The sequence below is a fragment of the Rahnella sp. JUb53 genome, from assembly GCF_004346065.1.
GTDB lineage: Bacteria > Pseudomonadota > Gammaproteobacteria > Enterobacterales > Enterobacteriaceae > Rahnella > Rahnella variigena.
On sequence record NZ_SLYT01000001.1, the window covers coordinates 922,742 to 980,412 of the forward strand.

General features: G+C 52.4%; 53 protein-coding genes (2 of these 53 running past the window's edge). 35 read left to right on the plus strand and 18 right to left on the minus strand.

The features are described from left to right. The 4 genes from EC840_RS04245 to EC840_RS04260 all read left to right on the plus strand — a co-directional run. On the plus strand, positions 1-630 hold the 3' portion of the coding sequence (locus EC840_RS04245; protein ID WP_129638252.1) for an aldo/keto reductase. It extends 426 nt beyond the left edge of the window; 630 of the gene's 1,056 nt are visible here — the last part of the coding sequence; its start codon lies beyond the left edge, outside the window; it ends in the stop codon at positions 628-630. A gap of 125 nt (positions 631-755) precedes the next feature. Beyond that, a complete protein-coding gene (ydfG, locus tag EC840_RS04250) occupies positions 756-1,505 on the plus strand; it encodes a bifunctional NADP-dependent 3-hydroxy acid dehydrogenase/3-hydroxypropionate dehydrogenase YdfG (protein ID WP_112288578.1) in 750 nt (249 codons plus the stop codon). A gap of 146 nt (positions 1,506-1,651) precedes the next feature. Further along, entirely contained in the window at positions 1,652-2,023 is a 372-nt protein-coding gene (locus EC840_RS04255; protein WP_129638253.1) for a DUF6516 family protein, read from the plus strand. After that, the gene (locus EC840_RS04260) at positions 2,023-2,400 is read left to right on the plus strand and encodes a MarR family transcriptional regulator (RefSeq protein WP_132964065.1); all 378 of its coding nucleotides are present in this window, start codon (positions 2,023-2,025) and stop codon (positions 2,398-2,400) included. The genes EC840_RS04255 and EC840_RS04260 overlap by 1 nt, the downstream gene beginning before the upstream one ends. A gap of 62 nt (positions 2,401-2,462) precedes the next feature. Here EC840_RS04260 and EC840_RS04265 read toward each other — a convergent pair whose 3' ends face one another. Beyond that, positions 2,463-3,758 carry an NCS2 family permease gene (locus EC840_RS04265; protein WP_112288579.1) on the minus strand — a complete coding sequence of 432 codons (1,296 nt, stop codon included), beginning with the start codon at positions 3,756-3,758 and terminating at the stop codon, positions 2,463-2,465. A 310-nt stretch (positions 3,759-4,068) separates the two neighbouring features. On the opposite strand from EC840_RS04265, the gene EC840_RS04270 reads away from it, so the two are divergent. Then, the gene (locus EC840_RS04270; RefSeq protein WP_112288580.1) at positions 4,069-4,974 is read left to right on the plus strand and encodes a LysR family transcriptional regulator; all 906 of its coding nucleotides are present in this window, start codon (positions 4,069-4,071) and stop codon (positions 4,972-4,974) included. Positions 4,975-4,978: 4 nt separating this feature from the next. Here EC840_RS04270 and EC840_RS04275 read toward each other — a convergent pair whose 3' ends face one another. Beyond that, positions 4,979-5,305, minus strand: coding sequence for a YnfA family protein (locus EC840_RS04275; RefSeq protein ID WP_112288581.1), 327 nt, complete (start codon positions 5,303-5,305; stop codon positions 4,979-4,981). 132 nt (positions 5,306-5,437) lie between these two features. Here EC840_RS04275 and EC840_RS04280 point away from each other — a divergent pair, with 132 nt between their 5' ends. From EC840_RS04280 to EC840_RS04300, 5 genes are all read left to right on the plus strand, one after another. Then, positions 5,438-5,806 carry a DUF1283 family protein gene (locus tag EC840_RS04280; protein WP_112288582.1) on the plus strand — a complete coding sequence of 123 codons (369 nt, stop codon included), beginning with the start codon at positions 5,438-5,440 and terminating at the stop codon, positions 5,804-5,806. A 134-nt stretch (positions 5,807-5,940) separates the two neighbouring features. Beyond that, a complete protein-coding gene (locus EC840_RS04285) occupies positions 5,941-6,234 on the plus strand; it encodes a DUF1161 domain-containing protein (protein WP_112288583.1) in 294 nt (97 codons plus the stop codon). Between the two features lie 275 nt (positions 6,235-6,509). Then, the gene (locus EC840_RS04290) at positions 6,510-7,607 is read left to right on the plus strand and encodes an LLM class flavin-dependent oxidoreductase (protein WP_132964066.1); all 1,098 of its coding nucleotides are present in this window, start codon (positions 6,510-6,512) and stop codon (positions 7,605-7,607) included. A 9-nt stretch (positions 7,608-7,616) separates the two neighbouring features. Next, positions 7,617-8,555, plus strand: a complete 939-nt coding sequence (locus tag EC840_RS04295; protein WP_132964067.1) for an ABC transporter substrate-binding protein — start codon at positions 7,617-7,619, stop codon at positions 8,553-8,555. A gap of 191 nt (positions 8,556-8,746) precedes the next feature. After that, positions 8,747-8,974, plus strand: coding sequence for a hypothetical protein (locus tag EC840_RS04300; RefSeq protein WP_015697366.1), 228 nt, complete (start codon positions 8,747-8,749; stop codon positions 8,972-8,974). A gap of 175 nt (positions 8,975-9,149) precedes the next feature. On the opposite strand, the gene EC840_RS04305 is transcribed toward EC840_RS04300, so the two are convergent. Continuing rightward, entirely contained in the window at positions 9,150-10,319 is a 1,170-nt protein-coding gene (locus EC840_RS04305; RefSeq protein ID WP_112288586.1) for a serine hydrolase, read from the minus strand. 459 nt (positions 10,320-10,778) lie between these two features. On the opposite strand from EC840_RS04305, the gene EC840_RS04310 reads away from it, so the two are divergent. Both EC840_RS04310 and EC840_RS04315 read left to right on the plus strand, forming a co-directional pair. Then, positions 10,779-13,085 carry an FdhF/YdeP family oxidoreductase gene (locus tag EC840_RS04310; RefSeq protein ID WP_132964068.1) on the plus strand — a complete coding sequence of 769 codons (2,307 nt, stop codon included), beginning with the start codon at positions 10,779-10,781 and terminating at the stop codon, positions 13,083-13,085. A 149-nt stretch (positions 13,086-13,234) separates the two neighbouring features. Beyond that, positions 13,235-15,178, plus strand: a complete 1,944-nt coding sequence (locus EC840_RS04315; protein ID WP_132964069.1) for an exoribonuclease II — start codon at positions 13,235-13,237, stop codon at positions 15,176-15,178. A gap of 669 nt (positions 15,179-15,847) precedes the next feature. Here EC840_RS04315 and cbl read toward each other — a convergent pair. Together cbl and EC840_RS04325 are read right to left on the minus strand one after the other, a co-directional pair. Then, positions 15,848-16,801, minus strand: coding sequence for an HTH-type transcriptional regulator Cbl (gene cbl, locus EC840_RS04320; protein WP_120162544.1), 954 nt, complete (start codon positions 16,799-16,801; stop codon positions 15,848-15,850). 172 nt (positions 16,802-16,973) lie between these two features. Then, a complete protein-coding gene (locus EC840_RS04325) occupies positions 16,974-17,918 on the minus strand; it encodes a 2-hydroxyacid dehydrogenase (protein ID WP_132964070.1) in 945 nt (314 codons plus the stop codon). Between the two features lie 214 nt (positions 17,919-18,132). Between EC840_RS04325 and glgX the strand changes: the two genes are divergently transcribed. Beyond that, positions 18,133-20,415, plus strand: coding sequence for a glycogen debranching protein GlgX (gene glgX, locus EC840_RS04330; protein WP_112288679.1), 2,283 nt, complete (start codon positions 18,133-18,135; stop codon positions 20,413-20,415). Positions 20,416-20,543: 128 nt separating this feature from the next. Here glgX and apbE read toward each other — a convergent pair whose 3' ends face one another. Together apbE and smrA are read right to left on the minus strand one after the other, a co-directional pair. Then, the gene (gene apbE, locus EC840_RS04335) at positions 20,544-21,593 is read right to left on the minus strand and encodes an FAD:protein FMN transferase ApbE (RefSeq protein ID WP_132964071.1); all 1,050 of its coding nucleotides are present in this window, start codon (positions 21,591-21,593) and stop codon (positions 20,544-20,546) included. 112 nt (positions 21,594-21,705) lie between these two features. After that, on the minus strand, positions 21,706-22,272 hold the full coding sequence (smrA, locus tag EC840_RS04340; protein WP_132964072.1) for a DNA endonuclease SmrA: 567 nt from the start codon (positions 22,270-22,272) through the stop codon (positions 21,706-21,708). 213 nt (positions 22,273-22,485) lie between these two features. Between smrA and EC840_RS04345 the strand changes: the two genes are divergently transcribed. Continuing rightward, positions 22,486-23,301: a mannosyl-3-phosphoglycerate phosphatase-related protein gene (locus tag EC840_RS04345; protein WP_132964073.1), complete on the plus strand. Its 816-nt coding sequence runs from the start codon at positions 22,486-22,488 to the stop codon at positions 23,299-23,301. 120 nt (positions 23,302-23,421) lie between these two features. Further along, complete coding sequence (locus EC840_RS04350) at positions 23,422-24,642, plus strand: glycosyl transferase (RefSeq protein ID WP_112288685.1); 1,221 nt, start codon at positions 23,422-23,424, stop codon at positions 24,640-24,642. Between the two features lie 78 nt (positions 24,643-24,720). On the opposite strand, the gene EC840_RS04355 is transcribed toward EC840_RS04350, so the two are convergent. Next, the gene (locus EC840_RS04355; protein WP_129638264.1) at positions 24,721-25,746 is read right to left on the minus strand and encodes a TerC/Alx family metal homeostasis membrane protein; all 1,026 of its coding nucleotides are present in this window, start codon (positions 25,744-25,746) and stop codon (positions 24,721-24,723) included. Between the two features lie 431 nt (positions 25,747-26,177). Between EC840_RS04355 and EC840_RS04360 the strand changes: the two genes are divergently transcribed. Both EC840_RS04360 and uspE read left to right on the plus strand, forming a co-directional pair. Continuing rightward, positions 26,178-26,933 (plus strand): FNR family transcription factor, encoded by a 756-nt coding sequence (locus tag EC840_RS04360; RefSeq protein WP_013575564.1) that lies wholly within the window; start codon positions 26,178-26,180, stop codon positions 26,931-26,933. Between the two features lie 155 nt (positions 26,934-27,088). Beyond that, positions 27,089-28,048, plus strand: a complete 960-nt coding sequence (uspE, locus tag EC840_RS04365; RefSeq protein WP_112288687.1) for a universal stress protein UspE — start codon at positions 27,089-27,091, stop codon at positions 28,046-28,048. Positions 28,049-28,139: 91 nt separating this feature from the next. Here the strand turns inward: uspE and pntB are convergent, their stop codons facing one another. Together pntB and pntA are read right to left on the minus strand one after the other, a co-directional pair. Beyond that, the gene (gene pntB / locus EC840_RS04370) at positions 28,140-29,531 is read right to left on the minus strand and encodes a Re/Si-specific NAD(P)(+) transhydrogenase subunit beta (protein WP_129638265.1); all 1,392 of its coding nucleotides are present in this window, start codon (positions 29,529-29,531) and stop codon (positions 28,140-28,142) included. A gap of 9 nt (positions 29,532-29,540) precedes the next feature. Next, positions 29,541-31,070 (minus strand): Re/Si-specific NAD(P)(+) transhydrogenase subunit alpha, encoded by a 1,530-nt coding sequence (gene pntA, locus EC840_RS04375; RefSeq protein ID WP_112288689.1) that lies wholly within the window; start codon positions 31,068-31,070, stop codon positions 29,541-29,543. A 537-nt stretch (positions 31,071-31,607) separates the two neighbouring features. On the opposite strand from pntA, the gene ydgH reads away from it, so the two are divergent. After that, on the plus strand, positions 31,608-32,561 hold the full coding sequence (ydgH, locus tag EC840_RS04380; RefSeq protein WP_132964074.1) for a DUF1471 family protein YdgH: 954 nt from the start codon (positions 31,608-31,610) through the stop codon (positions 32,559-32,561). Between the two features lie 76 nt (positions 32,562-32,637). Here the strand turns inward: ydgH and EC840_RS04385 are convergent, their stop codons facing one another. After that, positions 32,638-33,750: a dipeptidase gene (locus EC840_RS04385; protein WP_112288691.1), complete on the minus strand. Its 1,113-nt coding sequence runs from the start codon at positions 33,748-33,750 to the stop codon at positions 32,638-32,640. A gap of 250 nt (positions 33,751-34,000) precedes the next feature. Here EC840_RS04385 and EC840_RS04390 point away from each other — a divergent pair, with 250 nt between their 5' ends. The 10 genes from EC840_RS04390 (at position 34,001) to EC840_RS04435 (ending at position 45,246) form a co-directional block, all read left to right on the plus strand. Beyond that, positions 34,001-35,596 (plus strand): ABC transporter substrate-binding protein, encoded by a 1,596-nt coding sequence (locus EC840_RS04390; protein WP_132964075.1) that lies wholly within the window; start codon positions 34,001-34,003, stop codon positions 35,594-35,596. Continuing rightward, positions 35,593-36,606 carry an ABC transporter permease gene (locus EC840_RS04395; RefSeq protein WP_112288693.1) on the plus strand — a complete coding sequence of 338 codons (1,014 nt, stop codon included), beginning with the start codon at positions 35,593-35,595 and terminating at the stop codon, positions 36,604-36,606. Before EC840_RS04390 ends, EC840_RS04395 begins: the two co-directional genes overlap by 4 nt. Next, on the plus strand, positions 36,603-37,529 hold the full coding sequence (locus tag EC840_RS04400; protein WP_112288694.1) for an ABC transporter permease: 927 nt from the start codon (positions 36,603-36,605) through the stop codon (positions 37,527-37,529). The genes EC840_RS04395 and EC840_RS04400 overlap by 4 nt, the downstream gene beginning before the upstream one ends. Continuing rightward, a complete protein-coding gene (locus EC840_RS04405) occupies positions 37,529-38,359 on the plus strand; it encodes an ABC transporter ATP-binding protein (RefSeq protein ID WP_095922004.1) in 831 nt (276 codons plus the stop codon). The genes EC840_RS04400 and EC840_RS04405 overlap by 1 nt, the downstream gene beginning before the upstream one ends. Beyond that, positions 38,356-39,141: an ABC transporter ATP-binding protein gene (locus EC840_RS04410; protein WP_112288696.1), complete on the plus strand. Its 786-nt coding sequence runs from the start codon at positions 38,356-38,358 to the stop codon at positions 39,139-39,141. Before EC840_RS04405 ends, EC840_RS04410 begins: the two co-directional genes overlap by 4 nt. An 85-nt stretch (positions 39,142-39,226) precedes the next feature. Continuing rightward, a complete protein-coding gene (locus EC840_RS04415) occupies positions 39,227-40,774 on the plus strand; it encodes a serine hydrolase domain-containing protein (protein WP_132964076.1) in 1,548 nt (515 codons plus the stop codon). 393 nt (positions 40,775-41,167) lie between these two features. Continuing rightward, complete coding sequence (locus EC840_RS04420; RefSeq protein WP_112288698.1) at positions 41,168-41,644, plus strand: heme-binding protein; 477 nt, start codon at positions 41,168-41,170, stop codon at positions 41,642-41,644. 78 nt (positions 41,645-41,722) lie between these two features. Next, the gene (locus EC840_RS04425) at positions 41,723-42,307 is read left to right on the plus strand and encodes a sugar dehydrogenase complex small subunit (protein ID WP_129638269.1); all 585 of its coding nucleotides are present in this window, start codon (positions 41,723-41,725) and stop codon (positions 42,305-42,307) included. Further along, positions 42,300-43,904, plus strand: coding sequence for a GMC family oxidoreductase (locus EC840_RS04430; protein ID WP_132964077.1), 1,605 nt, complete (start codon positions 42,300-42,302; stop codon positions 43,902-43,904). Before EC840_RS04425 ends, EC840_RS04430 begins: the two co-directional genes overlap by 8 nt. Positions 43,905-43,926: 22 nt before the next feature. After that, a complete protein-coding gene (locus EC840_RS04435) occupies positions 43,927-45,246 on the plus strand; it encodes a cytochrome c (protein ID WP_132964078.1) in 1,320 nt (439 codons plus the stop codon). A gap of 46 nt (positions 45,247-45,292) precedes the next feature. Here EC840_RS04435 and EC840_RS04440 read toward each other — a convergent pair whose 3' ends face one another. Next, positions 45,293-46,399 carry a GGDEF domain-containing protein gene (locus tag EC840_RS04440; RefSeq protein ID WP_129638272.1) on the minus strand — a complete coding sequence of 369 codons (1,107 nt, stop codon included), beginning with the start codon at positions 46,397-46,399 and terminating at the stop codon, positions 45,293-45,295. 272 nt (positions 46,400-46,671) lie between these two features. Here EC840_RS04440 and dauA point away from each other — a divergent pair, with 272 nt between their 5' ends. After that, entirely contained in the window at positions 46,672-48,351 is a 1,680-nt protein-coding gene (dauA, locus tag EC840_RS04445; protein ID WP_129638273.1) for a C4-dicarboxylic acid transporter DauA, read from the plus strand. A 49-nt stretch (positions 48,352-48,400) separates the two neighbouring features. Here the strand turns inward: dauA and kdsA are convergent, their stop codons facing one another. The 6 genes from kdsA to hemA form a co-directional block, all read right to left on the minus strand. After that, positions 48,401-49,255, minus strand: a complete 855-nt coding sequence (kdsA, locus tag EC840_RS04450; RefSeq protein WP_120162524.1) for a 3-deoxy-8-phosphooctulonate synthase — start codon at positions 49,253-49,255, stop codon at positions 48,401-48,403. Between the two features lie 94 nt (positions 49,256-49,349). Next, positions 49,350-50,159, minus strand: a complete 810-nt coding sequence (gene sirB1, locus EC840_RS04455; protein WP_112288705.1) for an invasion regulator SirB1 — start codon at positions 50,157-50,159, stop codon at positions 49,350-49,352. Positions 50,160-50,161: 2 nt separating this feature from the next. Continuing rightward, positions 50,162-50,554: a SirB2 family protein gene (locus EC840_RS04460; protein ID WP_112288706.1), complete on the minus strand. Its 393-nt coding sequence runs from the start codon at positions 50,552-50,554 to the stop codon at positions 50,162-50,164. 64 nt (positions 50,555-50,618) lie between these two features. Beyond that, positions 50,619-51,452, minus strand: a complete 834-nt coding sequence (prmC, locus tag EC840_RS04465; protein WP_132964079.1) for a peptide chain release factor N(5)-glutamine methyltransferase — start codon at positions 51,450-51,452, stop codon at positions 50,619-50,621. Then, the gene (gene prfA, locus EC840_RS04470) at positions 51,452-52,549 is read right to left on the minus strand and encodes a peptide chain release factor 1 (RefSeq protein ID WP_132964080.1); all 1,098 of its coding nucleotides are present in this window, start codon (positions 52,547-52,549) and stop codon (positions 51,452-51,454) included. Before prfA ends, prmC begins: the two co-directional genes overlap by 1 nt. Before the next feature lie 32 nt (positions 52,550-52,581). Then, the gene (gene hemA / locus EC840_RS04475) at positions 52,582-53,844 is read right to left on the minus strand and encodes a glutamyl-tRNA reductase (RefSeq protein WP_120162522.1); all 1,263 of its coding nucleotides are present in this window, start codon (positions 53,842-53,844) and stop codon (positions 52,582-52,584) included. Positions 53,845-54,240: 396 nt separating this feature from the next. Here hemA and EC840_RS04480 point away from each other — a divergent pair, with 396 nt between their 5' ends. The 6 genes from EC840_RS04480 to prs form a co-directional block, all read left to right on the plus strand. Beyond that, the gene (locus EC840_RS04480) at positions 54,241-54,723 is read left to right on the plus strand and encodes an Hcp family type VI secretion system effector (RefSeq protein ID WP_132964081.1); all 483 of its coding nucleotides are present in this window, start codon (positions 54,241-54,243) and stop codon (positions 54,721-54,723) included. Then, positions 54,720-55,196, plus strand: a complete 477-nt coding sequence (locus EC840_RS04485) for a DUF2778 domain-containing protein (protein WP_129638277.1) — start codon at positions 54,720-54,722, stop codon at positions 55,194-55,196. Before EC840_RS04480 ends, EC840_RS04485 begins: the two co-directional genes overlap by 4 nt. Next, positions 55,196-55,438 (plus strand): hypothetical protein, encoded by a 243-nt coding sequence (locus EC840_RS04490; RefSeq protein WP_129638278.1) that lies wholly within the window; start codon positions 55,196-55,198, stop codon positions 55,436-55,438. The genes EC840_RS04485 and EC840_RS04490 overlap by 1 nt, the downstream gene beginning before the upstream one ends. A 249-nt stretch (positions 55,439-55,687) precedes the next feature. Continuing rightward, complete coding sequence (gene lolB / locus EC840_RS04495) at positions 55,688-56,311, plus strand: lipoprotein insertase outer membrane protein LolB (RefSeq protein ID WP_120162521.1); 624 nt, start codon at positions 55,688-55,690, stop codon at positions 56,309-56,311. Between the two features lies 1 nt (position 56,312). After that, positions 56,313-57,176, plus strand: a complete 864-nt coding sequence (ispE, locus tag EC840_RS04500; protein WP_132964082.1) for a 4-(cytidine 5'-diphospho)-2-C-methyl-D-erythritol kinase — start codon at positions 56,313-56,315, stop codon at positions 57,174-57,176. A gap of 162 nt (positions 57,177-57,338) precedes the next feature. After that, positions 57,339-57,671, plus strand: partial view of a ribose-phosphate diphosphokinase gene (gene prs, locus EC840_RS04505; RefSeq protein ID WP_013575591.1) — the start only. 615 nt of this gene lie beyond the right edge of the window; only the first 333 of its 948 coding nucleotides appear in the window; the start codon lies at positions 57,339-57,341; its stop codon lies beyond the right edge, outside the window.

Below are 57,671 nucleotides of genomic sequence, written 5' to 3' on the forward strand. Positions count from 1 at the left end.
GACGATCTGGTTTCCAGCGGCAAAGTGCGTTATGTCGGCGTATCGAACTTTTCCGCCTGGCACATTATGAAAACTCTGGGCGTGGCACAGGCGAATCATTATATCCGCCCCGTCAGCCAGCAGATCCATTACACCCTGCAGGCGCGTGAAGCTGAGTATGAACTGCTGCCGGTGGCGCAAGATCAGGGACTTGGCGTACTGGTATGGAGTCCGCTGGCGGGCGGTCTGCTTTCCGGTAAATATCGCCGTAATCAGGCGGCACCTGAAGGCACACGCCATCTGGCTGACTGGGGCGAACCGCCGGTGCGCGATGAAAGCGCACTGTACGATGTGGTCGATGTGCTGGTGGAAATCGCTGAAGCCCGCGGTGTGTCTGCGGCGCAGATTGCGCTGGCGTGGCTGATTGCCCGTCCGCAAGTCACCTCTGTCATTGTCGGCGCACGTACTGACGCACAGTTACAGGACAACCTGCTCGCCGCTGACTTAACCCTCAATAACGAAGAAATTGAAAGACTTAATAAAGTCAGCCAGTTGCCTTTGTTGTATCCTTACTGGCATCAGGCGCAGACCGCACCCGACCGCCTTTCTGCGGCGGACTTATCGCTGATCGCGCCGTATCTGAAGAAGTAACCGCAACAAAATGATACGCACTGAGACCGGTTGATGATGCCGGTCTCGTTATTTTTGTGTTAATACTTACAGAGTTTCTTTTGTGCGCCTCAAGCGCACCTTGCTTAAAACAGAGGAATACCGGGATGATTATTTTTGTTACCGGCGCTACCGCCGGATTTGGTGCAGAAATCGCACGTCGATTTGTTAAAGAAGGCCACAAAGTGATTGCAACCGGTCGCCGTAAAGAGCGCCTGGATGATCTGAAAGCCGAGCTGGGAGACGCACTTTACGCAGTAGAACTGGACGTGACTAACCGCGCGTCCATTCAGGACGCTATCGACAGCCTGCCTGCTGACTGGCGTAACATCGACGTGCTGGTGAACAACGCCGGTCTGGCGCTGGGTCTTGAAAAAGCCGATAAAGCGTCGCTGGAAGACTGGGACAAGATGATCGACACCAATACCAAAGGTCTGGTGTACATGACCCGCGCAGTTCTGCCGGGCATGGTAGAGCGTGATATCGGTCATGTGATCAACATCGGTTCTACCGCAGGTAACTGGCCCTATGCTGGCGGTAACGTCTACGGCGCAACCAAAGCGTTTGTCCGTCAGTTCAGCCTGAATCTGCGCTCCGATTTGCATGGCACCCATGTGCGCGTCACCAACATCGAACCGGGCCTGTGCGGCGGAACTGAATTCTCTAACGTGCGTTTCAAAGGCGACGATGAGAAAGTCAGCAAGACCTATGACAACACCAACCCGCTCACCGCTGTAGATATCGCGGAATCGGTATTCTGGGTTTCAACCCTGCCTGCGCACGTCAACATCAACAGCATTGAAATGATGCCAGTCAGCCAGTCTCTGGCAGGCTTGCAGGTACATCGCGAAGCGTGATACTGCTTCCTGATTTACAACAAAAGCAGCTCCGGCTGCTTTTTTTATTGGTGTAATTTCACCGGAAGCGTCATTTTACTTCCCGAATGTGCTGGTTGTATTTCGCGCAAAGAGTTATGATCGCCTCACAACATACGGATTGTAAGATGGATGCTGGTTATGAGAAAGGACTCGAACATTTACTTGAATTAGATGGCTGGGTTAATTACACCGAATCGGGTTACTGGTGGAATATAGAAGCACGGAGGGTTCCGAAAACAGCCACTGTGCCGCATGGTATTCGCTACAATCTGACCTTGCATGATCATCACGATCAGCGGATTTATGGCATGGATAACAGCCATGCCGTTATTTCCGGAAGGCGCGGTGTGTTTAACGGCAGAACAGTCACCTACGATCATTTTCATCAGGGCATCGGCCACAAAGGCAAGCCCTACATTTTTACATCGCCCTTCCAGCTCCTTAATGATTTTTGGAAGGCAACAGACTCAATCATCAGGGATGTTAAGAGGCCATAATGAAAGCACGGATAGGCGTAATGCCCGAAGACATGGTGCGTCAGCGCATGCTGGCAATACTCAACGGCAGCTACAAACCGGCAGCCGATGAACCTAAGATTTGGTACAACTCACTGGCGGCTCTCGCCCAGATCCTCAGCTCGGAAAACATCGCGCTGCTGAGTCTGATGCATGAACAAAAACCAGAAACCGTTACGGAGCTGGCCGCACTGGCGGGACGTCACAAAAGTAATTTGTCCAAGACGCTGAAGACACTGGAAAACCGCGGGTTTGTGAAAATGGAAATTTTCGGTGCTAAAAAACGTCCTGTCGCACTTTTCACCGAATTTGATATTCGCGTTGAGAACTTCCCTTCTGCGGGAAAATCCGCTGCCTGAACTCAGGCGTCCGGCCAAAAAAGCGCGACCCGATGGTCGCGCCTCTCTCATCACTCAGCGTATTACGCGCTCAGCCAGCCCAGTTTAATCACGAACAGAATAGACAGCACAATCAGCGCTGCATTCAGTTCACGCGCACGACCGGTCAGCAGTTTTGCCAGCGTCCAGGTGATGAAACCAAACGCGATGCCGTTAGCAATAGAGTACGTAAATGGCATGGTCAGCGCAGTCACGGTGACCGGTGCAGCAACGGTAATATCTTTCCAGTCGATTTCTGCCAGACCAGAGGTCATCAGAACCGCGATGAACAGCAGCGCCGGTGCAGTTGCGAATGCCGGAACACTGCCCGCCAGCGGAGCGAAGAACAGGCTCAGCAGGAACAGAATTGCGACCACAATCGCTGTCAGACCGGTACGTCCACCGGCACTCACGCCCGCGGCGGATTCGATATAACTGGTGGTTGTCGACGTCCCCAGCAGAGAACCAAACAACGCAGCGGCGCTGTCAGCAACCAATGCACGGCCCATTTTCGGGATATTGCCGTCTTCATCCGCCAGCCCTGCACGTTTGGTCACGCCAATCAGGGTTCCGGAGTTATCGAACACATCCACGAAGAGGAACGCGAACACCACGCTTATCAGCGAAACGTTGAATGCGCCCTTAATGTCCAGCTGCATGAAGGTTGGCGCAATCGACGGAGGCATAGACATCACGCCACCGAACGGAGAATACCCCAGGGCAATCGCCAGAACAGTCACAGCCAGCACGCCGATCAGCACCGCACCGGTGATTTTACGCGCTTCCAGCACAACAATCAGAATGAAACCGAGCATCGCGAACAGCGGGCCAGGCTTGGTCAGGTCGCCCAGACCGACCAGTGTTGCCGGGTTAGCAATGACGATACCGGCGTTTTCCAGCGCAATCAGCGCCAGGAATAAACCAATACCCGCCGCAATCGCCGAACGCAATGGCAACGGAATACTGCGGATAATCCATTCGCGGATTTTGAAAATAGATAACGCGAAGAAAATACAGGCCGAGAGGAAAACTGCACCCAATGCGATCTGCCAGGTGTAACCCATGTGCAGCACGACGGTATAGGTGAAGAAGGCGTTCAGACCCATGCCCGGCGCCAGTGCGATCGGATAGTTGGCGATAAAGCCCATCAGTGCGGAACCGATTGCGGCAGCAAGACAAGTTGCCACAAATACTGAGCCTTTATCCATCCCCGTCGCGCCCAAAATAGACGGGTTAACAAACAGAATATAGGCCATTGCTAAAAATGTAGTCAGTCCTGCCACAATCTCAGTCCGCACGTTAGTACGGTGAGCTTTTAACTTAAATAGTTTTTCTAACATGAGAAGGTATCTCTTGGTCGCATGATCACGTTGAGTCTGGTTTTCAAACATGCACGCTTGTTATTAGTGTTGTTTTTCAAAACACGATCGTGTGCCAGCGGTGCAAATGCCACCGTTCGCCCCGCTTTCCATCACTGATAGCGGCACACGAGCTAAAACGTGTTTTGACGAACCCTGTCATTTGCCCATTTTGACTGTAAAACGACCTGAGGTGATTGTTTTACAAAGGGGCATCGCACAATCTAGGAAAATTGAGTGATGCAGTCCATAATAGATATCTCACTTATTCACTGCATAAATTAGTACACCCATGTCCCCATTCTCCCGTTTTTCGCAATATTTTACTGAAGTCGCCCGAACAGGAAGTTTGCGCAAAGCGGCAGAAGTGCTGCATGTCTCCGCCTCGGCCATAAACCGGCAGATATTGCAGGCCGAACAGACGCTGGAAACCCCATTATTCGAACGCCTGCCCACAGGCCTGAAACTGACCTCTGCGGGCGAAATTTTGTTTGATGACATCCGACGCTGGCGAAAAGAATTTTCCCGCACAAAGGAACGGTTCGATGAGATCCAGGGATTGCGGCGCGGACACGTCACTATTTCGATGATCGCAGCACTCAGCGAAGGCATGGTGGCGGAGCTGATTGCGGAAGTGGGCGCAGAACATCCTTATCTGACATTTGATATCCGTATAGAAGACAGCCGGAATATAAGCGAACAGGTAAGTTCGGCAGAGGTCGATTTCGGATTGTTGCTGGATCCGGTGGAGCATACCGGGCTGGAAGTGCGGGCTTTCGCGGAATTACCCATCGGCATTGCCATGCCGGTCGGACACGAACTTTCACAGCAGGAATCGCTGTCTTTCAGCGATATCGCCTCCTACCGGCAGATCATTCCCTCGGAACCGCTGATGGTGAATGCCCGCGCCAGATTGCTGTACAACCGCTATCAGTTGCTGGAAACACCGTCGATCGTCTGTAATGACGTGCGCATGATGCGCGAACTCATTCGTAAAGGTGCCGGGGTTGGCGTGCTCAGCCTGCTGGATGTTTTGCCTGATTTACAGGAAAAGCGGCTGACGTTTGTACCGCTGCAGGGACGGACGGCCAAACCGCTGACGCTGGCTCTGTGCGTTGCGCCCCGCCGTCAGCTGTCCCGCGCTGCGCAAATCGTGATTCAGAAAGTCATTGTGCTGATGGAAAGGTTGTCGCAGTAATCGCTTATGACGCTTTCCAGCCTGAAATGATGATCAGCATCCCCGCCAGCGCGACGCACGCGCCCAGCCAGTCGGTGGTGCTGAGTTTCACGCCATCGATAAACCGCAGCCACAACATCGCGGTCATGACATACACACCGCCGTAAGCCGCGTATACCCTGCCACTCGCCGCCGGATGCAGGGTCAGCAGCCAGACAAACGCCGCCAGACTGAGAGCCGCCGGAAGCAGCAGCAATATACTGCCCCCTTTGCGCAGCCAGAGATAAGGTAAAAAGCAGCCTATGATTTCCGCCAGCGCTGTGGCAAAGAACAGTAAAGATGTTTTGAGCATAGTTGAGCCAGGTTTACAGTGCGGACTTCAATAAGATATCAACCAGTTTACAGGCAAAGGGTGACGCCATTCAGGTGGGTGTTATAATTCAATGATTCGCCTGAGCGATGTGTAAATTAAAAGGATTAGCTAATGAATACAACGTTTATAACCCGACTGACGCGCGCCATGCTTCCTGTTGCTTTGCTGGCCATGACCGCCGGCTGGCAGGTTCCTGTGCAAGCTGCCACCAACTGTGCGGGGGGAACCTGTGTCTTTGGCGGTACCGGCAATGATGCCATGACCAACGAAGAAGCACGTCAGAGCAAAGAACAGTGGAATGAAACCCAGCGTCTGCGCGCGATGAAAAATCAGCGTAACGAGAAGGATTTCTCCAAATATGACAACGCCATAGATCTGCGCGATAAGTGTGAAGCCAGCCAGAACATCAATGCGTACTGGGAACCGAACACTGAACGCTGCCTCGACCGCCGTACAGGCCGTCAGCTGATGGCGCCGTAATAATTTCCTTCCAGATTGTCTCTCACCCGTGGCGGTAAATCTTACCGCCACGGCATATCTGCTAAACTTATTCTTTAGATAATTATTTCTTCTCATAATAAGTAATACGCCGGTTCTCATAAAAGGAATGAATGATGAAAAAGACACTCTTAGCTGGTCTCGCTGTCGTGATGTTTGCACCTCTGATGGCACAGGCATCCTGTGAAAGCGTCAAAGCAGACATTACCCAAAAAATTGTGGCAAACGGTTTGCCTGAATCCGGGTTCAAACTGGACATCGTTCCTAACGATCAGGCTGACCAGAGCGGCGGTCAGGTCGTCGGCCATTGCGGTAATGACAGTCAGAAAATTGTTTACACCAAAACTGCGGATGCGGGAGACAGCTCTGCTGCCAGCCCGAAAACCGGCACCAGCCAGGATTCCCAGTAACGTAGCAATCACGTAATCATTTTACTCCGCCCCTTCCTCTGTCTGAGGGAGGGTGCATCTCTGATACCCCCCTTTTACACCCTTCTCCCGAAAATAATTCACCCGTGCGATCCCGCTGGTTAACTCCGTTTATTTCTCTCGCATCCTGTAATGCACATTTTTCATATTAGCTTATGAAGATAATGAATTTCTCACATAGTAGGTTGCCGTTTAAGGTGATATCTCCTGCCAGCGCAGACCTTCATTCGCTGGCCTCATCTGAGGAGTGACAGCTTATGAGCGTGCAATTTATTGGTATGATCGGCCATCGTCTGGCTTCTGAAATCATCCCGCCTACAGGCCCGATTTTCGATAAAAAATACATCGCCGATTTCGCCAGAGCCCATGAAGATGCCGGTTTTGACCGCATTCTGGTGGCTTACGCCTCCGATCAGCCTGACGCATTTCTGGTCGCGGCGCACGCCGGTGCCAGCACTTCCCGTATCCATTTTCTGCTGGCACATCGTCCGGGCTTTGTCGCCCCGACACTGGCAGCGCGCAAACTTGCCACGCTGGATCACCTGCTGGAAGGACGCGTCGCCGTGCATATCATCAGCGGCGGCAGTGACGCCGAACAGCGTCGTGACGGCGATTTCGAGCCGAAATCTGGCCGCTATCAGCGCACGGACGAATATATCGATGTGCTGAAACAGAGCTGGTATTCGGAAACGGGCTTTGATCATCAGGGTGAGTTTTATCAGGCGGAAAACGCCTTCTCCGCCATTAAGCCATATCAGAAAAAGCTGCCGGTATTTTTCGGCGGTTCTTCTGATGACGCCATTCGCGTTGCCGGAAAACAGGCAGATGTGTTCGCGCTTTGGGGTGAGCCGCTGGAAAGTGCTGCGGAAACGGTCGCAGCGGTGAAAGCGTCTGCGGCACAACATCAGCGGGAGATCGATTTCAGTATTTCATTCCGCCCGATCCTCGGTAAAACCGAGGAAGAAGCCTGGGCCAAAGCCGACGAAATCCTCGCGAAAGCCACCGCACAGCAGGCTGAAAAAGGTCAGGCGCTGGCGGCTAAACCGCAAAGTGTCGGCGCACAGCGTTTACTGAAGGCAGTAGCACAAGGCGACCGTCTGGATTCCTGCCTTTGGACCGGCATTGCCGGACTGATTGGCGGCGGTTCAAACTCCACCGCGCTGGTCGGCACGCCGGAACAAGTCTCCGAAGCCCTGCTGAAATATTACGAACTGGGGATCACCACGTTCCTGATCCGCGGTTTTGATCCTCTCAATGACGCCACCGAATACGGTAAAAGTCTGATCCCGCTGACCAGGCAGAAAATCGCTGCGCGTCAGGCACAAAATAAAACCGCCGCCACCACGCTGGTATAAGGAACCCTGATGCGAGTGAATGTGAAAAATCTTCTGCTGCTGGTTTCGCTGATTGGCAGCGCCTTTGCGGTCAATGCCGAACAAATCACCCTGCGGGTGGCCGACCAGAAAGGCAATATGCGGGCGCAACTTGAGGCGGCCAATAAACTGGATAATCTGCCGTACAAAATTGAGTGGTCAGAATTCCCTGCCGCCGCGCCACTGGCTGAAGCGCTGAATGCGCAGGCGGTGGATGTCGGTATTATCGGTGATGCCCCCCTGTTATTTGCCGAAGCCGCAGGCGCGCAAGTGAAAGCTATTGCCGTGGATAAATCGGATGCCTATGGCACCGCGCTGCTGGTAAAACCGGACAGCCCGATTAAAAGCGCGGCGGATTTAAAAGGTAAAAGTATTGCCACGAACCGCGGTTCCATCGGGCATTTCGTGGCGCTAAAAGCGCTGACATCTGCCGGACTGACGGCCAAAGACGTGACCTTCCGTTTCCTGCCGCCGAGCGACGCCAAACTGGCGCTGACCCAGGGTTCCGTGGATGTCTGGGCAACGTGGGAACCTTACACCGCTTTCGCCGAAACACAGGATCATCTGCGGGTTCTGGTGAATGGCCGCGGTTTGTGGTCGGGCAACAGTTTCCTGGCGGCAACAGATACCGCGCTTAAAGATAAAGCCAAACGTGAGGCGATTGCCGACTACCTGCAACGTCTGAGCGATGCGCAAATCTGGGCCTATAAGAATCTGGATGCCTATAGCGAGAAGCTGGCGAAAATCATCGGCTTCCCGCTGGATGCGGCGAAACTCGGGTTTGAGCGACGTAAATCCTACTGGCAACCGATTGATGCCGCGACGGAAACGCAGCAACAGCAAACGGCGGATTTCTATCATGAGCAGGGATTGTTGCCCGTCGCCCTGAATGTCACCGGCACGTTTGATCACTCGTTCCTGCTGAAATAACCGCATCACAATGACGGCACCGGCGCTCAGCAGGTGCCGGTTCACCTCGCTATTTCCGCCGCCCGCCATTAGTTACGCCAATCATCCTGACTTAACGTGCTGATAATGTGAACTATCACCCTGTAACTGAAAGCCGGACGTGGTTAATAGAAGACGTCGCCAGAAATCAGGCTTAGCTAACAGGATGCAGCATGGAAAATTACGCCAATAAAAGCGGTGATTCACAGGTCGTCAGCTTCCAGATTGATGCCAATTCGATCAAAGTCCGTTTCAAGAATAACCACGTTTATCTCTACGACATCCGCCACCCCGGCCCTGAGCATCTTGAGAAGATGAAAGAACTGGCCCGTGCCGGATGGGGCTTAAATACCTACATCGAAAGCGAAGTGAAAACCGACTTCTCCTCCAAAGTATTCTGAAATCTTGCACACTCACCGGGCGGATGTGAGCCATTCGTCCGGTGACTTCAAAATAAATTACACTTAGTTAACAATCAATTGTGACAATTCTCGATTTTCAGGCCGGGAAATTTGATGTGAATCTCAGGGACAAAAAAGGCGCCGAAGCGGCGCCTTTTACGTTCAGAAAATCGAATCAGATTTTCAATTTCACGTAATCAATCGCACGGCTGATGATCCCGCCTTCTGCGACATCTTCCAGTGCCACCAGCGGCACGGTTTTGATGACTTTGCCGTTATCCACGATATTAATGTTGCCGAGCTCCTGACCTTTTTTCAGCGGCGCGTCAATCTGCGGATTGGTCAGCACATATTGCGCTTTGAGTTTATCGGCGTCAGCCTGCGGCACGCTGATAAACACATCGCTGAGGGAACCGACTTTCACCTGAGGAGCAGCACCAAACCAGACGTGCTCATCCGAAACGGTCTGACCCGCTTTGAAAATCTGTTTGCTGGTGTATTCGCGGAAACCCCAGGTCAGCAGTTTACGCGCCTGTTCTTCGCGCCCTTTTGAGCTTTTACCGCCCATGACAACGGCAATCAGACGGCGATCACCCTGCGTCGCAGAGGCGATGATGTTGAAACCGGCGCTTTCAGTGTGACCGGTTTTCAGGCCATCCACCTGCAGGTTTTTATCCCACAGCAGGCCATTACGGTTTTGCTGGGTGATGTTGTCGTACGTCAGCGATTTCTCGGCATACATACGATATTCCTCAGGCTCACCGCCGATAATGGCGCGGGACAGCTTCGCGAGGTCATAAGACGTGGTGTACTGACCCGGTGCATCCAGACCGTGGACGGTTTCGAAATGCGTATTGGTCAGGCCGAGGCTGGTGACGTATTGGTTCATCATGCCAACGAATGAGTCCTGGCTGCCCGCGACATAATCGGCCATCGCCACACAGGCATCGTTGCCGGAAGTGATGATGATGCCGCGGATCAGATCACGCACGCTCACACGGTCACCCGGTTTGAGGAACATCAGCGAAGAACCTTCCAGGCTCTTGTTACCGGCAACCCAGGCTTCCTGAGGCACGGTGACCACATCGTCCATGGTGATTTTTTTATGATCCAGTGCGCGGTCAATGACATAACCTGTCATCAGTTTGGTCAGGCTTGCCGGATTGCGGCGGTCGTCCGGATTGCCGGCGGCCAGCACATCACCACTGGCATAATCCATCAGCACAAAAGAAGCTGCATCAATGCTCGGCGGGACAACAGGGAAATCCAGTGGTGCGATAGCTTTCGCACTGCCTGCGGAGAACATCAATACACAAGATAAGACACTAATTACACTACGTTTCACTGAATCTTCCTTAAACGCGCTACAGAGTCGGGGCATAAACTGATCCGCACTCTATACAAAAAAACTATGGATTCAAAATCTGCGGCATAGGTTGCACTAAAACTACTCGCAGAAAAACCCTTAGTCTTTTGCTAAGCATTTCATAATGAAACGATACTGTTACAACTTGTGTTAATTTCAGCCGAAAACCACATCGCGCGAGGTCATTAGTTTTCATTATCACAACCCGCTGTTTTCAAACTGATTGGCAGTGCGCTCCCGCCCCTGATTTTTAGACGCTATTTGCGTTATTCCCCGATATTTTCCTGCGATAGAGCGCTTCTATCACACCATCATGGCATTCGATTAGACGGCAGCGCATACCCCTCCTAAACTTGTGACATAAAATTAACAATCCGGTTAACAATTCATCGTTGCGGTTGTTTAAAATCAGACAAAAATCACCTGCGAAGCATAATTATGAAATTCAAAACTGAGATCAAACCCTACCACGGCGCGGCCGGCGGCTGGGGTGCACTGGAATCAACCACCCGTTTCGTCTTCGACAGTAAAAAAGTTCTGTCTAACCTGCGTAACCTGATGCGTGTTAACAAAGGTCGTGGATTTGACTGTCCGGGCTGTGCCTGGGGCGATGATAACCACAGCACCTTCAGCTTCTGTGAAAACGGCGCGAAAGCCGTCAGCTGGGAAGCCACCCGTAAAGCCGTTGAGCCTGAATTCTTCGCGCAACACAGCGTGAGCAAGCTGCGCGAACAAAGCGATTATTTCCTTGAATACCAGGGACGCCTGACTCACCCGATGCGTTATAACCGCGAAACTGATCATTATGAACCCGTCAGCTGGGACGCCGCTTTCGCACTGATCGCCAGTCATCTAAAAGGTCTGGAAAACCCGGATCAGGCAGATTTTTACACCTCCGGCCGCGCCAGTAACGAAGCCTCGTATCTGTATCAGGTCTTCGGCCGCATGTTCGGCACCAACAACTTCCCTGACTGCTCAAACATGTGTCACGAAGCCAGCGGTGTCGGCCTCAAACAAAGTATCGGCGTCGGTAAAGGCACTATCCGTCTGGATGACTTTGAAAAAGCCGATGCCATTTTCGTCTTTGGCCAGAACCCGGGCACCAACCATCCGCGTATGCTGCACAGCCTGCGTCATGCTTCTGACCGTGGCGCAAAAGTGGTGAGTTTTAACACCCTGCGTGAGCGTGGTCTGGAACGTTTCGCCGATCCGCAAAAACCGCTGGAAGTGGTCACACCGAAAGCCGGTCGCATCAGTGCGGCGTATTATCAGCCGAATCTAGGTGGCGATATGGCCGCCGTGCGCGGTATCGTCAAAGCGCTGTTGCAGACTCACCGTGAGCGTATCGCTTCCGGCCAGCCTTCCCTTTTCGATGAAGATTTTATCGCGGCTAACAGCGTTGGCGTGGATGAGTATCTGGCCGTCGTGGATGCCACCAGCTGGGAAAAAATCACCGAACAGTCCGGTCTGAGCGAACAGGATCTGCGTGAAGCGGCGTCTATTTATATGAACGCCGAACGCGTTATTTGTACCTGGGCGATGGGCATAACACAGCATAAACACTCCGTTCCGACCGTGCGTGAAATCACTAACCTGCAACTGCTGTTTGGTCAGCTCGGTAAACCGGGTGCCGGTCTGTGTCCGGTTCGCGGCCACAGTAACGTGCAGGGCAACCGCACCATGGGCATCGATGAAAAAGCACCAAAAGCGTTGCTTGATGCCATGGAAAGCCACTTTAAATTCACGCCACCGCGCGTGCCGGGCCATAACACCGTTGAAGCGCTGGAAGCGATGCTGCGTAAAGAAGCCAAAGTTCTGATCTGCCTCGGCGGTAATCTGGCAGCGGCGGCACCGGACACACCGCGCACCGAACGGGCGCTGAGTAATCTTGAGTTGTCTGTGCAAATCAGCACCAAACTCAACCGCTCTCACCTGACACCGGGCAAAGAAGCGCTGATCCTGCCAACACTGGGGCGTACTGAGCTGGATATGCAAGCCACCGGTTCGCAGTTCATCACCGTTGAAGACTCCTTCAGCATGGTGCATGCTTCTGAAGGCGTCGGCATTCCGTTATCGAAAGAACAACGTTCCGAAACCGCGATTGTCTGCGGTATCGCCAATGCCGTTCTCGGTGATAAATACCTCGACTGGATGGCGCTGGCTGACGATTACAATCTGATCCGCGACCACATCGAAGCGACCATTCCTGGCTTTAAAGATTTCAATGCACGCTGTGATATTAAAGGCGGCTTCTATCTGGGCAATGCGGCAGCGGAACTGAATTTCAACACGCTCAGCGGCAAGGCGAATTTCAGCGCGGCCCCGTTGCCGGACGTGCTGATCCCGATGGGCGATCAAAATGCGCCGTTCACCCTGCAAACGTTGCGTTCGCACGACCAGTACAACACCACCATTTACGGCCTTGATGACCGTTACCGTGGCGTTTACGGCCAGCGCGAAGTGCTGTTCATCCATCCGCAGGATCTGGCTGATTTAGGCCTGAAAGACGGTGAACTGGTGGAAATAGAAACGCTGTGGAACGACGGCATCGAGCGTAAAGTTACCGGCTTCAAACTGGTCAGCTACGACATTCCGCGCGGTAATCTGGCGGCTTATTATCCGGAAACCAATCCGCTGGTGCCGATGTCCAGTTTTGGCGACCAGACCCACACCCCGACCTCCAAAGCTGTTCCGGTGACTATCCGTCGCTGCGATCAAAAAGTCGACCTGCAACGTATCGCTTAAGTCAGACTTGCGCACCATCGCGCAAATCTCCCCTTTCGCTTCAGGGTTATGAGGCGAAAGGGGTAGATGCCGCTTGCCCGAAGGGGCCAGATCGCGTAAAACTGTCTGCCGCTAATCGAGCCACATTAACCCCCAATTCTCTGGACGATATGTTTCAAGATAACCCGCTGCTCGCGCAGCTAAAACAGCAACTTCACTCTCAGACTCCACGTGTCGAAGGCATCGTGAAAGGCACTGAGAAAGGCTTTGGCTTTCTTGAAGTAGACGGTCAAAAAAGCTATTTCATTCCGCCTCCGTACATGAAAAAAGTCATGCACGGGGATCGCGTCATTGCCTCCCTGCAAACTGAGAAAGAGCGTGAAATCGTCCAGCCGGAAACGCTGGTTGAGCCGTTCCTCAGCCGTTTTGTAGGCCGCGTGACCAAGAAAGACGACCGTCTTTCCATTATCCCGGACCATCCTTTATTACGTGATTCCATTCAGTGCCGCGTTGCCCGCAATATCAATCATGAAGTGAGCGACGGCGACTGGTGTGTGGCTGAAATGCGCCGCCATCCGCTGAAAGAAGGCGATCACAGCTTCCAGGCTGAAATCACCGAATGGATCACCACCGGCACCGACGATCTCGCCCCGTGGTGGGTAACGCTGGCACGTCATAATCTCGAACGTGAAGCGCCAAAATCTGACATCGCTGAACTGCGCGATGAAGGCCTGACCCGCGAAGATCTGACTGCCCTGCCATTTGTCACCATCGACAGCGGCAGCACGCAGGACATGGATGACGCGCTGTATGTGAAAGACAACGGCGACGGCACCCTGCAAATGACTATCGCGATTGCTGACCCGACGGCTTATGTCAGTGAAGGCAGCGATCTCGACAATATTGCCAAAAAACGCGCATTCACTAACTATCTGCCGGGCTTCAACATCCCGATGCTGCCGCGTGAATTGTCTGATGATATCTGTTCCCTGTGGCCGGACGTCAGCCGTCCGGTTCTGGCGTGCTCTGTGACGCTGGGCACCGATGGCGCACTGAGCAGTGATATTCGCTTCTTCGCCGCGACCATCGAATCCAAAGCCAAACTGGCTTACGACGATGTGTCTGACTGGCTGGAAGCGGATGAGAAAAGCGAGTGGCAACCGGCCAGCGATGTCATTGCCTCGCAGATTCGTCTGCTGAAACGCGTCTGTGACGTACGCAGCGCATGGCGCACCGAACATGCACTGGTATTCAAAGATCGTCCTGATTACCGTTTCGTATTAGGCGAGAAAGGCAACGTGCTGGAAATCGTCGCTGAGCATCGTCGTATCGCTAACCGCATCGTGGAAGAATCGATGATCGCCGCCAACGTCTGTGCGGCTATCGCCCTGCGTGACAGCCTCGGTTTCGGCGTTTACAACGTGCATACCGGTTTTGATCCGCTGCTGGTAGAAAACGCAGTGACCGTGTTGCAGGCCAACGACGTGGAAGCTAATGCTGAAGAACTGCTGACGCTGCCAGGTTTCTGCGCATTGCGCCGTAAACTTGATGCGCTGCCAACGCAGTTCCTCGACAGCCGTATTCGTCGTTTCCAGACTTTTGCAGAAATCAGCACCACCCCTGGGCCGCATTACGGCCTGGGTCTGGAAGCTTACGCCACCTGGACATCGCCAATCCGTAAATACGGCGACATGGTGAACCACCGTCTGCTGAAAGCGATGATCCTGCAACTGTCTGCTGAGAAACCTCAGGACGAGATGACTGTTCAGCTGGCAGAACGCCGCCGTGCCAACCGCATGGCCGAGCGCGATGTTGGTGACTGGCTATATGCGCGTTATCTGGAAGATAAAGTCGGCACTGATGTTAAATTCAGCGCTGAAATCATCGATGTCACCCGCGGCGGTCTGCGAGTACGTCTGCAAGATATCGGCGCCGTGGCGTTCATCCCTGCTCCGTTCCTGCACAGTGTGCGCGACGAACTGGTATGCAGCGCTGATACCGGCACCGTGCTGATCAAAGGCGAAGTGGCCTACCGTCAGAGCGACATCATTGATGTGAACATTGCGGAAGTTCGCATGGAAAATCGCAATGTGATCGCTAAACCGGCGGTGTAAATTTCGCGTTTAGCGAAGGTAAAAAACCGGTCTCAGGACCGGTTTTTTTATATGTGAAATTTGCCTTGCCAGGCGGGTTAAGTCTTGCCAAAGCCAATTTCGGTTTCTCAATTGCTGCGATCACTTAGCGCGCTGCGCCGAAACCGACCAAGAGGGAAAAATGCTTTTTCCCTCTTGGATCTCCCTTCGCTTTTTCACTGCGCGCTCCGCTCGCTAGCTATGTTTCAGTTGCCGCAGCGACAGGCTGGAAATCTTGCCGCTGCGCGGTTCCTTCATTTCGGGATTGCAGCCTAAGGTCTGCAACCTCTCATTCAGCAAGATTTCTGAATCGCCCGCACCATCTTAAAATCAACGGCAGACTGTTTTTCATCTTTTAAAAAGGTTGATTGGCGTGCTAAAAATTCAGCTGAACGGAGCGGCTTCGAGACCTGCGGCTCGAAGACCGAGAGAAGGCAGTGCGAAGCACATGGATTTGCGCCACTCGCTAATGCGCCGGAACATGTCCGTCATACCCGCGACAGCGCGCAGTTAGAAAAGCGCGGAGTCCAGAGGCCCGCGCGTTACCGGGTCTCTGGTCGGTGTGGGCCGACGCCCACGACCTTAACCTTAACCTTAAGGCCAGTTTGGGTGGCAACCCAAGGTGTTGACCTTAACCCAGGGGCTTGCCCCTCAGATCTGATAGTCAATCACCGGTTCTCCCCCCGTCGTAAACACCTTCTCTTTAATCTCATTCACCGACAGTCCCGGATTACACAATTCAATAAACCGCCAGACGTAGTTACGTTGCAATTGCGATTTTTTCAGCCCCAGCCAGACGGTGTTGGCTTCGAACAAATGCTCGGCGTTAATCAGCTGAAGGCCAGTATCACGGGCAGCTTCGAACGCTTTATCCGCCAGGATGCCGACACCCAGCCCTAATTCCACGTAGGTTTTAATCACATCGGAATCCTGAGCGCTGAGCACGATGTCGGCGGTGAGCGCGGCGCGGCTGAACGCTTCATCGAGACGCGAGCGACCGGTGATCCCCTGACGATAAGTGATTAACGGCTGTTCACTGAGATGCTGCAATGTCACCGGATGCTGCAACGTCAGCGGATGACCTTGCGGAACGACTATCGCGTGATGCCAGCGGTAATAGGGAAACGCCGCCACAGCCGGGTCGTTCATCAGTTTTTCACTGGCGATGGCCACATCCGCCTGCCCGCTCAGCAGCATCGCGAGAACTTCCTGCGGCGAGCCCTGATGTAATTCCAGACGTACACCGGGATAAATCGCGCGGAATGCTTTGATGACTTTCGGCAGGCTGTAACGCGCCTGTGTATGTGTCGTGGCAATAGTCAGAACGCCGGCGTCCTCTTTCGAGAAAACATCGGCCAGACGGCGGATATTCTGGGCTTCGTTGAGGATCCTTTCGGCGACAGCCAGCAACTCTTTACCGGGCTCCGTCAGCCCCAGCAAACGCTTACCACGACGGATAAATATCTCAACGCCCAGCTCATCCTCCAGCTCGCGGATATGGCGGCTGACCCCTGACTGTGAAGTGAATAACATGTTCGAGACTTCAGTCAGGTTGTAATTGCATCGCGCTGATTCCCGTATAATTTTGAGTTGTTGAAAGTTCACCGCTGTCTGCCTCTTGCTTGCCAAAACCCTATTGTTACGATCTGTTGCTATGCCAGACAAATAAGAAAAAGCTGTGTCTTATGCTTTTTCTGACTAACGGCGGGATGACACTCGTAAAAAAACGCCGTCAGGCGGCGTTTATGTCAGGGTGCAGGCGAGCGGTGAAAACGTTCTATTGCGGCACCGGGGTCATGACCGGTTTGTCGCTAAAATGCGCCGTGAGATTAGATAACACCAGCGTCATCATGTTTTCCACGGATTCTGGCGAACGGCCTGCCACGTGCGGCGTGATGACCAGGTTATCCAGTGTCAGCATTTGTGCAGGTACCTTTGGCTCGCCATCAACCACGTCCAGCGCCGCGCCGGCAATTTCATGATTCTGGAGACTGGCGATCAGCGCCCCGCTATCCACCACGCTGCCGCGGGCAATGTTAATCACAAATCCATCCGGCCCCAGCGCGCGCAGCACGTCCGCATCCACCAGCCTGACAGTGTCTTTGCCACCCGGCGTGGCGACCACCAGATAATCGGCCCATTGCGCCAGTCCGGTGATGTCCGGGAAATAACGGTATGGCGTGTCCTGCAGAGGACGACGGTTATGATATGCAATTTCCATATCAAACCCGCCCGCAGCGCGGTGTGCAATAAGACTGCCGATGTTGCCCATGCCGATAATCCCTAAACGCTTACCCGCCATTCCCGGCGTATTCCAGCGCGCTTTTTTCCATTCTCCGCCACGCACCGCCGCATCAAATTGCGGGATTTTACGGGTGATCGCCAGCATCAGCGCCAGCGTGTGATCGCTCACGGAAGAATTATTGGTTCCCGGACCATGTGTGACATGAATACCGCGCTGTTTCGCAGCAACCACATCAATATGTTCATACCCGACACCTTGCGCGCATATGATTTCCAGATTGGGCAGGTTATCCATTTCTGCCGCGCTTAAACCGATACTGCCGATAGTCAGCACCGCGCGGATCTGCTGCGCTGTCTGTGGATCCAGCGAGGTACGTTGTTCAGGTGTCGTCGCAAAATAAAGAGTAAAACCGGCCGCTTCGAACCGGTCAGGATAGCCAGCATCAAGATCGACATGGCTGAGTAACGCGATGGTCATGGGAGTTCCTCGGGATAAAGTCAGACAATAACTAGCAGGCTAGCCTTTTTGTTCTCACTATCATTGAAGCCCGGCGCCTTGTACAGCTTTTCGACGGTTAACGGGAGAAGTTCCAAACTCCGGTCTACACTCGTTGTTATCGTCTGTGCATGCGCAGATGGCCCTCTTTCGGCATTTTTTTGTCAGATTTCCCTGAAACGGAGTGACGTCAAGTATGACAAAGGCCCGGTCAAGCAAGACAAGTAAACCTACCGCCACAACGGAAGAAGTTCGCACAGTTCCTTCACATGCTCAGGTTGATATCGCCGTGGATGAACTCGGCGTGCGGATTATCCATCCCTACAGTGACGGCGAAATTGTTCGCAGTTTCGATTCCGGACACACCACCCGCGTCCGTGAAGGATTGCCCGTACCGCTGGGTGCAACGTGGGACGGACTGGGTGTGAACTTCGCCCTTTTCTCGGCGAATGCCACTAAAGTCGAGCTGTGTCTTTTCAATGAAGACGGCGAACAGTACGACGTGATTGAGCTACCGGAATATACCGATGAGGTCTGGCATGGTTATCTGCCCGATGCCCGTCCTGGCCTGCTTTATGCCTATCGCGTGCATGGCCCGTATGCACCGCATGACGGACACCGGTTTAATCCTGCCAAACTGCTGCTCGACCCGTATGCTAAACAGATTGTTGGTGAGCTGAAATGGGACGATGCGCTTTTCGCCTATGATATGCAGAGCCCGAAAAAAGACCTGCACATTGATAACCGCGACAGCGCAGAGTTTCTGCCCAAGTGTCGTGTAATCGACCCGGCTTTCTCCTGGGCTCGCTCACGTAAAAGACACATTCCGTGGGAAAAAACGCTGATCTACGAAACGCATGTTCGCGGTTATACCATGCGCCACCCGGCGGTTCCCGAGCATCTGCGCGGAACATTTTCCGGCATGAGTACCCCGCACATTGTGGAATACATCCGCTCGCTGGGCGTGACGTCGGTCGAGCTGATGCCCATTCATGCATTCACTGATGACCGGCATTTGCAGGATAAAGGACTGCATAATTTCTGGGGGTATAACACACTCAGTTTCTTTGCACCGCATCCGCAGTATATGGCGACGCAGACCGTAAATGAGTTCAAGCAAATGATTGCCACCCTGCACGCCGCCAATATCGAGGTGATACTCGATGTGGTGTACAACCACACGGCGGAAGGAAACGAACTCGGGCCGACGCTCTCTTTTAAAGGCATCGATAACGCCAGTTATTACCGGCTGATGCCGGACAATAAACGTTATTACATTAACGATACCGGCACCGGAAATACCCTCAACCTCAGCCATCCGCGTGTGCTGCAAATGGTTACCGATTCCCTGCGTTACTGGGCGACAGAAATGCAGGTCGATGGTTTCCGCTTTGATCTGGCTACCATTCTCGGACGTGAAAGTTACGGTTTCGACGAGGGTTGCGGTTTTCTCGATACCTGCCGTCAGGATCCGATCCTAAGCCAGTGCAAACTGATTGCTGAGCCCTGGGATTGTGGCCCCGGCGGTTATCAGGTGGGCGGCTTCCCGCCGGGCTGGATGGAATGGAACGACCGTTTCCGCGATACGGTGCGCAAATTCTGGCGAGGTGATGAAGGCCAGCTGGCGCAGTTCGCCACACGGCTTTCCGGTTCAGCGGATTTGTTCAATCACCGTGGCCGCAAGCCCTACGCTTCAGTGAATTTTATTACCGCGCACGACGGTTTTACGCTCAATGACTGGGTTTCGTATGCCAGCAAACACAACGAAGCCAACGGCGAAAATGGTAAGGACGGCAGCGATAACAACATCTCTGCCAACTACGGTGTGGAAGGCCCGAGTGATGATCCGGCCATCAATGAACTCCGGTTACGGCAGATGCGCAATATGCTGGCGACACTGCTGCTTTCACAAGGTACGCCGATGCTGCTGGCCGGTGATGAGTTTGCGCGGTCGCAGAATGGCAACAACAATGCCTATTGTCAGGACACTGAGATTGCGTGGATTAACTGGAATATCGAAGAAAAAGGTCAGGCGTTACTGCTGTTCACTTACCGGCTGATTGCGCTGCGTAAACGCTTCCCTATTTTACATCGCGGGCGCTTTCTCACCGGTGCGGTTCACGAGAAGCTGGGCGTGAAAGATGTCAGCTGGTTCCAGCCACAGGGGCCGGAAATGACCGATGCAGCCTGGAAAGATCCGCACGCCAAATGCATTGCGATGCTGCTTGACGGTCGCGCACAGCCGACCGGTTTACTGCGTCAGGGTTCATTAAGTACGGTCCTGCTGTTATTTAACGCCTCACACAAAGACGTGGTGTTCACGCTGCCTTCCGTTGCACACGGCGAAAGCTGGCGGCATATTTTCGACACCTTCCAGCCGGATGACGTTAACGAACATAATTTCGAATTCGGCCGCGAATATATCTGCACATCCCGCACCGTGGTGCTTTTCGAGCTGATAAGTACCTCGAAACACTAAAATCGGGCAGCGCTGTTTCAGTTACCGAGGATCTGAAGCAGCGTTTCCCTTCCCTCTGCCAGCCCTTTCTCACGTCCAATTGCCTGACGGCTCACGCCTTCAGCACGAATAAAATTCCGACACAATCTTTATTCCGGGTCTTTCAGATAGGCTTTGAACTGCGGCGACATATAACTTTTGAACGTGTCACCTTCTTTGGTGATCAGATATACGGCCAGATGCTGTTTTTCCGCCAGCGCCAGCGCTTTATGCGTGCCCAGCACCATCAGTCCGGTATCCCATCCATCGGCTTCCAGCGCGGTGGGCGCAATCACCGTCGCGGATACAAGCTTGTGCGTGATCGGCGAACCCGTGGCGGGATCAATAATGTGCGAAAGGCGTTTGCCATCCAGTTCGTAATAATTGCGATAGCTGCCGGACGTGCTGATACCCATGCCCTGCAAATCGACAATCGCCTGCACGGCCGTTTCCTTGTCCGTTGGCTTCTGAATCGCTACCTGCCACGGATTGCCCTTCGCATTATGTCCGCGGGACACCACAGCACCGCCCACAGACACCAGATAATTACTGATGCCATTGCCTTCAATCAGCCGCGCCAGATGGTCCGTGGCGTAACCCTCGCCGACCGTTGAAAGATCCACGTACATTCCCGGCAAATCTTTTTGCAGATACTGTCCGTCGCTTTGCTGGATCACTTTCAGATGCTGTAATCCGGTCAGTTTACGTGCTGCGGCAATCTGATCAGGCGTCGGCGTTTTGACCGGTTGTTTGTCAGGCCCGAAGCCCCAAAGATTGACCAGCGGGCCAACGGTGATATCCATCGCGCCGCCGGTCAGCATTCCGATGCGCATAGACGTGACAATCGCATCGGCCATGCCTGCGCTGATGGGTTGCGGCACGCTGCCCTGATACTGATTAAAGCGCGAAAGCACCGAGTCTTTTTTGTAAGTCGAAAGCTGGTGATCATCTTCTTTAAGCTGCGCCTCGATTTGTTCGCGCAGCGCGGCTTCACGACTTTTATCCACGCCTGCCAGACTGACGCGGTAAAACGTCCCCATGGTTTTACCTTCAATCACCATCGTCTCGCTCTGTTCAGCCGCTTTACGGTCACAGGCAGATAAAAGAGTGACGCCGCATAGCAACAGCGCGCAGCGCAAATAAATCGGTTTCAGGAACATGCAAATAACTCAATTAAGTGCCCGTTACCGGGCATGGAAAAGTGTCAGGACAGTAAGGGATAGCGCTTAAACCACGCGGCAACAAACGTTGACTTGGCCGGATCCGCGAGTATCAGCGGCTGCGTTTGGCGTGGCGTTCCCAGTTTTCCTGTTTCGCCTGCGCGGATTTTTTCAGCGCGACATAACAGGCACCGGCACCGCCATCTTTTTGGATGGCCACACAGAACGCCTGAACATCATCAAGCTGTTTCAGCCATTTGGCGAGATAACTGCGCACAATGTTGGCATGACTTTCATCATCACGGCCACGACCGTGGATGATCAGCAAAGTACGCAGATTTTCGGCCTGTGCCTGGCAGAAGAACGTAAATAGCTCCTGACGACACTGTTCAACGGGTTTGCGCAGCAGATTCAGGCTGGCTTCCAGCGGGTATTTTCCCTGACGAAGTTTGTCGAGAACGCCCTGCTGAACACCGTCATGCTTATACCCGAGCGGTTCGTCGCACGGCTGGATATTCAGAAAGCCGGTGGTCAGCGGATTTTCACGTTTTTCCGTTACATCTTCGCTGCTGACCTTCTGTCCGGTGGTTGAGTTTTTGAGGTAGACCACCCGTTTATCCGACGCCAGTGGCTGAACTCCGGCCATTTCCTGACTGAATAAATCATCATCTTCGCTCATCTGCTTACCTCTTTCTCAGCGGTGGGACTGCTGCAAATTATCCCTGTAAACCTCCTGCGGGTAAAGCTGCCAGCAAACGAGTCTGCGGCGGTAAAAAATCCTGAAATGGCGGCGCGGTCAATAAAACTCATTTTTCTATCTATACTTAGCTGCTGGGACAGAACTAAATCGTTAAAGATTTGCGTCTGTTACCGGCTGAATTGAGGAGAAAAGATGCCTTACCTTGACGATCCCTTGATTATTTTTACTGACCTTGATGGCTCCCTGCTCGATCATCATGATTACAGCTGGCAACCGGCCCAACCCTGGCTGGATAAACTTTCGGCGGCAAAAATTCCGCTTATTCTGACGACCAGCAAAACGCCTGCTGAAGTCGCGACACTGCAGTCAGCTTTGCACCTGACGCACCAGCCTTTTATCGCTGAAAATGGCGCGATGATCCATCTGCCGCCGGACTGGCGAACCGCTGATGAAGTCCCGTTTTATATCAACGGCGCGGGTTACAGCGAAATCCGCCAGACGCTGGTCGAATTGCGTCAGCGTTACGATTTTGAGTTTCGCGGATTTGGTGATGTCACACCAAAACAAGTCGCCGTCTGGACGGGTTTATCCGAGCAGGAAGCAGATCTCGCCATGCAGCGCGTGGCGTCCGAACCGCTGGTCTGGTTTGGTAATGATCTGGATTTTGCGCATCTGAAAAAATGCCTGGCCCGCGAAGGTCTGGCACTCACCCGTGGCGGACGGTTCTGGCATGTCATGGCAGCCGGTGCAGGTAAAGGTCAGGCTGTGCAATGGTTGTCTGAGCGCTATCAGCAAAAACGCGGGCAACCGGTTATCAGCATCGGTCTTGGCGATGGCCCGAATGATTTATCCATGCTGGAGGTGGTGAATTACGCGGTGGTGGTTAAAGGCCATCATGACCATGAAATGCCGCTGCATCGTGACGATATCTCAGGAGTTTTTCGTACCAGTGAATTTGGCTCCCATGGCTGGAGTCAGGGGCTGAGTCATTTTATCCCCCTTCTTTAAAGGGCAAATTTGAAGAGGTAATGGCCTTTATTAATAAATTGTTTTCACATTGTTTATCGTTCTGTATTTACAGAGAAGACTTCCAATAATTTTATCAATTCTAAAATTGGAGAATACCGTATGAGCGATTTTTATCAGGATGGAGTCATTACCAATTTTCATAATCTGACTAACCGCAAAGTCGAAGAACTGGAATACGATTTGCAGGTTTTTTCAGGCCGCCGTTCAATGGGATTAATATTACCGTCACTTTTTTCAGAACTTGAAGGTCCTGCACTGACCCGTATTGTGGATGAGCTGACCAAAGTCCCTTATCTGGAGGAGATCGTTATTGGGTTAGATCGCGCTGATCGCGATCAGTTTTTATTTGCGCGTGAATTTTTCTCCCGCCTTCCGCAGCGCCACCGAATTTTATGGAATGATGGCCCGCGCCTCAAAGCGCTGGATGAAGAGCTGAAAAAAGAAAATCTTTCACCGAATGAGCCGGGCAAAGGCCGCAACGTGTGGTTCTGTGCCGGTTATACACTGGCATCGCGGCGCACGTCGGTAGTCGGGCTGCATGATTGTGACATTGTCACGTATAGCCGCGATATGCTGGCCCGCCTGATGTATCCGGTGGCCAATCCCAACTTCCATTACGATTTCTGTAAAGGGTATTACGCCCGCGTCGCCGACGGAAAATTCAATGGCCGCGTGGGACGTCTTCTGGTCTTCCCGCTGCTGAAATCGCTGCAAATTGTTTACGGCCACTCTGACTTTCTGGAATACCTGCGTACCTTCCGCTATCCGCTTTCCGGCGAATTTGCGATGCGCACGGACATTCTGAATGACCTGCGTATCCCGAGCGACTGGGGCCTGGAAATTGGCGTACTTTCAGAACTTCATCGAAATACGGCGACCAAGCGTATTTGTCAGGTCGATATCGCCGATACCTACGATCATAAGCACCAGCCGATGTCCGAAGATGATGCGACAAACGGTCTGCAACGCATGAGTATCGATATCACCAAGGCGCTTTACCGCAAGATGGCGATCCTTGGTGTGAATATCACCAGCGAATCTTTCCGTATCCTCAAAGCCACCTACTATCGCAATGCGCTGGATATGATTGACGGGTTTGAGAATGACGCAAAAATGAACGGATTATCGTTCGACCGTCACAGCGAGGAATCTGCCGTGGAACTGTTTTCAGGCGCGATTATGGAAGCCGGTCAGGCATTTGTGGATACGCCGAGCGAAAAACCCTTTATCCCGAGCTGGAGCCGCGTACAGTCTGCCTTCCCGGATATGCTGGATCGCATTCACGAAGCGGTGGAAAAAGATAACGAGGGTGATGTGTAGCGCCGGCAATTTCTCTCTCCGCACAAAGCAAAAACGCTGCATTCGCAGCGTTTTTTTATATCGATACGTCAGCTCACGCTATGCGGCTTCTTTTTTTCCGGGAAACAACAAGCTGGCAATAATGCCCAGTGCAAGAACACCCAGCACCACGTAGAGGCTGGCCAAGGCGCTGATTTCAACCCCGTGATGCCACAGATGATTACTGGAATTCAGTGCCAGTTTCGCCGCCACAAAGAACAGCAGGAAAATCACTGATTTCTCAAGATGCACCAGATATTTGCGCAATGCCTCGAGCACGAAATACATCGTACGTAAACCGAGTACGGCAAACATCATGGCGGAATAAACAATCAGCGGTTCGCGGCTGACGGCGATAACCGCAGGCACGCTGTCGAACGCAAACATCAGGTCAGAAATCTCAACCACGGCAATACACAACAGCAACGGCGTCGCGTAACGCACGCCCTTTTTCACGGTAAAACTGAAGCCCTGATTTTCAGGCTTTGCAAGCTCAGCTTCGACCTGTTCACTGCTGACCAGAAAATGCGGGCCGACCAGTTTTGGAAACACCGGGAAGAAACGGCGAACCAGCCGGTTGGCGATATGATCTGAGTAATCATCATTTTCTTCGTCATCATTTCCTGCACGCATCATCAGGATCGCTGTCCAGAGGATCACCACGGCAAACACCATTTCGACCCAGGGTCCGAGCGCCAGCAAACTGGTGCCGATCACCACGAAAATCCCACGGAACACGATTGCGCCAATCACGCCCCAGTACAAAATCCGGTGACGATAACCGTCAGGCACTTTGAACCAGGCGAAAATCGCCATAATCACAAACAGGTTATCGATGGAAAGCACCTGCTCCAGCGCATACCCGGTGAGGAAAAGACTCGCGACTTCTTTGCCATGATGGACATATAAAAACGCGGCAAAACTCAGGGAAACGGCAATCCAGAACAGTGTCCATAAAGAGGCACTTTTCAGGCCAATCGGCTTGTGGCTACGGTGCGCAAAGATGTCAGTTAACAACGCGGCGACCGCCACGACGACAAAAACAATGGTTGTTTCCAGCGGAAAACCCAGGGAATCGGACTGCATGACACCTTTCCTAAAAGTAAACGAATGCTAAACGAAGGGAGCATTGTAAGCGGTTGTGAGGAGAATGGGTATCAAAGTCGATCCGGTTCAGTGTTTATGCCATAATCCTCTGCCGCATATTTCAGGGTTCATCAGGGCTAAAATAAAGCAAAACGGGCGAAAAAATTCATTCTTAGCCTGCTATAAATTGATTTAAAGCCTTTATTTTCTCCGCACTAAATATTCCCCCCATCAATAAATTGATCCTGATTTAAAGCTCATTGATTCTCAATTCGGCTTAATTGCATGTAAAGATCAATTTTTTATTTAAAAAAAACCTTTTAAAATCGGGGTTTTTTAACATTTCGCTCTTTTCGCTCCTTTAAGCTACTTATCACTCGGCGTAAAAGATGTTAAAATTGACCCATATCAATATTGCCAGAGTGACTCTTATGATCCCGGAAAAGCGTATTATTCGACGTATCCAATCTGGTGGCTGTGCGATCCATTGTCAGGACTGTAGCATTAGCCAGCTTTGTATTCCTTTCACGCTTAATGAGCATGAACTTGATCAGCTCGATAACATTATCGAAAGGAAAAAGCCGATCCAAAAAGGTCAGGCATTGTTTAAAGCCGGTGATGAATTGAAATCCCTGTATGCCATTCGTTCCGGGACTATCAAAAGCTACACCATTACCGAACAAGGTGACGAGCAAATTACCGGTTTCCATCTGGCAGGCGATCTAGTCGGCTTCGATGCTATCGGTGGCTTGCAGCATCCGAGCTTTGCTCAGGCGCTGGAGACCTCAATGGTTTGCGAAATTCCTTTCGAAACCCTGGACGATTTGTCCGGTAAAATGCCGAATCTGCGTCAGCAAATGATGCGTCTGATGAGCGGTGAGATTAAAGGTGACCAGGATATGATCCTGTTGCTTTCGAAGAAAAATGCTGAAGAACGTCTGGCGGCATTTATCTATAACCTCTCCCGCCGCTTCGCTCAGCGTGGTTTCTCTCAGCGCGAATTCCGCCTGACGATGACCCGTGGCGATATCGGTAACTACCTCGGGCTGACTGTAGAAACCATCAGCCGCCTGCTCGGCCGTTTCCAGAAATCAGAAATGCTGAGTGTTAAAGGTAAATACATCACGATTGAGAATCATGAAATGCTTTCTCAGTTAGCCGGTCAGTCTGCTCCGGTCTCTGCCTGATCTGTCAGGCTCCCGCCTGACAATTATTGCGTCGGATCATCAAGGAATAATTTGTTGATCCGACTCAATTTCTCCGCTATCCGATTGCTTAATCTTGGTTTACTCTGTACTTAATACACTGACCGCCGTTCTCTTACAGGTGTTAAGGAGTCCCCATGGCTAAGTATCAGAATTTACTCGTTGCTATCGACCCCAATCAGGATGACCAACCCGCGCTTCGTCGTGCCGTTTATCTGGTGCAACGTAACGGCGGCAGCATCAAAGCCTTTTTGTCGATTTATGATTTCTCCTATGAAATGACCACCATGCTTTCGCCAGATGAGCGAATCGGTATGCGGCAAAGCGTAATCAGTGAACGGGAAGAATGGATTAAAGAACAGTGTCGCTACTATGTCGAAGCGGGTATTCCGATCGACGTTAAAGTGGTCTGGCACAACAAACCTTTCGAAGCCATCATTCAGGAAGTGATTGCCGGTAATCATGATTTGCTGTTGAAAATGGCCCACCAACATGACCGTCTTGAATCTGTCATTTTCACGCCTACGGACTGGAATTTACTGCGCAAGTGCCCTTGCCCGGTCTGGATGGTCAAAGACCAGCCGTGGCCTGAAAGCGGTAAAGCCGTTGTCGCCGTTAACCTTTCCAGTGAAGAACCCTATCACGACCCGCTCAATATCAAACTGGTGAAAGAAACCATCGAGCTGGCCTCACACGTTAATCAGACGGAAGTCCATCTGGTCGGCGCGTATCCGGTCACGCCGATTAATATTGCCATCGAACTTCCTGACTTTGACCCAAGCGTCTATAACGATGCTATCCGCGGTCAGCATCTGATTGCGATGAAAGCATTGCGACAGAAATTCCAGCTTGACGAAAAATTCACACACGTGGAAAAAGGCTTACCGGAAGAAGTCATTCCTGACCTTGCAGAGCATTTGCAGGCAGGTGTGGTTGTTCTCGGTGCGATTGGCCGTACCGGTCTTTCTGCGGCGTTTTTAGGCAACACCACGGAACAGGTGATCGACCATCTGAAATGCGATTTGCTGGCCATCAAACCGGATGATTTTGAATGTCCGCTGACATTCGATGACGAAGAAGAGGATGACGACGAGTAATCTGTGAGAATACTGTCTGAGAATAATCGCTGAATCGCGCACAAAAGAAAGGCCAGTCAACTGACTGGCCTTTTTCATTGCGGCTCAGGAATTAGAGAGCACGCAGGATTTTCTCAACGCTTTCTTTGGCATCGCCAAACAGCATCTGAGTGTTTTCTTTGAAGAACAGCGGGTTCTGCACACCGGCATAACCAGTATTCATTGAACGTTTGAAGACAATCACGTTCTGCGCTTTCCACACTTCCAGCACCGGCATACCGGCAATTGGACTGCGTGGATCTTCCTGTGCCGCCGGGTTCACGGTGTCATTTGCACCGATAACCAGCACAACATCGGTATCGCTGAAATCGTCGTTGATTTCGTCCATTTCCAGCACGATGTCATAAGGCACTTTCGCCTCAGCCAGCAGAACGTTCATATGGCCCGGCAAACGCCCTGCAACAGGATGAATACCGAAACGAACCTTGATGCCTTTAGCGCGCAGTTTGGCGGTAATGTCATGCACCGGATACTGTGCCTGAGCCACCGCCATACCGTAGCCCGGGGTGATGATCACTGAGCTGGCGTTTTTCAGCAGCTCAGCCACATCTTCCGCGCTTGCCTCGTGATACTCACCCATTTCTTCAGCGTCGCCCGTAGAAGAGCCATCAGTACCGAAACCACCGGCGATCACGCTGATAAACGAACGGTTCATCGCTTTACACATGATGTAAGACAGAATTGCACCTGAAGAACCCACCAGCGCACCGGTGACGATCAGCAGGTCATTGCTGAGCATAAAGCCCGCTGCCGCCGCTGCCCAACCGGAATAGGAGTTCAGCATGGACACTACAACCGGCATATCCGCACCACCGATGGATGACACCAGGTGCCAGCCGAACGCCAGAGCGATGATGGTCATGATCAGCAATGCAACAACCTGCAGACCGACGCTTTCGGTGCGAACAAACATCACCATCAGCAGGAAAGAAACAACCAGCGCAGCCAGATTCAGTTTATGACGATGCGGCAAAGCCAGCGGTTTGGAAGAGATAATCCCGCGAAGTTTACCAAACGCCACAATCGAACCGGTAAAGGTCACAGCACCGATGAAGATACCGAGGAATACTTCGGTCAGATGGATGTTTTCCATCACGCCTTCCATCGGCACCGCACCGTGATCCAGATAGCTGTTAAAGCCCACCAGAACCGCAGCCAGACCCACGAAGCTGTGCAGAATGGCAACCAGCTCAGGCATTTCTGTCATTTCGACTTTACGTGCCAGATAAACACCAATCGCACCACCGATCACCATGGCGACGATGATCCAGCCAACGTTACCGGAGTCAGGTCCAAGAATGGTCGCGATTAACGCGATGGCCATCCCGGTGACGCCGAAAATGTTACCCTGTTTTGATGTTTCATGTTTTGACAGCCCGGCAAGGCTGCAAATAAACAGAATAGCGGCAACAATATATGCTGCTGTAACTAAACCCCCAGACATATATTCCCCTTAGTTCTTACGAAACATCTTCAGCATGCGCTGAGTGACGGTGAATCCGCCGAAAATATTGATACTGGCAATCAGCACGGCAATAAAAGACAGGAAACTGACCCATCCGCCATGACCGATTTGCAGTACGGCACCGACCACAATAATCCCCGAAATGGCGTTAGTGACCGACATCAGCGGGGTATGCAGCGCATGGCTGACATTCCACACCACGTAGTAACCGACCACACAGGACAGCGCAAACACCGTAAAGTGAGAGAGGAACTCTTTCGGCGCCACATTCGCCAGCCAGCCAAACAGCACAATGGCAACTGCCATGATGATGAATTTGGTCCACGGAGACGCGGGCTTAACTTCAGCTTTTGCTACCGGCTCAGCGGCTTTCGCAGCCTGCGGCTGAGCAGAAACCTGAATCGGCGGTGCCGGCCAGGTCACTTCACCGGCTTTCACCACGGTCACACCGCGCACAACGGTATCTTCAAAATCGATTTCGATTTCACCGTTTTTCTCTTTGCACAGTAATTTCAGCAGGTTAACCAGATTGGTGCCGTAAAGCTGGGAGGACTGCGTCGGCAGGCGGCTTGGCAAATCGGTATAACCGATAATCTTCACGCCGTTTTCTGTAGTGGTAATCTGGTCTGCAACCGTCAGTTCACAGTTACCGCCCGTCTGGGCTGCCAGATCGACAATCACACTGCCCGGTTTCATCGAAGCGACCATCTCTTTGGTGATGAGCTTCGGTGCAGGACGTCCCGGGATAAGCGCGGTGGTCACAATGATGTCTACTTCTTCGGCCTGGGCTGCGAACAGCGCCATTTCCGCTTTAATAAAGGCTTCTGACATCACTTTTGCGTAGCCGTCACCGCTGCCCGCCTCTTCTTCGAAGTCCAGTTCCAGGAACTCCGCACCCATACTTTTTACCTGTTCCTTCACTTCAGGACGGGTATCAAAAGCACGGACGATAGCGCCAAGGCTTCCTGCTGCACCAATGGCAGCCAGGCCAGCCACACCGGCACCGATGATCATGACTTTCGCCGGCGGCACTTTACCCGCAGCAGTGATCTGCCCGGTAAAGAAACGACCAAATTCATGGGCGGCTTCCACAATCGCGCGATAACCCGCGATGTTAGCCATTGAGCTCAGGGCATCAAGAGATTGTGCGCGGGAAATACGAGGCACAGAATCCATTGCCATTGCCGTCACCTGACGGTCAGCCAGTTTTTGAATCAACTCAGGGTTTTGCGCAGGCCAGATGAAACTGACCAGCGTGGTGCCTGCTTGTAATTTATCGATTTCATCGTTTTCAGGCGCATTCACCTTCAGCACGATATCTGATTGCCATACATCATCGCCGCTGACGACAGATGCACCCGCCAGTTCATAAGCTGCATCGTCAAAGCTGGCTAATTTACCGGCTCCCTGTTCGATAGCGACCGTAAAGCCGAGTTTAAGCAACTGTTCCACCGTCTTCGGCGTGGCTGCAACCCGGGCTTCATTGGTCAACCGCTCTCTTGGTACACCAATACGCATAGTATTCCCTTCACCCTTTTCATTGATGATTTATGTCATCGTCATAACAATTCAACTTCACGCCTGCCGGTTGATAGTAAGCCCCGGTGTGTATTTTTTCAGGCCGCTTATAACCTACTGAATATCTAATCAATAATCTACGTATCACAGCGATAGTCAGACAATTAATAATAAAAAAATTGATATGGGCCGCAAACCTGCTGCAAACCTGAGTAAACAGGCCTTTAATCCACCTGATAACCTGCTTTAAACCCGATCTATCACTGAGAGTTTCTCTACCTTAACCCGCTCAGAACGGGCATAAAAGTTAGAAAATAGTGAATAATTAACATTTATTTCACTACTTGGATTATTCAACAAACTTATATAAGTTATACTTGGTAAAAAAAGTCGCTGTTATCGTCGGTGGCGCACGCATTATTGCCATAAATTGCTGAGACACTCGGCATTGTTACATGCAATAATCGGCCGCTAACCTGTTACACATCAAGAATTCAGCACGTTTCAACATTACTGCGCAAGGTGAAAGGATTTTTTATGAAGCTGACAAAAACGATCATCGCATCGGCCCTGTTTTCTGTTTCTGCGCTGTCGGCTGCACATGCCGCGCAGGAAATTAGCCCACAGAAAGCTGCAGCCATTAAGCCTTTTGATCGCATTGTTATTACCGGGCGTTTCAACACGCTGGGCGATGCGGCTGATGCCGTGTCCCGCCGTGCCGATACGCTGGGTGCAGATTATTTTTATATTCAAGATACCAACAGCACTAACAATAGCGGTAACTGGCGTGTAGTGGCAGATATCTATAAAAAAGATGCGCCGGAAGTGAGCAATGATCCCCATTATCGCGTCATTAATGGCGTGGTAGAGCTGCCGAAAGACGTCGCTTATGGACTTGAGCCTTTTGATACTGTGACTGTCAGCGGTTTCTATCGCAGCCAGCCAGACGTTAACGATGCAATTACAAAAGCGGCCAAAGATAAAGGGGCTTATTCCTTCTTCATCGTCCGCCAGATTGATGCCAACAGCGGCGGCAACCAGTACATCACTGCGTTTATTTATAAGAAAGATGCGCCAAAACGCGTGGTTCAGTCACCTGATGCTATTCCTGCCGATTCTGATGCAGGCCGTGCAGCACTGGCAGCCGGTGGCGCAGAAGCGAAGAAAGTTGAGATCCCAGGCGTGGCATCTTCCGGCAGTCCAAGCCGTGAAGTAGGCCGTTTCTTCGAAACGCAGTCGTCTACTGGTAAACGTTACACCGTCACAGCAACCAACGGCGCGAAAATTCAGGAAGTGAATGACGTGACCGCCGCTCAGATGGTGCCGTTTGACTCCACGACCTTCACCGGTCACTTCAACAGCACCACGGATGTTTCACAGGAAGTGGCAAACCGTGCAGCTGCCAAAGGTGCCAAGTTCTACCACATCACTCGTCAGTGGCAGAACAAAAGCGGTGGCAACCTCACCGTCAGCGCAGACTTCTTCAAATAAGTTTGAGCCCGAAACAGCAAAAAGGCAGCCAGAAATGGCTGCCTTTTCTTTTGCCGCGAACATTTTTCCCGCAACCTTACTGCCCCCAGGTGCGTTCCAGCACATTAATCCAGTTCTTGTAACAGATTTTCTCCAGCAGCGCCTGGCCATACCCCGCTTTACGCAGTGCCTCAACTAACACCGGCAAACCGCGCACGTCCTTCATAAAGGGTGCCATCGATGCTCCGTCAAAATCCGAACCGAAGCCCACGCCATCCTCACCCAGATGTTCAACCAGATAATCCACATGACGCACCATAATGTCTGTGCCGGTATCGTCGCTGCGTTTGCCGTCTTCACGCAGGAATGGCACAGCAAAATTGAGCCCGACAAAACCGCTGCTTTCTTTAATTGCGCCAAGCTGTTTATCAGTGAGATTACGCGACATCGGGCATATGCTGAACGCATTGGAATGGCTGGCCACCAGCGGCGAGTCGCTCAGTTCAGCCACCTGCCAGAACCCTTTTTCGTTCAGATGTGACAAATCAATCATGATGCGTTTTTGGTTACAGGCTTTGATCAGCCGGATACCCGCATCGGTCAGCCCCGGCCCGGTGTCCGGCGACGTCTGGTATTTGAATGGCACACCCTCGCCGAAAATGTTCGGGCGACTCCAGACTGGCCCGAGAGAACGCAGCCCCATGCTGTAAAGCACATCCAGATTATATAAATCCTCATCTATCGCTTCCGCCCCTTCGATATGCATAACCACAGCTAATGCATGGTTATCTATCGACTGTCTGATTTCCTGCGCGGTACGACAAATTTTCACCTTTCCCTGCGACTGTTCTTCGATTCTGAGCAGGAACGCCATCATGCCAAATGTGACGTCACGTGCAAAATCGAAAGAAGGTGTCGGGGAAAAATCAGGATGCTTTTGAGTACCTTCCGGCAGAAAACGGGTGTCCACAGTACGATCAGGCACGCTAATTGCTAGATCTACTTCAGGAGTAGGCACCCAGGCGGCGAAAAGCCCGCCGGCAAAGCCTGCGTCACGACAGCGCGGCAGGTCTAATTGTCCGCTGGCGGGTCCCTGAAGGAATGACTGTGCAGGATCCTGACGATGTTCGTTCCAAAGTTGTAGCAAAACATCGTTATGTCCATCAAAAACCGGCATTAATTCTTCAGTTCCGTGCGCTACGTTATTCATAAAAAAGGTCTACCTTTGATTGAGCATGGCTAAGACAACGGAGATATGTTCCGACAGGGTGCACTCACCGCGTGAAATTGCACCAGCAAAGAACAAGCACAGTACGCTTCACATTAGTTTTTTCGATATGAAACGTCGGGATGTGTAAAGCAACGGTTTTTCATTAAAGCCAGTTGCCCGGAGTTAAGTCAAGGGTTGGCCAACGTAATTTTTAATTTTACTTTTATATATCAACACGATGGGAGTAGTTATGGTTACCAGGCGTCAATTTGTTACCGGTTTTTCCGCAATACCTGTTCTGTCCTACCTGAAATTCGATGCTGTGTTTGCTGCCACACCGGCCTCAATTCTGGTGATGGCTATCCAGCTTGATATCATTACCAGTCTTGATCCGCATGAAAGCTTCGAGTCCGTGGGCAGTGAAATTACCGGCAATATGTACCAGCAACTGGTGAAACCAAAACTGGCCTCCCCTGATGAAATCGAAGGCGATCTGGCTGTTTCATGGACCGCTTCCGACGATAAAAAAACCTTCACGTTCAAACTCGATCCGAAAGCAAAATGGGCCGACGGAAAACCTGTCACTGCTGAAGACGCCGCATTTTCCCTGCAGCGTGTGGTGAAACTCGACAAGAGCCCGGCCTACATCATCAACCAGTTTGGCTATACCAAAGATAACGTCGACAGCCTGATTACCGCGCCGGACGCCGAAACGCTGGTGATCCAGACCACTGAACCTGCTTCTGAATCCTTCCTGCTGTATTGCCTGACCGCGAACGTGGGCAGTATCGTGCAAAAATCTGCCTGCCTGGCCAATCAGGCGGGTGATGATTTGGGTAACGCCTGGCTGAAGAAAAACAGCGCCGGTTCCGGTGCTTTCAAACTGCGCGACTGGAAAGTCAGCGAATCCGTGATTCTCGAAAGCAACAAAAACAACCCGCACGCAGGCAAAATCCAGCGCATCATCATGCGTCACATCATCGACCCTTCTGCCCAGTTGCTCATGTTGCAGAAAGGCGATATCGATATTGCGCGTAACCTGACTACCGAACAGTTACGTCCTCTGCTGAAGGACAAAAACTTCACGCTGGTACAGAAAGGCATTGCCGGCACCTTTATGCTTTCTGCCAATACCGCGCATCCGAATCTTGCTAAACCGCAGGTCTGGCAGGCGATCAAATGGGCAATCGATTACGAAAACATCCAGCAGCATATCGTGCCGCTGACCCACAAAATCCATCAGAGCTTCCTGCCGGAAGGTTTCCCTGCGGCGGTGAATACCATTATGTACAAACGTGATGTGGCAAAAGCCAAAGCGCTGCTGGCCGAAGCCGGTTTCCCGAACGGTTTTGAAATCACCCTCGATCACTACTCCGCCTCACCTTCTTCTGACATCGTGCAGGCATTGCAATCGAACCTCGCCGAAGTCGGGATTAAAGTCACGCTGCTGGCTGCCGAAAGCCGTCAGGTGCTGACTAAAATGCGTGCGCGTCAGCAGCAACTGGCGATGACCCAGTGGGGGGCGGATTACTTTGACCCGAACTCCAACGCAGAAGCCTTCTGCAGCAACCCGGATAATACCGACAAAGCCAAGAGCCGCACGCTGGCATGGCGTTGCAGCTGGCAGGATAAAGACATTTCAGATCTCAGCACCAAAGCGCTGAAAGAATCGGATCCGGCCACCCGCATCAAACTCTACGAAGAGTTGCAGACCAGACATATGGAAAACAGCCCGTTTGCCATCATGTTGCAACCCACCATGACCGCCGCCTGCCACAACGTGATTTCCGGCGTGGTATTAACAGTAATGAGCACCAGCCCTTACGAGAAGGTTGTTAAAGCGTGAGCAAGAGACTCAAAGGATTTCTGAGTACCTGCATCAGCGTTTGTCTTACTTTGTTTGGTCTGTCGGTGGTGACTTTTTTCATCGGTCGCGTGATGCCGACAGACCCGGTTCTGGCTGCGGTTGGCGATAATGCCCCGCAGGCAGTCGTCGAACGGGTTCGTCATGAAATGGGGCTGGATCAGCCCCTCTGGATGCAGTTCTTCCATTATCTCAGTCAGGTATTTCACGGTGACTTAGGCCGTTCTGCCCTGACCTCCAATCTGGTGACCACCGATATCGCGCGCTTTTTCCCGGCAACGCTGGAACTGGCGACGGCGGCTATTATTATCGCCGCTATTGTCGGTATTCCGCTGGGCGTCTGGGCGGCAACGCGTCAGGGCAGCTGGATTGATCAGACGATCCGCGTGGTATGTCTGGCCGGTCACTCCCTGCCGGTGTTTGTGCTGGCGCTGCTCAGCCTGCTGATTTTCTATTCCGCGCTGGGTATCGCGCCGGGGCCGGGACGTCAGGACATCATCTATCAGGACATGATCCCGCAGGTCACTGGTTTGCTTACCGTGGATTCGCTGCTGGCCGGTGACATGGGCGCATTTTGGGATGCCCTTGCGCATATGGCTCAGCCGGTGCTGATCCTCGCGTATTTCAGCATGGCTTACATCACCCGCATGACCCGTACTTTTATGCTCAACGCACTCGGCGGGGAATATGTGATAACGGCCCGCGCCAAAGGGCTTTCTGCGCAACGCGTCATCTGGAAACATGCTTTCCCGACGGTCGGCGTGCAGCTGATTACGGTGCTTGCACTAACGTATGCCGGTTTGCTGGAGGGCGCAGTAGTGACTGAAAACGTCTTCTCCTGGCCCGGCCTCGGGCAATACCTCACCGTCTCGCTGATGAATGCGGATATGAACCCGGTGATCGGCTCCACGCTGCTGATTGGCGCGATTTACGTGCTGCTTAACCTGCTGGCCGACCTTCTCTACCGACTATTGGATCCCCGCGTAAAATGAGCACTCTTCCTGTCACACCTCAACCCCGTGCGGGCAGCCGCGCCTGGCTGCTGGCGGATACACCGCATACCCGGACACAAGCCGTCTGGGGCCGTCGTTACCGCATCTGGCTTGGTCTTCGCAAAAATCCGCTGGCCGTTACCGGTCTGTTCACCGTGCTGATCGTCCTGCTGATTTCCATCTGTGCGCCGTGGCTGACCAGTTACGATCCGGGTGCGCAGGATCTGGCACACCGTCTGGCAAAACCGTCTTCCCTGCACTGGCTGGGGACCGACGAACTGGGACGCGATACCCTGAGCCGTATTCTTTATGGCGGACGTATCACGCTCGGGATGGTGATTATTGTGGTAGCGATTGTCGCCCCGCTCGGCCTGCTGATTGGCTGCGTGGCCGGTTACGCGGGCGGATTGCTTGACCGTATTCTGATGCGCATCACCGACATTTTCCTGGCATTCCCGCGTCTGATCCTGGCTCTGGCCTTTGTGGCTGCACTCAGGCCCGGTATCGAAAGTGCCATTCTGGCGATCGCCCTTACTGCCTGGCCGCCTTATGCCCGCCTCGCCCGCGCGGAAACCATGCAGGTGCGCGGCACGGATTATATTGCCGCCTGCCGTCTGACCGGCGCGACACCGGCGCGTATTGTGCTGCGCCATATCATGCCGTTGTGCGTACCCAGTCTGGTGGTACGCATCACGCTGGATATGAGTTCGATCATTATCACCGCTGCCAGCCTGGGTTTTCTGGGGATGGGCGCTCAGCCGCCGTCGCCGGAATGGGGCGCGATGATTGCCACTGCGCGCCGTTTCCTGTTCAGCGAATGGTGGGTGCCGCTGATCCCAGCCATTGCGATTTTTGTCACTTCACTGGCGTTTAACTTCCTCGGCGACGGCCTGCGCGACGTCCTCGATCCTAAGGAGAAATGATGCTGGTTGATATCAAAGATCTGCATATTACCTTTCAGACCAACAGCGGCAGTTTCGACGCAGTTCGCGGCGTATCGCTGTCACTGGGTAAAGAAAAGTTCGGGATTGTCGGCGAGAGCGGTTCGGGGAAATCCCTGACCGCACGTTGCCTGATGAACCTGTTGCCATCAAGCGCAAAATGCCGTGCTGAAACGCTGTCTTTCGACGGTATTGATTTGCGCAACGCCAGTGAAAAGCAGATGCGGCAGATACGCGGCAAACGCGTCGGATTTATTTTGCAGGATCCGAAATACTCGCTCAACCCGGTCATGCCCATTGGCAAACAGGTGGCGGAAGCGTGGCAGACGCATAAAGGCGGTTCGAAAAAACAGGCAATGAACGCCGCCATAGAACTGCTGGATCAGGTGCGTATCCGCGACCCGCATAAAGTCGCCGAACGCTATGCGCATGAAGTGTCCGGCGGTATGGGCCAGCGCGTAATGATTGCCATGATGCTGGCGCCAGATCCCGAACTGATGATTGCCGATGAACCGACCAGCGCGCTGGATGCCACCGTGCAGGCCGAGATTTTGCGTCTGCTGGATGATCTGGTTTCCAGTCGCGGCATGGGACTGATTCTGATCAGCCACGATTTACCGCTGGTATCCAAATTCTGCGACCGCGTGGCCGTGATGTACGCAGGCCGTATCGTCGAAACATTACAGGCGGGCGACCTGCTGAAAGCGCAACATCCTTACACCCGCGGGCTGCTGGAATGTCTGCCGTCGCTGAAACATCCGCGTGACAGACTGCCGGTTCTGGTGCGTGACGAAGCATGGAAAACCTCATGACTGACCAATCCCCTCTTTTCTATCAGGATGCAGATAACAGCAAAATTATTCTCAACAATCTGCGGATTGCTTTTGGCGAGACCGAAGTGGTCAAAGGCGTCAGCTTCAGCGTTGCGCCGGGCGAATGCTTCGGGATTGTCGGCGAAAGTGGCTCCGGAAAATCCACCATTTTACGCGCGCTGGCCGGACTGAATCAGTCGTGGTCAGGAGAAATGGTGATCGGCGGTGAAGATCAGCTGCCGGTACGCCAGAAACGCTTCTTCCGCCGCGTGCAGATGGTGTTTCAGGACCCGTACGGTTCGCTGCATCCGCGCCAGACCATCGACCGCATTCTCAGCGAACCTTTGATCGTGCATGGTTTTCTTAACATTGAGAAGCGCATAACCGATGCCCTGAGCGAAGTGGGTCTGCCGCAGGCGGTACGTTTTCGCTTCCCGCATCAGCTTTCCGGCGGACAGCGTCAGCGTGTCGCCATTGCGCGGGCAATGATTTCGGAACCGGAAATTTTACTGCTCGATGAACCGACTTCGGCGCTGGATGTGTCGGTACAGGCGGAGATCCTCAACCTGCTAAGCGACCTGCGTGAACGGCGGAAACTGACTTATATTCTCGTCAGCCACAATCTGGCCGTGGTAACGCATCTTTGCACCAGCATTGGCGTAATGATTGGTGGTGAAATGGTTGAGCTTCTGAGCGCAGACGATTTACGGACGGGCAACGTCACCCACCCGCATACAGCAGAATTACGATCGTTAAGTCTCAGTTTAGAGGAGCCCGAATAACCGTTGCACAAACGCACATTATTTCGGTCTCACGGGCAGTCCGGCTGCCCTCTTATTCACTGATAGACAGTCTGTGGAGATTCTCATGACCTCTGATTTACAGTGGCAAGCCGCTGAGGCGACAGCAAAACGCATTACTCAAAACTGGGATAAACCCGGCGAGCCCGGCGGGGCAATCACTCTTTTCGACAGTCAAACACTACGCGGTTTCGCCACCGGTGGCCTGGCCAATCTGACCACTTCGCAGCCCTTCAGCATTGATTCCGTGGTTCGCTATGCTTCAGTCACCAAGCATATTTTCGCGGCGCTGGCCTTACTGAAAAGTGATGCCGGACTCTCAACGCAAGACCGCCTCGGCCAGCATTTGCCTGACCTGAAACCGCCGATGTCTGAAGTGACTGTCGGTCAGGCACTGGACATGACGGGCGGGTTGCCAGATGTACGCGAAACGCTCTCCCTGCTGGGGATTTCGGTTTATAACGTCAGCGATGCGGAGGCGATTATGGAATTTCTCGCGCAGGACGGCGCGCTGAATTTCCCCGCTGGCACCGAGATTTCCTACAGCAATACCGGTTACCGGCTGGTGGAAGAAATCCTCAGGCGAAAAGGCATTTTGTTTGACGATTTGCTGGCGGAACACATCGCGCGTCCGCTTGATGTAGCCTTCCGCGCGCCGGAAACCTGGTTTGATATTGTGCCCAATCTGGTGCCCGGTTACTGGCAGGACACGAGCGGCTGGAAAACAGCGGTCGCCGGATTACATCTTTCGGCTTCCGGCAGTCTGACCGGCAGCGTACGGTCGCTTTCCGTCTGGCTGCAAAGCCTGCTGGCAGACAGCGGTCCGGGTGCAGGCGTGCTGAAAACGCTGACCGCGCAACGCCATCTGCACGGCAATATCCCTTCCGCTTACGGGCTGGGAACCACCTCGTCGCAAATCGGTGAACATACGGTTTACGGCCATGGCGGCTCACATGCAGGATACAAAACCTATTTCCTGCTTCACCCGCAACTGGACGCGGGCATCGCGCTGGTGTCCAACCGTGAAGATACCACTGCCTATACGCACGCACTGGAAGTGATGTCCGCATTACTCGCATCACCGCTTCCCGCCCGCAGCGACGCCCTGCCGGACGGTTTGTATTCCAGCATCGCCGATCCTTACTGGCTGAAAGTCAGTAACGGCACCGCCAGTTATCTCGGTTCCGCCGATAACTTGTATCAGGGCGAAGATGCCGGTGAGGCCATTACACTTTCGGCGCATATGCCGATGCGCTTGCGCTGGAATGGTCATGCCATTGAAGGGGAAATCGGCCACGCGCCACGTTACTTCCGGCCAATCGAGCCCAATGACTGCCTGAAGATGGTCCAGGGGCGCTGGTATCATCCTGAGTCAAAAGCCGCCTTTGATATCGACGGCGACAAACTGCGAACTGGCGTTGGCACTCAGCGCGCCAGCGGCCAGCTAACCTCGCTGGGGGCTGGCCGTTTGCTGGTGGAACTTCCCGACGGGCCTTGGAAAAAAACCTTCTGTCTTTATTTCCAGGGCTACAACGTCAAACTCGTCTCGAACCGCAGCCGCGTTCTGAGCTTCCGCCGCGATAAATGCCGCAGCAGCTGGCAACCGGGGCAGTAACACCGGACGATTTACTGCAAAGCCTCCCGTCGCGGAGGCTTTTTTTTGTTAACTTCATCACATTTCATTAATACAAACGGATCATCTGGTACATAACCGCACAAAATGTTCAGTCCTTATTTAACAAGGCCTGCAAGCCCGTTTTGCCTGAAATATCCTCACAACACCTCCTGAAAATTAGTTGCCATACGCAACCGTCACTTTTTCATGCTTGTTAATTGAATTAACATCTGGGAAACAAAATTCAATACCCGCTTCATCTGCATGGCATTAAGAAACACATCAAGTGTTCAGCTTATGACGCCGTTGAATTTTAAAGATATTGATTTAATGCAACTATTTTTCCAGATCTTTTTTAAGCAATGTTTTGCTACCGCTACAAGGGATGAGTCTATGTCTGTTAAAAAACACACAGCACGTGCTGTAATTTGTGCTTCCGCTTTATTATTCTCCGCCACTTCTGCTTTCGCCGCCGGGCATCCTCAGCTCGATAACGCGCAGACTGCTAAAGTCATCGACAGCGTAAAAGCGACCATTGCTGAGCAACACAGCACCGGTTGCGTTGCTGTTGTTGATGCGTCTGGTTCATTACTGGCATTCCAGCGTCTGGACGGTTCTCCTGCCGGATGCGTTGAGGCCTCCATCGGTAAAGCACGCACTTCAGCGCTGTATCACGCTCCTTCGCTGAAATTCATGCAGCGCCTGCAAGGCGGTGAAACCACCGTGCTGGCAATCCCGCACGCCGTGGCACTGGGTGGCGGCTTCCCACTGACCATTGACGGTGAAGTGGTCGGTGCAGTCGGTGTCAGCACACCGAAGCAGGACATCGATAATCAGTCATCAGAAAAAGCGGCCAGCGTCCTGAAATAACAGGCACTTTTAATTACTCCTTCTTGTTGACGGCCACGCCCGTGGCCGTTTTATACGGAACATTTACGGACTTTCAGCATGATCAATCTCTCTCGTCGCCGGTGGATACTCGGCACTGCGGGCGTCATGGTTGCGGGTATCGGTAGCCAGATGCTGGGCGGTGGCGTATTTGCCACCCTCGCCCATGCCGCGCCACCGCTGGCTTCTGCTGTGACAATGCCTGACAGTTTTATGGCACTTTCTAAACAGCTTACCGGCATGGACACGCTCGAACCGCACCTCGCTCAGGCGCTCTACAGCTGGCTGCATCAGTCACAAAATAATCAGTCATCAAATAATGCCCAGCTCGACACGCAGCTGGATGCCCTTTCGGCGCTGATCACCACGCACAAAAATGTGGTCGGCGATGATTTGCATCAGTTGCTGGCCGCGCAACCGGCAGAGCTGGCGCAGCTGTATCAGCAACTGGTCAGCGGCTGGTATCTCGGTGTGGTTGGTCAGCCCGGCAGCCAGAAATGTATCGGATTCGAAAATATCGTCAGCTATCAGTTGCTGAAAAATAACCTGCTGCCGCCAAGTTATGCGCCGGGTGAACCGAATTTCTGGGTCAACAAGCCTGCTGCACTGCAACAAAATTTCACGGAGGTGATTGCTCATGGCTGATGCACTGAATGCAGATGTCGTTGTTATTGGTGCGGGTATCGCCGGTTCGCTGGCTGCGCTGAAAATGGTGAAAGCCGGCGTTTCCGTGCTGATGCTCGATTCAGGGCCGGTGATTAAACGCGATGAAGCGGTAGAACTGTTCCGTCAGTCACCGCTGAAAGGCGATTTCACCGAGCCGTATCCGCCGAAACCCTGGGCTCCGCAACCGAAGTTCCAGCCAAAAGATAACAACTATCTGATCCAGAAAGGCCCGGATCTCTATGCTGCGCAATATCTGCGTGGTGTCGGCGGCACGACCTGGCACTGGGCGGGACAGGCGTTCCGTTTGCTGCCAAACGACATGAAGATCAAAACGCTGTATGGCGTGGGTCGCGACTGGCCAATCAGCTATGAAGAGCTGGAGCCGTATTACACCGAAGCGGAAATTCAGATGGGGGTTTCGGGTGATGATGCGCTGGACTCTCCGCGCTCGCAGCCTTATCCGCTGCCGGGTATTCCGCTGCCTTACGGGTTCGACCGTATCAGTAAACGCATTGCCAAACTCGGTTACATTTTGGGTATCGGCCCACAGGCGCGCAACAGTATTCCTTACGATGGCCGTCCTGCCTGCTGTGGCAACAACAACTGTATGCCGGTCTGCCCGATTGACGCGCAATATCACGGCGGTATTTCCGCGCGCAAAGCCATTGAAGCCGGTGTACGCGTGATTGCCAACGCCGTAGTGTACAAAATCGAAGCCAATGACAGCGGTGAAATCGTGGCCGTGCATTATCTCGATGCAGACAAAGTGACCCACAAAGTCACCGGCAAACGCTTCGTGCTGACCGCCAACGGCATCGAAAGCCCGAAACTGCTGCTGATGTCCACCAGTGACAAATACCCGGACGGCATCGCCAACAGCTCCGGTATGGTCGGCCGCAACCTGATGGATCACCCGGGCACTTCCGTTGAATTCTATGCCGATGAACCGGTTTATTTCGGTCGCGGCCCGATGCGTCCGGGCAGTATCAATAATCTGCGTGATGGTGATTTCCGCCGTGATCGCTCTGCGTTACGTATCGACGTCGCCAACACCTCGCCGGTGCGTTATCTGACCGAGCGCCTGGTACGTCAGGGATATTACGGCAAAGCGCTTAACGACAAACTGACCTACCAGTCCGAGCGTTTTATTCAGCTGAAATGCCTGCTGGAAATGCTGCCGGAACCTGAAAACCGTGTGGTTCTGAGTAAAACCGAAAAAGACGAATGGGGGATCCCGCGTCTGGAAGTTCACTACAAATTCCCGGACTACGTTCACCGCGGTTATGACCAGTCGATGCTCGACTTCCAGAAAATCGTCAAAGAAATGGGCGGCACCGAAGTGGTGTACAGCAAGCGTGGCGTTTACGACAACAACCAGCACATTACCGGCACCATGATCATGGGCAGCGATCCAAAAGATTCCGTGGTGGATGGAAATTGCCGTACGCATGACCACCCGAACCTGTTCATCGCCGGGACCGGCATTATGCCTTCTGCTTCGACAGTGAACTCCACGCTGTCCGGAACCGCGCTGGCATTACGTATGGCTGACGCGGTGCTGAAAAGCCTGGCCTGATTGATTTTCTGAGGATTGAGCAATGAAAATGAAATTCGTGCTGGCGGCGCTGCCGTTAATGGCAGCAGCCGGCGCCTGGGCTGATGATGCTGCAGGCAATGCGGAGATGATTAAACGCGGTGAATATCTGGCAATAGCCGGTGACTGTACCGCCTGCCACACCGCGCCGGGTGCAGATAAAACCGCGAAGTTCGGCGGCGGTTATCCGCTGGCATCCCCTTTCGGGGTGATTTACGGCACCAATATTTCTTCTGATAAGGAATTTGGTATCGGCAGCTGGAGTGATGATGAGTTCGTCCGCGCGGTGCGTGAAGGCGTCGGCAAAGACGGACAACAGTTGTATCCGGCAATGCCTTACGATTCATTCACCAAAATGAAGCGTGAAGACGTTCTGGCGATCAAAGCCTATCTGATGTCGCAACCAGCAGTACATTCCGCCGGGCCGCAAACGGATTTGTCTTTCCCGTTTAACCAGCGCTGGGGCATGCGCGTGTGGAAGATGTTTAACTTCGACAAAGGTGAGCTGAAAAACGATCCGTCCAAATCAGCGGACTGGAATCGCGGCGCGTATCTGGTGGAAGCGCTGGAACACTGCGGCACCTGCCATACGCCGCGCACGCTGACCATGGGCATGGATACCGATAAAGCGTTTTCCGGCGGTGATTTAGGCTCGTGGGTAGCGTTTAACATCACGCCGGACAAAAACGCCGGGATCGGCAACTGGTCGCAGCAGGAACTGGTGACTTACCTGAAAACCGGTTTTGTGGCGGGCAAAGCGTCAGCTTCCGGTGCAATGTCTGAAGCCATCGAGCACAGTTTGCAACATCTGACAGACAGTGACCTGAACGCGATTGCGACCTATATCCGTTCGGTTCCGGCGATTGGAGATGACAAGCAAACCAAACCGCGCGATGCATGGGGCCAGAAAAGTCAGGACGTATATCCGCTGCGTGCTGAAGGTCAGACAATTGACCAGTCAGCCGCCGCCCTGTTTAATGCCAGCTGCGCAGCCTGTCACGGCAAAGGCGGTGAAGGCAGCGGCGAGGGATTCCATGCGTATCCGTCGCTGTTCAGTCATACCAGCACCGGTTCTTACGACAACAGAAATCAGGTTTCCGTTATCCTTAATGGCGTGCAGCGTCATATGGATAAGGGCGAAATCATGATGCCGTCGTTTGCCAATCAGCTGAATGACGAGCAGATTGCAAAACTGAGTAATTATGTCAGCATGCAATTCGGAAATCCGGCAGCGGCGACTGTCACCGCCAAAGATGTCGCAAAAATGCGTAAAGCGGCTGATCTGAACTATCCGCCGAAAATTGAAGAAGGCACACAGAAGTAATCTGCTTTCTGATAACAAACCCAGGGAGCCTTTTAAGGCTCCTTTTTTACATTCTGGGATAATGACGTTTCGTCCCGAGCGTAGACAGGGTCAGGATCGAGCTGGCGACCACGCGGTTTTTGCCCTGCCGTTTGGCCTCATATAATGATAAATCCGCCAGTTTTAGCGACTTGCGGATAATCATTCCCGGCAAATACAATGACACGCCCAATGACACCGTCACTTTAAGTTCCCTGCCATCTTCCAGAATGATCACGCAGTTTTCGACTTCCTGGCGAATGCGTTCCGCTATAGCCAGCAGCGTCGGCGGGTCATAAGCCGACGTCATGACCAGAAACTCCTCGCCGCCGTAGCGCCCGGCGAAATCTTCATTGCGTGTCAGGTGGCGTAATAAACGTCCTACTTCAATTAATACCCGATCGCCCGCCAGATGCCCGAGGGTATCATTCACCCGTTTGAAGTTATCGATATCGAGCAGAATTAAGCCGCAGGCTTCCCGCTGCGTTTGCCGCTGCGCCAGCCAGTAATCAATACTGGCCCGGTTGTTAATTTGCGTCAGTTCATCAGTCGCCGCTTTCACGCGGATGGTGAACACTTTGCTCATGTAGATTTCTTTATAATTCAGCGCGTGATAACAAAGGATCATGCAGAAAGCTGCCACCAGCTGATAACAAATCAGCGCCGTCCACGGCACCTTAATGCCATGCAATCCTGAAACCAGCGCCAGACGGAAAATACCGATCAGCACAATGGTAATGTAAAGTTCACGGTGTTTCCGCCGTTGCCAGACACGGAATAAAAACAGGGTGCAGAGGATTATTGCGATAAAGAGATTATTAAGCGTGAACATACCGCTGAAGAAAAATGCCACGACATAACTGGATAACCCACTGAGCCAGCCGCCGAAAAAAGTGACTAAAATCATCGGCAACATTTCAAAACTAAACGAAAGGCTGTCCGTTAGCGCCAGCTGATTGCCCCGCAAATAGAGCGACGTGATGCCCGCCACCAGGCCAAAGGCCAGCCGTTTCCAGTACGACCCTTTGAAGGTGAAAGGCTCACTGCGGCTGAGGACAAAAAAGCTGACCGAAAGCGTGGCGTACGTGACACAAATATCCGCATACAGGCTGGTCAGCGAAAATATATCCGGCATAATTAAATGCGTCCTCTCACGCTATTACCTGTCGATTCACGGGTATTAACATAAATATAGATGATGAATGCCTTCGTCGTATTCGTATGTGAAATAACTGGCAGCACATCACATTGCCACCCGTTACAATAAAACGAAGACTACGCAGGAAAGTGTTATCGAGTCTTGATTTATATCTACGTAACCCGAGTCAGACCGGCGTAGGCTATGACTTTTCCGGTGACGGAATACCGGGTTATTATCAATTCTTCTCCCCAGGTGGTTTACGCCCTATGAATATCTCAGGAAGTCGCCGCATCAGACTTTTCAGTGCTCTGACCGACGCCTGTTTTCGTGAAAAATATACCTTTCAACGTTTACTCAAAGACGCCATTGCGGGCGTAACTGTCGGGATTATCGCTATCCCTCTTGCGATGGCGCTGGCCATTGGCAGTGGCGTTCCGCCGCAATACGGGCTTTATACCTCAGCGGTAGCCGGGATAATTATCGCTATCTTCGGCGGCTCTCGCTTTAGCGTATCAGGCCCGACCGCGGCATTCGTGGTGATCCTCTATCCGGTTTCGCAGCAATTCGGCTTATCCGGCCTGTTGCTGGCGACACTGATGTCCGGCTTTATGCTGCTGCTGATGGGGCTGGCGCGTTTTGGCAGGCTGATTGAGTATATCCCGTTGCCCGTCACGCTCGGGTTTACCTCCGGCATTGCGATTACCATCGGGACGATGCAGTTCAAGGATTTCTTTGGTCTGACGATGGCGACGGTACCTGAACATTATCTGAGTAAAGTGGCCGCTCTGGTGATGGCATTGCCGACGCTGGATATGGGTGATGCGGCGATTGGCATTGTGACGCTCGGGGTCTTAATCCTCTGGCCGAAACTGGGATTGCGCGTTCCCGGCCATCTTCCGGCGCTGCTGGCAGGTTGCGCGGTAATGGCGATTTTCATGCAGGCCGGACATCCGGTTGCGACTATCGGTTCCCGCTTTCATTTCCTGTTACCGGATGGCTCGCAAGGTAACGGCATCCCGCCTATCTTGCCGCAATTCGCCCTGCCGTGGACTCAACCCGATGGCAGCGGACTGAGCTGGTCTCTGGTGCAGGCGCTGCTGCCCGCTGCGTTCTCCATGGCAATGCTCGGCGCAATTGAATCGTTACTGTGCGCCGTGGTTCTCGATGGGATGACCGGCAAGAAACACCATTCGGACAATGAGCTGATCGGTCAGGGTATTGGCAATATGGTCAGCCCGTTCTTTGGCGGCATTACCGCCACGGCAGCCATTGCCCGATCCGCCGCTAACGTTCGTGCCGGTGCGACATCGCCGGTGTCTGCGGTGATCCACTCGTTGCTGGTGATCCTCGCCCTGCTTATTCTCGCGCCGCTGCTTTCATGGTTACCGCTGGCAGCGATGGCCGCGCTGCTGCTGATGGTGGCGTGGAATATGAGCGAGGCGCATAAAGTGGTGGATATCCTGCGCCGCGCACCGAAAGACGACATTCTGGTGATGCTGACCTGCATGAGCCTGACGGTGCTGTTTGATATGGTGATTGCCATTACTGCCGGTATCGTGATGGCGTCTTTACTGTTTATGCGTCGGATAGCGAAACTGACGCGGTTGACGGAAGTCCCTGGCGAAACGGCGGAAAATACGCTGGTACTGCGTGTTAACGGTCCGCTGTTCTTCGCTGCGGCTGAGCGCCTGTTCAGTGAATTACAGGCACGCAGTTCCGGTAAGCAAGTGATTGTCTTGCTGTGGGATCGTGTGGCTGTTCTCGATGCCGGTGGTGTTAACGCGTTGCAGCACTATATCGACGGCTTACCGGAAGGTACCGAACTGCGGCTTGCCGAAATCCCCTTCCAGCCACTGAAAACTATGGCCCGTGCCAGAATGCATCCGGTTGAAGGAAAACTCAGTTTCTATAGTTCTCTGCAGGATGCCCTTCACAATCACCACTAAACGAAAAGGCGACCCGAAGGTCGCCTTTGTTTTATCTGGCTGAGACAGATTATTTGCTGGTATCGAGTGCCGGGAAGCTTTTCACCAGATCGTCGATAGCTTTCATTTGCACCAGGAACGGCTCCAGTTTGTCCAGCGGCAATGCAGAAGGACCGTCGCATTTCGCGTGTTCCGGATCTTCGTGCGCTTCGATGAACAGGCCTGCAATACCGACCGCCATACCTGCGCGTGCCAGTTCTGCTACCTGAGCACGACGACCGCCGGATGCTGCGCCAAACGGGTCACGGGTTTGCAGGGCGTGAGTCACGTCGAAGATGACCGGATGACCGCCAGTGGCGTTGATCATCACGTTCATGCCCAGCATGTCGACAACCAGATTGTCGTAACCAAAGTTGCTGCCACGATCGCACAGGATAACCTGATCGTTGCCGCCCTCTTTGAATTTATCAACGATGTTACCCATCTGACCCGGGCTGACGAATTGTGGTTTTTTCACGTTAATGACTGCGCCGGTTTTCGCCATGGCTTCAACCAGATCAGTCTGACGCGCCAGGAACGCTGGCAGCTGGATCACGTCAACCACTTCAGAAACAGGCTGTGCCTGCCAGGATTCATGAACGTCAGTAATGATTTTTACACCGAAAGCTTTTTTCAGTTCCTGGAAGATTTTCATGCCTTCATCCAGGCCCGGACCGCGGTAAGAATGAATAGATGAGCGGTTGGCTTTATCGAAAGACGCTTTGAACACGTAAGGAATACCGAGTTTCTGGGTCACGGTGACGTAATGTTCACAGACGCGCATCGCCATATCGCGAGATTCCAGTACGTTCATCCCGCCGAACAACACAAACGGCAGATCGTTGGCGACTTTGATGTCCTGAATGCTAACCACTTTATGTTTCATACTTTGGCCTTTTAGTAAAAAATCCTTCATCTGAATCTGCCACAACTGGCTGTTTTATCAACATTTATCAGATGGAACGAGAGGTAATTATAAATTAATGCAGTGTCACTTGCTTGTGCTCAATCGAGTGGATCTGCACTTTAATCACTTCTGAAATCGGGTCTTCCGGGCACTGTTCAACGAAATAGTTAAGATCGTTGATCGCCACATGATCACATTCCAGCTGGGCGTAAATCAGCCCACGGTCACGGATTTCATACGGGTCTTCCGGGTCGAACTGTAATACGGTTTCACTGGCACGAAGAGCCAGTTCAAACTGTTTTTCTTCCATCAGTGCGGCTTTAAGCGTGTCGAGCATTTTACGCACGATAAGCGTGTTTTCCGCTTCATCGAGATCATCATCTTCGATTTCCGCCGTCACGCCCAGATTGCCTTTCAGCCACACATTGAGCATGTGTTCATTGAGCGTGTCGCCGTTGATAGGATTGAGCAGCCACATTTCTTCATCGAGCCAGTCGGCACGCATGATAAGTTGTGTCGGGAAAATAACCGGCATCAGCGGCAGATCAAGCTCATGCGCGATATGCAGGAAAATCACCCCCAGCGAAACCGGGGTTCCCTGGCGTGATGACAACACTTTGTCTATCCAGATAGCGTCAGACAGGCGATAAACGCCCCCCGCGCCACCAAAACCCCAGGTACGGTAAAACAGTTCAATCAACACTTCGAGCTGCTGATCCTGATCAAGATCCGCAGGAACGACGCTGCGCGCTTCATCAACCAGCAATTGCAACTGATGGCGAACTTCGTCCGGATTAAAATCAAAACGCACGGATTCTGTTACTTTGATCACCCCGGCACTGAGCCGGGCGGTGTTAAATTCAAAATCAGCAAGGGTACTCATAGTTATCCCATTAGCAGCGGTATTTTCGTCAGCGCCAGTTTAAGAATCACATACAGGCAAGCAAGCGCCAGGATAAAGGCCAGCCAGCGGGTTTTCTGACTCACTGGTCGCTTGCTCAGGGCTACAAAACCCAACGCAATATAGATAATAACGCCAAAAATCTTTTCGGTCAGCCAGGTTCCCTGCGGGCTGAACGGATAAAAGTGTGTGATGAAGATAAGCGAAATACCACTTAATAGCAGTAAAGTATCCACAATATGTGGAACAACCTTCACCCAGCGTTTCTGCATCATAGCAGAACCCGCCCATTTCCAAAAAAATCGCAGGACAAACAGCGTAATGCTCAGCGTGATTGTCAGCAAATGCAGATTTTTAATCCAGACATACGACGCCATTGTCTGTTTCCTTTCTGTCAGTTGTTCTTAAAGAGTGATGCTGTTAGAAATTGATAACGAGTCGTTATGGCTGCCATTGTCCCAGGCTGACGCGATCATTACCGCCATAATCTTTGATGGTCATCACCTGCTGATAGCCGGCATTCTGGAAAAGTCTTTGTACATCCGCCGCCTGTTGCCAGCCATGTTCAAGCAATAACCAGCCGCCTTTCTGAAGATACGCGGGTGCAGCGGCAATAATATGTGCGAGATCAGCCAGACCGGCATTATCTGCCACCAGTGCGCTCGCGGGCTCAAAACGCACATCTCCCTGAAACAGATGCGAGTCCGTGGCATCAATATAAGGGGGATTACTGGCAATCAGCGCAAAGCGTTCTCCGGCAACCGGCGTAAACCAGCTGCCCTGCAAAAACTGCGCATTCAGGATGTTTAGCTTCTGTGCATTGTACTGCGCCAGGCTGACAGCATCGGGTTGCAGATCAATCCCGGTGACCTGGCAGTCAGGCCGTTCACTGGCTAAAGCCAGCGCGATAGCACCGGTGCCGGTCCCTAAATCGAGAATACTGACAGGTTCAGACGGCAGACGTTCCAGCGCCTGTTCGACCAGACATTCGGTATCAGGACGAGGAATTAATGTGGCAGGAGAAACAGAGAGAGGCAGCGACCAGAATTCGCGTTCGCCGGTCAGATACGCAACCGGCTCACCCTGCTCACGTCGCGCCAGCAGGGTTTCGAGCTGTTGAAGCTGTTCAGCAGAAAGCTGTGTTTCACCAAAAGCCATGATGAAAGTTCTTGCCCGGCCAGTCACAAAGCCGAGCAGGATTTCAGCATCACGCTTCGGGCTTTCCCCCGCAGCAAGACGACCGGTGGCATCACGCAGCCAGGACTGAAAATCCATCAATCCTGCTCTGAAAGTGCGGCGAGCTGATCGGCCTGATACTCCTGCACGATCGGCTGGATAAGACTGTCCAGTTTACCTTCCATCACTTCATCCAGACGATAAATAGTCAGGTTGATACGGTGATCGGTAACGCGGCCCTGCGGGAAATTGTAGGTGCGGTTACGGTCTGAACGATCGCCGCTGCCGAGCAGGTTACGACGTGTTGAAGACTCTTCAGCCTGACGTTTCGCCATTTCAGCAGCACGGATACGCGCTCCCAGCACTGACATCGCTTTGGCTTTGTTTTTGTGCTGAGAACGTTCGTCCTGACATTCCACCACGATACCGGTGGGAATGTGCGTAATACGGATAGCCGAATCGGTGGTATTAACGTGCTGACCGCCCGCGCCCGATGAACGGAACGTATCGATACGCAAATCGCCGGCGTTGATTTCTGGCAGTTCGGCTTCAGGTATTTCAGGCAACACCGCTACGGTACAGGCGGAGGTATGAATACGCCCCTGAGATTCGGTTTCCGGTACACGCTGAACGCGATGACCACCTGACTCAAATTTGAACTGGCCGTAAGCACCTTCGCCACTGATTTTGGCGATCACTTCTTTATAACCGCCGTGCTCACCTTCACTGGCGCTCACGATCTCTACACGCCAGCGACGCATTTCGGCGTAGCGGCTGTACATACGGAATAAGTCACCGGCGAAAATAGCCGCCTCATCACCGCCGGTTCCAGCACGAATTTCCAGGAAACAACCGCGTTCATCGTCCGGATCTTTTGGCAGTAACAGAAGCTGTAATTTTTCTTCGAGTTCTTCGATATTGGCTTTGCACTCTTTGATCTCATCCTGCGCCATTTCGCGCATTTCTTTATCATTAAGAGCAGGATCGTTGAGCATCATCTCAGCGGTTTCTAAATCTTCCTGTGCCTTACGCCAGGCCAGAAAACATTCAGAAACAGCCGTTAACTGTGAATATTCGCGGGAAAGACTGCGGAATTTATCCTGATCGGCAATGACGCAGGCATCGCCAAGCATCGCCTGCACTTCTTCGTGGCGCTCTTGTAACGCTTCCAGTTTGGCAACAATAGAAGGCTTCATGCGTGGTGTTTAACCCTGTGAGAAAAGGAGAACTATTGCTGACCCAGCCCGAGGCTGTCGCGTAAAATTTGCAAACGCTCCACATCACCGTCGCTGGCTGCCTGTTGCAGAGAACGGGTTGGCGCGTGAATAAGGCGGTTTGTCAATTTATGGGCTAATTCATGGATCACCGCTTCGACGTCAGCGCCCTGCGCAATGGCGGCGAGAGCTTTTGCTTGTGCGTCGGCGCGAATAATATCAGCACGTGAGCGATAATCACGAATAATTTCAACGGCTCCCTGCGAACGCAGCCAGGCCATGAAGTTTGAACTCTCCTGCTCCACGATAGTTTCAGCCTGAATGGCCGCCGCTTTGCGTTGTGCAAGATTGTTTTGAATAATGCTGTGCAGGTCATCGACGCTGTACAGATAGACGTTCGCCAGTTTGCCGACTTCCGGTTCGATATCACGCGGAACGGCGATATCCACCATCAGCATTGGCTGGTTACGGCGGGCTTTTAATGCACGCTCGACCATACCTTTACCGATAATCGGCAACGGACTGGCGGTGGAACTGATTATGATGTCGGCTTCAGCGAGGCGGGAATCGATATCCTGCAGGCTGATCACTTCTGCGTTCACTTCCGTCGCCAGCGACTGCGCACGTTCGCGCGTACGGTTGGCAATCATCATGTGACGCACATTATGCTGATGAAGATGACGCGCAACCAGTTCGATGGTTTCACCCGCACCGACCAGCAACACATTCACATCTGAAAGGGATTCAAAAATCTGACGCGCCAGCGTACAGGCGGCAAACGCCACAGAAACGGCGCTGGCACCGATATCCGTTTCAGTACGGACACGCTTGGCCACCGAGAAGGATTTCTGGAACAGACGTTCAAGTTCACCGGAAACGGCCTGACCATTTTGCGATTCCGCAAAGGCTTTCTTCACCTGCCCGAGAATTTGCGGCTCACCGAGAACCAGCGAATCCAGTCCGCTGGCGACGCGCATCAGATGGCTGACGGCTTCATTATCATGATGCCAGTAAAGGCTTTTGCGGACTTCATCTTCACTCAGATGATGGTAATCGCATAACCACTTAACCAGCTGTTCCTGCAGATTTTCCTGCTGCTCAACGCTGAGATACAACTCAGTGCGGTTACAGGTAGACAACACGACTCCGCCCTGCACCAGCGGTTGCTGGAGCAGACTGGAAAGCGCCTGATCGAGAGTCTCGGGTGAAAATGTTACCCGTTCACGCAGAGACACCGGGGCTGTTTTGTGGTTGATACCTAATGCAAGCAGGGTCATATCGGGAGCGGTTATCGGCTTATACTTTATAATAGTATGGGTTTACGTCTGCTGCGCATTCTACAAGATGCGCGAGATCAATAAAAGGCGAACAGCACCTTCGGTTAAATATGATGTGGGTTTATTTCTGATCTCGTTGTAAAACCGCACAGAAAGCGGCTTGTAGCCTAATTTAGGTAATGTGTCAGCCGAGCCGTTTTTCCAGTTATTCATCTTTATTAAGCTCCGTACTGCCCCAAAATGCCCCAAAGATCATCTCAGGGTAATCCCGCGCTGCGGTGATTAACTGCCATCAATAATGAATCTCTGAAAATTTCCTTTTTACAAGGTTCGCTAATTTTTCCTACTGAACGAAGGAATAACCTATAGCCTCACTTTTAAAATGGATTTATGAAAATGGCAATACCAGCATACCTGTGGCTTAAAGACGACGGCGGAGCAGACATAAAAGGTTCAGTTGATGTGAATAGGCGCGAGGGAAGTATTGAGGTTTTGGGCTTCGGTCACGGCTTGTTTTTACCTACTGACAACAACACAGGAAAAATCACCGGAACCCGTGTACATTCTGCGCTGACTTTTGAAAAAGAATTCGACAGCTCATCACCTTACCTTTATAAAGCTGTCGCAAAAGGCCAAACCTTAAAATCAGCAGAATTCCGCTGGTATCGCATCAATGATGCCGGTCAGGAAGTTGAGTACTTCAATATGCAGTTGGAAAACGTGAAAGTCGTTTCAGTCTGTCCTTTGATGCACGACTGCAAAAATCCCGCTACGGAAAAACACAACCACCTTGAATCTGTATCCCTGAGATATGAGCGGATCACCTGGAAATATTGCGATGGGAATATCATTTTTTCAGATGCGTGGAATGACAGATGATCAAGTGTACGTTTCGATTAAACGGAGCGGGCATATCAACGCTAAGTTGCCCAGGGGTTGGTTTTTTCCCTGCATACTCAGGTAATCCTGAACAACGCAACGATCCAGAACAGACAACAGTGAAAGACATAGGACCACTACCACCAGGCAGATATTACATTGTCGCCCGTCCGGTCGGTGGTTTAATGTTTAAGCAACGTGATTGGGTAAAGTCGATCGTAAGCGGTTCAGATCATGAATCGTGGTTTGCTTTATTTCGCGATGACAACCTGATTGACGACACGACGTTTATTGAGGATGTCGAACGGGGAAACTTCAGGTTGCATCCGGCCGGATATCGGGGGATCAGCAACGGCTGCATTACATTTACAAGCAAGTCACACTTTGCCATCCTTCGAGAAGCGCTATTAATAACGCCCACCACGATGGTTAGTCCTACACTGAAAGCTTTTGGTACGGTACAGGTGTATTAATGAAGCCATCCCAATATGTTCTGATCTGGATTGCGGGGTCGGTGTCTTTTGTCGTGATACTCGTCACCATTTTCGCCCTAATACCAGAAAATGTTGCGTACTCACTTTTGACAGAAAAAACAGGTTTTATTACAGAAGCATCATGGGCAAATATTTTTATGACCTTTATCCATCTGACTTCATTCCTGTTGAACATTTCCCTGATCTGGTTTATCGCCTTTTTACTGAAAAAGAGAACGTAAGCACAACCCGGCCGTGGGCCGGGTGATTTACATCCCTCGAATATCTTCAAACTCGTCTGTTGTGGCATCGTTGATCATGTGCCTTACAGTGACAAATCCTTTTACACATCAGTATTGTCCCAAAACGAATTGATCGCCGATCATCTGCGCAGGGTTGAGATCATCCAACGCTTCTGCTGTGCTAAACTGACGCACGCCACATTTGCCCTGGCATCCCATTTCGCCAAAGCACAAAGGATTTTATCTGTTATGCCAATGCGTAAAGCACACTTTGTCCGCCTTCTTCCTCTTGCAAGCTTAGTGCTTGCCGCCTGTTCGATTAACGCGCCGAAAGGCCCGGCGACCAGCCCGACTTCTCCGCAGTGGCGTGAACATGAAGCTCAGGTTAAACAGCTTGAGCATTATCAGACCCGCGGTTCTTTCGCTTATCTTTCCGATAAACAGAAAGTCTATGCCCGCTTCTTCTGGCAACAATATTCCCCGGACAGCTACCGTTTATTGCTGACCAATCCGCTGGGCAGCACCGAAATGGAGCTTAAAGTGCAAAGCGGTATTGCGCAGCTGACCAATAATGAAGGCAAACGCTACACCAGTGATAATCCAGATGACATGATCCAGAAGCTGACCGGCATGTCGATCCCGCTGGCTAATCTGCGTCTTTGGATGCTTGGCCTGCCAGGTGATGGCACCGATTTCACGCTCGACAGCCAGTACCGTCTGTCTCAGGTTAAATTCACGCAGAACGGCAAAGCGGGCACTGTGGTCTATCAGAGCTATGACGATGACGCTAAACCTTCCCTGCCGCAGCGTCTGGAAATGACTCAGGGCGAACAGCGTATCAAACTGAAAATGGATAACTGGACGCTAAACTGAGATGACGCAGCAATTGTGGCCTTCTCCGGCTAAACTCAATTTGTTCCTTTATATCACCGGACAGCGTCCGAATGGCTACCATGATTTGCAGACGCTGTTTCAGTTTGTCGATTACGGTGACAGCCTGAGTTTTAACGTTCGTGACGACGGCGACATCGTCCTGACCACCCCGGTTGAGGGTGTGGCTGCCGAAGATAATCTGGTGGTGCGCGCCGCGCGTTTATTGCAGCAGCATGCGGGCACGCCTCAGGGAGCCGATATTGCGCTGCAAAAACGTATTCCGATGGGCGGCGGTCTGGGCGGCGGTTCTTCTAACGCTGCGACCGTGCTGGTGGCGCTGAATACGATCTGGAATTGCGGGTTTTCCGATACTGAACTGGCGCAACTGGGTGTAACGCTGGGCGCGGATGTGCCGGTGTTTGTGATGGGCCATGCCGCCTTCGCCGAAGGCATCGGCGAGATTTTACAGCCGGTCGAACCGGCGGAAAAATGGTATCTGATTGCACATCCGGGCGTCAGTATTCCAACGCCGGTGATTTTCGGCGATCCCGAGCTGACCAGAAATACACCAAAACGCCCTGTTAATGTGCTTTTGGACACGCCTTACGCAAATGATTGCGAACCGATTGCGAGAAAACGTTTTTACGAGGTTGAACAGCTACTTTCTTGGCTGTTAGAATACGCGCCGTCGCGACTGACCGGGACAGGTGCTTGTGTGTTTGCAGAATTTGACACAGAGTCTGCCGCCCGTCAGGTTTTGGACAAAATGCCATCGTGGAGTCGGGGTTTTGTCGCGCAAGGTGTTAATATCTCGCCGTTGCACCGTTTTCGCGAAGTCTGGTTGAGAACTGCGGGCAAAGCGTAGAGAGTCACAGCAGTTTTGTGTCTGTTCTTTGCCAGCCAATTATTCAACAGATTTAAGTAGTAAGATTTAGAAGTATCGTGAGCATAATGCTTTGGTACCGCTCACCGCCCGGTGGTACCAAAAGCCAATGTCTTCCCTGGACGCAAGCCTGAGGTTCTTCTCGTGCCTGATATGAAGCTTTTTGCTGGTAACGCCACCCCGGAACTAGCACAACGTATTGCCAACCGTTTATACACCAGCCTTGGTGACGCCGCCGTCAGTCGTTTTAGCGACGGTGAAGTAAGCGTGCAAATTAACGAAAATGTACGTGGCGGAGATATTTTCATTATCCAGTCCACCTGCGCGCCTACTAACGATAACCTGATGGAACTGGTCGTCATGGTTGATGCCTTACGCCGCGCCTCCGCTGGTCGTATCACAGCCGTTATTCCTTACTTCGGCTATGCACGTCAGGATCGCCGGGTGCGTTCTGCCCGAGTGCCAATCACCGCTAAA

Coding starts and splice junctions, on each gene's coding strand:
- EC840_RS04355 (WP_129638264.1), bottom strand. CDS start 25,746: ATGCAGTCCGATTCCCTGGGTTTTCCGCTGGAAACAACCATTGTTTTT.
- hemA (WP_120162522.1), bottom strand. CDS start 53,844: ATGACCCTGCTTGCATTAGGTATCAACCACAAAACAGCCCCGGTGTCT.
- smrA (WP_132964072.1), bottom strand. CDS start 22,272: ATGAGCGAAGATGATGATTTATTCAGTCAGGAAATGGCCGGAGTTCAG.
- EC840_RS04265 (WP_112288579.1), bottom strand. CDS start 3,758: ATGTTAGAAAAACTATTTAAGTTAAAAGCTCACCGTACTAACGTGCGG.
- glgX (WP_112288679.1), top strand. CDS start 18,133: ATGACAAAGGCCCGGTCAAGCAAGACAAGTAAACCTACCGCCACAACG.
- EC840_RS04255 (WP_129638253.1), top strand. CDS start 1,652: ATGGATGCTGGTTATGAGAAAGGACTCGAACATTTACTTGAATTAGAT.
- EC840_RS04385 (WP_112288691.1), bottom strand. CDS start 33,750: ATGAATAACGTAGCGCACGGAACTGAAGAATTAATGCCGGTTTTTGAT.
- EC840_RS04440 (WP_129638272.1), bottom strand. CDS start 46,399: ATGCCGGATATATTTTCGCTGACCAGCCTGTATGCGGATATTTGTGTC.
- EC840_RS04280 (WP_112288582.1), top strand. CDS start 5,438: ATGAATACAACGTTTATAACCCGACTGACGCGCGCCATGCTTCCTGTT.
- EC840_RS04295 (WP_132964067.1), top strand. CDS start 7,617: ATGCGAGTGAATGTGAAAAATCTTCTGCTGCTGGTTTCGCTGATTGGC.
- EC840_RS04345 (WP_132964073.1), top strand. CDS start 22,486: ATGCCTTACCTTGACGATCCCTTGATTATTTTTACTGACCTTGATGGC.
- EC840_RS04460 (WP_112288706.1), bottom strand. CDS start 50,554: ATGGCGTCGTATGTCTGGATTAAAAATCTGCATTTGCTGACAATCACG.
- EC840_RS04270 (WP_112288580.1), top strand. CDS start 4,069: ATGTCCCCATTCTCCCGTTTTTCGCAATATTTTACTGAAGTCGCCCGA.
- dauA (WP_129638273.1), top strand. CDS start 46,672: ATGAATATCTCAGGAAGTCGCCGCATCAGACTTTTCAGTGCTCTGACC.
- EC840_RS04360 (WP_013575564.1), top strand. CDS start 26,178: ATGATCCCGGAAAAGCGTATTATTCGACGTATCCAATCTGGTGGCTGT.
- EC840_RS04275 (WP_112288581.1), bottom strand. CDS start 5,305: ATGCTCAAAACATCTTTACTGTTCTTTGCCACAGCGCTGGCGGAAATC.
- EC840_RS04285 (WP_112288583.1), top strand. CDS start 5,941: ATGAAAAAGACACTCTTAGCTGGTCTCGCTGTCGTGATGTTTGCACCT.
- EC840_RS04260 (WP_132964065.1), top strand. CDS start 2,023: ATGAAAGCACGGATAGGCGTAATGCCCGAAGACATGGTGCGTCAGCGC.
- lolB (WP_120162521.1), top strand. CDS start 55,688: ATGCCAATGCGTAAAGCACACTTTGTCCGCCTTCTTCCTCTTGCAAGC.
- EC840_RS04300 (WP_015697366.1), top strand. CDS start 8,747: ATGGAAAATTACGCCAATAAAAGCGGTGATTCACAGGTCGTCAGCTTC.
- sirB1 (WP_112288705.1), bottom strand. CDS start 50,159: ATGAGTACCCTTGCTGATTTTGAATTTAACACCGCCCGGCTCAGTGCC.
- EC840_RS04430 (WP_132964077.1), top strand. CDS start 42,300: ATGGCTGATGCACTGAATGCAGATGTCGTTGTTATTGGTGCGGGTATC.
- ydgH (WP_132964074.1), top strand. CDS start 31,608: ATGAAGCTGACAAAAACGATCATCGCATCGGCCCTGTTTTCTGTTTCT.
- EC840_RS04425 (WP_129638269.1), top strand. CDS start 41,723: ATGATCAATCTCTCTCGTCGCCGGTGGATACTCGGCACTGCGGGCGTC.
- kdsA (WP_120162524.1), bottom strand. CDS start 49,255: ATGAAACATAAAGTGGTTAGCATTCAGGACATCAAAGTCGCCAACGAT.
- EC840_RS04315 (WP_132964069.1), top strand. CDS start 13,235: ATGTTTCAAGATAACCCGCTGCTCGCGCAGCTAAAACAGCAACTTCAC.
- EC840_RS04310 (WP_132964068.1), top strand. CDS start 10,779: ATGAAATTCAAAACTGAGATCAAACCCTACCACGGCGCGGCCGGCGGC.
- pntB (WP_129638265.1), bottom strand. CDS start 29,531: ATGTCTGGGGGTTTAGTTACAGCAGCATATATTGTTGCCGCTATTCTG.
- prfA (WP_132964080.1), bottom strand. CDS start 52,549: ATGAAGCCTTCTATTGTTGCCAAACTGGAAGCGTTACAAGAGCGCCAC.
- EC840_RS04350 (WP_112288685.1), top strand. CDS start 23,422: ATGAGCGATTTTTATCAGGATGGAGTCATTACCAATTTTCATAATCTG.
- EC840_RS04435 (WP_132964078.1), top strand. CDS start 43,927: ATGAAAATGAAATTCGTGCTGGCGGCGCTGCCGTTAATGGCAGCAGCC.
- EC840_RS04405 (WP_095922004.1), top strand. CDS start 37,529: ATGCTGGTTGATATCAAAGATCTGCATATTACCTTTCAGACCAACAGC.
- ispE (WP_132964082.1), top strand. CDS start 56,313: ATGACGCAGCAATTGTGGCCTTCTCCGGCTAAACTCAATTTGTTCCTT.
- EC840_RS04390 (WP_132964075.1), top strand. CDS start 34,001: ATGGTTACCAGGCGTCAATTTGTTACCGGTTTTTCCGCAATACCTGTT.
- prmC (WP_132964079.1), bottom strand. CDS start 51,452: ATGGATTTTCAGTCCTGGCTGCGTGATGCCACCGGTCGTCTTGCTGCG.
- pntA (WP_112288689.1), bottom strand. CDS start 31,070: ATGCGTATTGGTGTACCAAGAGAGCGGTTGACCAATGAAGCCCGGGTT.
- apbE (WP_132964071.1), bottom strand. CDS start 21,593: ATGTTCCTGAAACCGATTTATTTGCGCTGCGCGCTGTTGCTATGCGGC.
- EC840_RS04480 (WP_132964081.1), top strand. CDS start 54,241: ATGGCAATACCAGCATACCTGTGGCTTAAAGACGACGGCGGAGCAGAC.
- EC840_RS04290 (WP_132964066.1), top strand. CDS start 6,510: ATGAGCGTGCAATTTATTGGTATGATCGGCCATCGTCTGGCTTCTGAA.
- ydfG (WP_112288578.1), top strand. CDS start 756: ATGATTATTTTTGTTACCGGCGCTACCGCCGGATTTGGTGCAGAAATC.
- EC840_RS04410 (WP_112288696.1), top strand. CDS start 38,356: ATGACTGACCAATCCCCTCTTTTCTATCAGGATGCAGATAACAGCAAA.
- uspE (WP_112288687.1), top strand. CDS start 27,089: ATGGCTAAGTATCAGAATTTACTCGTTGCTATCGACCCCAATCAGGAT.
- EC840_RS04420 (WP_112288698.1), top strand. CDS start 41,168: ATGTCTGTTAAAAAACACACAGCACGTGCTGTAATTTGTGCTTCCGCT.
- EC840_RS04415 (WP_132964076.1), top strand. CDS start 39,227: ATGACCTCTGATTTACAGTGGCAAGCCGCTGAGGCGACAGCAAAACGC.
- EC840_RS04490 (WP_129638278.1), top strand. CDS start 55,196: ATGAAGCCATCCCAATATGTTCTGATCTGGATTGCGGGGTCGGTGTCT.
- EC840_RS04485 (WP_129638277.1), top strand. CDS start 54,720: ATGATCAAGTGTACGTTTCGATTAAACGGAGCGGGCATATCAACGCTA.
- EC840_RS04325 (WP_132964070.1), bottom strand. CDS start 17,918: ATGACCATCGCGTTACTCAGCCATGTCGATCTTGATGCTGGCTATCCT.
- EC840_RS04400 (WP_112288694.1), top strand. CDS start 36,603: ATGAGCACTCTTCCTGTCACACCTCAACCCCGTGCGGGCAGCCGCGCC.